The organism is Membranihabitans marinus (assembly GCF_021729155.1).
GTDB lineage: Bacteria > Bacteroidota > Bacteroidia > Chitinophagales > Saprospiraceae > Membranihabitans > Membranihabitans marinus.
Genome location: NZ_JAJQYA010000012.1, coordinates 1 through 57,671, shown reverse-complemented (window position 1 = coordinate 57,671; position 57,671 = coordinate 1). Strand labels below are relative to the sequence as shown.

Annotated in this window: 46 protein-coding genes and 1 tRNA gene (1 of these 47 running past the window's edge); 27 read left to right on the top strand and 20 right to left on the bottom strand. The window is 38.3% G+C overall.

Annotation, left to right across the window (positions count from 1 at the left end; all coding sequences use genetic code 11):
• The 3 genes from pgl to LVD51_RS09565 form a co-directional block, all read left to right on the top strand.
• Positions 1-354: the final stretch of a 6-phosphogluconolactonase gene (gene pgl / locus LVD51_RS09575; RefSeq protein WP_236971005.1), read on the top strand. It extends 369 nt beyond the left edge of the window; only the last 354 of its 723 coding nucleotides appear in the window; its start codon lies beyond the left edge, outside the window; the stop codon is at positions 352-354.
• A gap of 1,059 nt (positions 355-1,413) precedes the next feature.
• Positions 1,414-1,671 carry a DUF4212 domain-containing protein gene (locus LVD51_RS09570; RefSeq protein WP_236971004.1) on the top strand — a complete coding sequence of 86 codons (258 nt, stop codon included), beginning with the start codon at positions 1,414-1,416 and terminating at the stop codon, positions 1,669-1,671.
• 19 nt (positions 1,672-1,690) lie between these two features.
• Positions 1,691-3,412 carry a sodium:solute symporter family protein gene (locus tag LVD51_RS09565; protein WP_236971003.1) on the top strand — a complete coding sequence of 574 codons (1,722 nt, stop codon included), beginning with the start codon at positions 1,691-1,693 and terminating at the stop codon, positions 3,410-3,412.
• A gap of 475 nt (positions 3,413-3,887) precedes the next feature.
• Here the strand turns inward: LVD51_RS09565 and LVD51_RS09560 are convergent, their stop codons facing one another.
• Positions 3,888-5,342, bottom strand: a complete 1,455-nt coding sequence (locus LVD51_RS09560) for a TrkH family potassium uptake protein (protein ID WP_236971002.1) — start codon at positions 5,340-5,342, stop codon at positions 3,888-3,890.
• Complete coding sequence (gene trkA / locus LVD51_RS09555) at positions 5,342-6,682, bottom strand: Trk system potassium transporter TrkA (RefSeq protein ID WP_236971001.1); 1,341 nt, start codon at positions 6,680-6,682, stop codon at positions 5,342-5,344. Before trkA ends, LVD51_RS09560 begins: the two co-directional genes overlap by 1 nt.
• A 185-nt stretch (positions 6,683-6,867) precedes the next feature.
• Here trkA and LVD51_RS09550 point away from each other — a divergent pair, with 185 nt between their 5' ends.
• The 8 genes from LVD51_RS09550 to LVD51_RS09515 all read left to right on the top strand — a co-directional run bounded on the left by LVD51_RS09550 (position 6,868) and on the right by LVD51_RS09515 (position 15,731).
• Positions 6,868-7,314 (top strand): low molecular weight protein-tyrosine-phosphatase, encoded by a 447-nt coding sequence (locus LVD51_RS09550; RefSeq protein WP_236971000.1) that lies wholly within the window; start codon positions 6,868-6,870, stop codon positions 7,312-7,314.
• Between the two features lie 35 nt (positions 7,315-7,349).
• Entirely contained in the window at positions 7,350-7,871 is a 522-nt protein-coding gene (locus LVD51_RS09545) for a ferritin (RefSeq protein WP_236970999.1), read from the top strand.
• A gap of 57 nt (positions 7,872-7,928) precedes the next feature.
• Entirely contained in the window at positions 7,929-9,716 is a 1,788-nt protein-coding gene (locus LVD51_RS09540) for an ABC transporter ATP-binding protein (RefSeq protein WP_236970998.1), read from the top strand.
• 11 nt (positions 9,717-9,727) lie between these two features.
• Positions 9,728-10,738, top strand: coding sequence for a UDP-N-acetylmuramate dehydrogenase (murB, locus tag LVD51_RS09535; RefSeq protein WP_236970997.1), 1,011 nt, complete (start codon positions 9,728-9,730; stop codon positions 10,736-10,738).
• A 223-nt stretch (positions 10,739-10,961) separates the two neighbouring features.
• Positions 10,962-12,095: a C40 family peptidase gene (locus tag LVD51_RS09530; RefSeq protein ID WP_236970996.1), complete on the top strand. Its 1,134-nt coding sequence runs from the start codon at positions 10,962-10,964 to the stop codon at positions 12,093-12,095.
• Positions 12,085-13,839, top strand: a complete 1,755-nt coding sequence (locus LVD51_RS09525; RefSeq protein WP_236970995.1) for a serine hydrolase domain-containing protein — start codon at positions 12,085-12,087, stop codon at positions 13,837-13,839. Before LVD51_RS09530 ends, LVD51_RS09525 begins: the two co-directional genes overlap by 11 nt.
• An 85-nt stretch (positions 13,840-13,924) precedes the next feature.
• Entirely contained in the window at positions 13,925-14,881 is a 957-nt protein-coding gene (locus LVD51_RS09520) for a glycosyltransferase family 2 protein (RefSeq protein WP_236970994.1), read from the top strand.
• Complete coding sequence (locus LVD51_RS09515; RefSeq protein WP_236970993.1) at positions 14,868-15,731, top strand: lysylphosphatidylglycerol synthase transmembrane domain-containing protein; 864 nt, start codon at positions 14,868-14,870, stop codon at positions 15,729-15,731. The genes LVD51_RS09520 and LVD51_RS09515 overlap by 14 nt, the downstream gene beginning before the upstream one ends.
• A gap of 21 nt (positions 15,732-15,752) precedes the next feature.
• Here LVD51_RS09515 and LVD51_RS09510 read toward each other — a convergent pair whose 3' ends face one another.
• Entirely contained in the window at positions 15,753-17,414 is a 1,662-nt protein-coding gene (locus LVD51_RS09510; RefSeq protein WP_236970992.1) for an ArnT family glycosyltransferase, read from the bottom strand.
• 155 nt (positions 17,415-17,569) lie between these two features.
• Between LVD51_RS09510 and LVD51_RS09505 the strand changes: the two genes are divergently transcribed.
• Positions 17,570-18,400, top strand: coding sequence for a hypothetical protein (locus LVD51_RS09505; RefSeq protein ID WP_236970991.1), 831 nt, complete (start codon positions 17,570-17,572; stop codon positions 18,398-18,400).
• Positions 18,401-18,948: 548 nt separating this feature from the next.
• Entirely contained in the window at positions 18,949-19,515 is a 567-nt protein-coding gene (locus tag LVD51_RS09500) for a hypothetical protein (protein WP_236970990.1), read from the top strand.
• A 410-nt stretch (positions 19,516-19,925) separates the two neighbouring features.
• On the opposite strand, the gene LVD51_RS09495 is transcribed toward LVD51_RS09500, so the two are convergent.
• Both LVD51_RS09495 and gap read right to left on the bottom strand, forming a co-directional pair.
• Complete coding sequence (locus LVD51_RS09495) at positions 19,926-20,177, bottom strand: type II toxin-antitoxin system ParD family antitoxin (protein ID WP_236970989.1); 252 nt, start codon at positions 20,175-20,177, stop codon at positions 19,926-19,928.
• A 398-nt stretch (positions 20,178-20,575) separates the two neighbouring features.
• A complete protein-coding gene (gap, locus tag LVD51_RS09490) occupies positions 20,576-21,574 on the bottom strand; it encodes a type I glyceraldehyde-3-phosphate dehydrogenase (protein WP_236970988.1) in 999 nt (332 codons plus the stop codon).
• 192 nt (positions 21,575-21,766) lie between these two features.
• On the opposite strand from gap, the gene LVD51_RS09485 reads away from it, so the two are divergent.
• Positions 21,767-21,838: transfer RNA gene (locus tag LVD51_RS09485), tRNA-Glu, on the top strand.
• Between the two features lie 2,457 nt (positions 21,839-24,295).
• On the opposite strand, the gene LVD51_RS09480 is transcribed toward LVD51_RS09485, so the two are convergent.
• The 13 genes from LVD51_RS09480 to LVD51_RS09420 form a co-directional block, all read right to left on the bottom strand.
• A complete protein-coding gene (locus LVD51_RS09480; RefSeq protein WP_236970987.1) occupies positions 24,296-25,519 on the bottom strand; it encodes an FG-GAP-like repeat-containing protein in 1,224 nt (407 codons plus the stop codon).
• Entirely contained in the window at positions 25,520-26,302 is a 783-nt protein-coding gene (locus LVD51_RS09475; RefSeq protein WP_236970986.1) for an SOS response-associated peptidase, read from the bottom strand.
• A 116-nt stretch (positions 26,303-26,418) separates the two neighbouring features.
• A complete protein-coding gene (locus LVD51_RS09470) occupies positions 26,419-27,387 on the bottom strand; it encodes a DUF368 domain-containing protein (RefSeq protein ID WP_236970985.1) in 969 nt (322 codons plus the stop codon).
• Positions 27,388-27,589: 202 nt separating this feature from the next.
• Positions 27,590-28,801, bottom strand: a complete 1,212-nt coding sequence (locus tag LVD51_RS09465) for a phospholipase C/P1 nuclease family protein (RefSeq protein ID WP_236970984.1) — start codon at positions 28,799-28,801, stop codon at positions 27,590-27,592.
• 31 nt (positions 28,802-28,832) lie between these two features.
• Positions 28,833-29,834: a DUF4340 domain-containing protein gene (locus LVD51_RS09460; protein WP_236970983.1), complete on the bottom strand. Its 1,002-nt coding sequence runs from the start codon at positions 29,832-29,834 to the stop codon at positions 28,833-28,835.
• Positions 29,835-31,514: a gliding motility-associated ABC transporter substrate-binding protein GldG gene (gene gldG, locus LVD51_RS09455; RefSeq protein ID WP_236970982.1), complete on the bottom strand. Its 1,680-nt coding sequence runs from the start codon at positions 31,512-31,514 to the stop codon at positions 29,835-29,837. It abuts the gene before it with no gap.
• Positions 31,511-32,245, bottom strand: coding sequence for an ABC transporter permease subunit (locus tag LVD51_RS09450; protein WP_236970981.1), 735 nt, complete (start codon positions 32,243-32,245; stop codon positions 31,511-31,513). The genes gldG and LVD51_RS09450 overlap by 4 nt, the downstream gene beginning before the upstream one ends.
• Positions 32,246-32,252: 7 nt before the next feature.
• Entirely contained in the window at positions 32,253-33,158 is a 906-nt protein-coding gene (locus tag LVD51_RS09445) for an ATP-binding cassette domain-containing protein (RefSeq protein WP_236970980.1), read from the bottom strand.
• A gap of 23 nt (positions 33,159-33,181) precedes the next feature.
• Positions 33,182-33,880, bottom strand: coding sequence for a tRNA pseudouridine(55) synthase TruB (gene truB, locus LVD51_RS09440; protein ID WP_236970979.1), 699 nt, complete (start codon positions 33,878-33,880; stop codon positions 33,182-33,184).
• 12 nt (positions 33,881-33,892) lie between these two features.
• Positions 33,893-34,681 (bottom strand): undecaprenyl-diphosphate phosphatase, encoded by a 789-nt coding sequence (locus tag LVD51_RS09435; protein WP_236970978.1) that lies wholly within the window; start codon positions 34,679-34,681, stop codon positions 33,893-33,895.
• A gap of 12 nt (positions 34,682-34,693) precedes the next feature.
• Positions 34,694-35,014: a DUF3098 domain-containing protein gene (locus LVD51_RS09430; protein ID WP_236970977.1), complete on the bottom strand. Its 321-nt coding sequence runs from the start codon at positions 35,012-35,014 to the stop codon at positions 34,694-34,696.
• Between the two features lie 194 nt (positions 35,015-35,208).
• Complete coding sequence (locus tag LVD51_RS09425) at positions 35,209-36,078, bottom strand: cell division protein FtsX (RefSeq protein ID WP_236970976.1); 870 nt, start codon at positions 36,076-36,078, stop codon at positions 35,209-35,211.
• A gap of 136 nt (positions 36,079-36,214) precedes the next feature.
• Positions 36,215-36,637, bottom strand: a complete 423-nt coding sequence (locus LVD51_RS09420) for a hypothetical protein (protein WP_236970975.1) — start codon at positions 36,635-36,637, stop codon at positions 36,215-36,217.
• A 140-nt stretch (positions 36,638-36,777) separates the two neighbouring features.
• On the opposite strand from LVD51_RS09420, the gene leuS reads away from it, so the two are divergent.
• The 3 genes from leuS (at position 36,778) to LVD51_RS09405 (ending at position 42,100) form a co-directional block, all read left to right on the top strand.
• Complete coding sequence (gene leuS, locus LVD51_RS09415) at positions 36,778-39,633, top strand: leucine--tRNA ligase (RefSeq protein WP_236970974.1); 2,856 nt, start codon at positions 36,778-36,780, stop codon at positions 39,631-39,633.
• A 75-nt stretch (positions 39,634-39,708) separates the two neighbouring features.
• The gene (locus LVD51_RS09410) at positions 39,709-40,932 is read left to right on the top strand and encodes a dipeptidase (RefSeq protein ID WP_236970973.1); all 1,224 of its coding nucleotides are present in this window, start codon (positions 39,709-39,711) and stop codon (positions 40,930-40,932) included.
• Positions 40,933-40,948: 16 nt separating this feature from the next.
• Positions 40,949-42,100: an aminotransferase class V-fold PLP-dependent enzyme gene (locus LVD51_RS09405; protein ID WP_236970972.1), complete on the top strand. Its 1,152-nt coding sequence runs from the start codon at positions 40,949-40,951 to the stop codon at positions 42,098-42,100.
• Between the two features lie 271 nt (positions 42,101-42,371).
• Here the strand turns inward: LVD51_RS09405 and LVD51_RS09400 are convergent, their stop codons facing one another.
• Positions 42,372-42,569, bottom strand: a complete 198-nt coding sequence (locus LVD51_RS09400) for a hypothetical protein (protein WP_236970971.1) — start codon at positions 42,567-42,569, stop codon at positions 42,372-42,374.
• A gap of 300 nt (positions 42,570-42,869) precedes the next feature.
• On the opposite strand from LVD51_RS09400, the gene LVD51_RS09395 reads away from it, so the two are divergent.
• Positions 42,870-45,800: a DNA polymerase III subunit alpha gene (locus tag LVD51_RS09395; protein ID WP_236970970.1), complete on the top strand. Its 2,931-nt coding sequence runs from the start codon at positions 42,870-42,872 to the stop codon at positions 45,798-45,800.
• A gap of 70 nt (positions 45,801-45,870) precedes the next feature.
• Here the strand turns inward: LVD51_RS09395 and LVD51_RS09390 are convergent, their stop codons facing one another.
• A complete protein-coding gene (locus LVD51_RS09390) occupies positions 45,871-46,884 on the bottom strand; it encodes a helix-turn-helix transcriptional regulator (RefSeq protein WP_236970969.1) in 1,014 nt (337 codons plus the stop codon).
• A gap of 514 nt (positions 46,885-47,398) precedes the next feature.
• Between LVD51_RS09390 and LVD51_RS09385 the strand changes: the two genes are divergently transcribed.
• The 9 genes from LVD51_RS09385 to LVD51_RS09345 all read left to right on the top strand — a co-directional run.
• Entirely contained in the window at positions 47,399-48,271 is an 873-nt protein-coding gene (locus tag LVD51_RS09385; protein WP_236970968.1) for a hypothetical protein, read from the top strand.
• Positions 48,272-48,665: 394 nt separating this feature from the next.
• Entirely contained in the window at positions 48,666-51,695 is a 3,030-nt protein-coding gene (locus tag LVD51_RS09380; protein ID WP_236970967.1) for a type I restriction endonuclease subunit R, read from the top strand.
• A 34-nt stretch (positions 51,696-51,729) separates the two neighbouring features.
• Positions 51,730-52,113 carry a GxxExxY protein gene (locus tag LVD51_RS09375; protein ID WP_236970966.1) on the top strand — a complete coding sequence of 128 codons (384 nt, stop codon included), beginning with the start codon at positions 51,730-51,732 and terminating at the stop codon, positions 52,111-52,113.
• A gap of 105 nt (positions 52,114-52,218) precedes the next feature.
• The gene (locus LVD51_RS09370; protein WP_236970965.1) at positions 52,219-53,490 is read left to right on the top strand and encodes a restriction endonuclease subunit S; all 1,272 of its coding nucleotides are present in this window, start codon (positions 52,219-52,221) and stop codon (positions 53,488-53,490) included.
• A gap of 2 nt (positions 53,491-53,492) precedes the next feature.
• Positions 53,493-53,852, top strand: coding sequence for a four helix bundle protein (locus LVD51_RS09365; RefSeq protein WP_236970964.1), 360 nt, complete (start codon positions 53,493-53,495; stop codon positions 53,850-53,852).
• Between the two features lie 92 nt (positions 53,853-53,944).
• Entirely contained in the window at positions 53,945-55,030 is a 1,086-nt protein-coding gene (locus LVD51_RS09360; RefSeq protein WP_236970963.1) for an ATP-binding protein, read from the top strand.
• A 7-nt stretch (positions 55,031-55,037) separates the two neighbouring features.
• Positions 55,038-56,648: a type I restriction-modification system subunit M gene (locus tag LVD51_RS09355; protein ID WP_236970962.1), complete on the top strand. Its 1,611-nt coding sequence runs from the start codon at positions 55,038-55,040 to the stop codon at positions 56,646-56,648.
• A 183-nt stretch (positions 56,649-56,831) separates the two neighbouring features.
• Entirely contained in the window at positions 56,832-57,305 is a 474-nt protein-coding gene (locus tag LVD51_RS09350) for a DUF6994 family protein (RefSeq protein ID WP_236970961.1), read from the top strand.
• A 25-nt stretch (positions 57,306-57,330) separates the two neighbouring features.
• The coding region (locus tag LVD51_RS09345) for a transposase (RefSeq protein ID WP_236970960.1) at positions 57,331-57,671 on the top strand (341 nt) is incomplete at its 3' end.

Below are 57,671 nucleotides of genomic sequence, written 5' to 3'. Positions count from 1 at the left end.
ATCAAAGGATATTTTAAATCTCAGGATATAGCCATTGACATCATGCTCTTGGGTATGGGCGACGATGGACATACAGCATCGCTGTTTCCAGGTACTGAGATATTAGAGGAAAAGAAACGATTGGTCAAAGAGGTCTACCTGCCCAATTTAGATGTATATCGGATTTCTTTGACAGCGCCTATGATCAATGCTTCAAAGAATATTTTATTCCTCGTAAAAGGAGAAAATAAAGCTCCTGCGTTGAGAGAAGTATTGTCGGGTACGGACAATTATCAAACTTATCCCAGTCAGTTGATTAAGAAAGATGAAAGTGTACATTTCTATCTCGACGAAGCTGCCGCAAAATTTTTATAAGATTTAAGATAAGATTTTAGCAGGTTATAATTTATAAAATACCTCTATCTAAAATATAGACTGAATAAGTTGATTGGGGATAGAGGTATTTTTTTTTACTAAGTCCAGACACCTCGCCGTAGAGACATGACTGAAGGTCGATTTACGGGCCAACCTCGCCGGAGCACAGTGGCCTACCCACCCGAAACACGGAGGTTTCGGTTCCCTCACCATTGATCCATTTAGGATCAATGATGCTTCGCATTTTGTTCGGTCATCTTCATCAAATGCCTATTTAAGGCATTTGGTTGCTCTAAAGAGCAACTACATTCGGTCATCCTAGACAATTCCCCTCCTTTGGAGGGGTGTCAGTTTACTGACGGGGTGGTATGTAAATTCAGTAATAAATATTAAAATCTATTTTTTTTCAATCGAACCACCCCGTCTGACAAGTCAGACACCCCTCCAACAGAGGGGAATTTCACCGTCGAATTTTATGCAGTCACGCCGGAGCGCAGGGCTAAATTCCTGAAGATTTACGGGGCAATCACGCCTCGGCCAGAGGTTTCGTATAATGATTTTTTAAATTTGAAAAGAACGTAGAGACGCAATGCCTTGCGTCTCCAAAATATCTAACAATTAGAATGTTCTCTCTTCATTTTGGTAATTGGCTGTCGAATTACATTGCAATCACGCCTCGGCACAGTTGCCTCGGTTCCTTCATCCAATTGATATTTAATCAATTGGGTTGCACTTCGTGCAACTACATTCAGTCATTATAAAATGTAATTCGTATAAAATACTAAATTATTATAACCATCATGATATAGCCCAATGATTCCAAGAATAGACAGAATATTACAAGAATAGACAAAAAAAGAGGTTTTCAACATAACATTCCTTTTCCACTTCCATTTTCTTCTATCTCCCTGCAATTTAAGACATAAGCAACAATAGCATTCTGAATATAAATGAATAGTCCAAATGTTTTATCAAATCTCTATTGAAATTCAATTCTATTTTATTACTTTTCGCCGTATTTAAATTTCAACTAACCCAAGTAATGAAAAACATAAAGAAATGAGTCAGATCAACTACAAGTTGTATTGGAAAAAAAATCTAAAATATCTAGCTACTTTATTAGCGGTTTGGTTTATTGTATCTTTCGGATGCGGTATTATGTTTGCGGAAGAATTGAATAGCATTCGCCTCGGTGGCTTTAAGTTAGGATTTTGGTTTGCCCAACAAGGTTCTATTTTTGTATTCGTCATCCTCATTTTTGTGTATGTATACCTCATGAACAAGCTGGACAAAGAGTTTAACTTAAACGAAGACTAATCCCTAAAAAAACTAACTAATGACAGATAATATTTGGACGTATTTAATGGTCGGAATCACTTTTGCCATCTACCTTGGCATTGCAATTTGGTCCCGAGCAGGTTCTACAAAAGATTTTTACGTAGCCGGAGGAGGGGTTTCGCCTCTAGCCAACGGTATGGCCACAGCAGCAGATTGGATGTCTGCGGCATCGTTTTTGTCCATGGCCGGACTTATCTCTTTTTCAGGCTTTATAGGCTCCCAATATCTAATGGGATGGACAGGAGGATATGTTTTACTGGCTTTACTCTTGGCTCCCTATTTGAGGAAATTTGGAAAATTCACCGTTCCCGACTTTATTGGAGAGCGGTATTATAGCCAAACGGCTAGAGTCATAGCCGTGTTTTGCGCATTATTTATCTCCTTTACCTATGTTGTCGGACAGATGAAGGGTGTCGGTGTAGCATTTGCGCGATTTTTAGAAGTAAAATTTGAAGTTGGTGTAGGTATCGGTATAGTTATCGTATTGTTTTACACCGTTTTGGGTGGAATGAAGGGTATTACTTATACACAGGTAGCTCAATACTGTGTCTTGATTTTTGCCTACCTAGTTCCGGCAATATTTTTATCCTTATTTGCCACCGGTAATCCCATTCCACAATTGGGATTGGGTGGACAGGTAACCGATGGAGCTTGGCTACTAGACAAATTGGACACCATTCATACCGATCTGGGATTTAAAGCCTATACATCGGCCGATGTCAACACCGTCGATATGTTTTTTGTTACGGCAGCATTGATGTTGGGAACAGCAGGTCTTCCCCATGTGATTGTAAGATTTTTCACAGTGCCCAGGGTTAAAGATGCGCGATTATCTGCTGGATATGCCTTGGTATTTATCGCTATTCTGTACACTACAGCACCAGCCATTTCGGTATTTGCAAAAACGAATTTAATATCTGCCCTACAGGACAAAGAGTATGCCGATGTACCACAGTGGTTTACCAACTGGGAGCATACAGGGCTATTGGGTTTTGAAGATAAAAACAACGATGGAAAAATTCAATACTACAACGACAAAAATCCAGATATGGATGCGGTTGCTGCTTCCAATGGATGGAAAGGCAACGAATTGACCATTGACCAAGACATCATAGTATTGGCCAATCCCGAAATATCACAGTTGCCCGCTTGGGTCATTGCTTTGGTAGTAGCCGGTGGATTGGCAGCAGCACTTTCTACCGCAGCTGGATTATTATTGGTTATTTCCACTTCAATATCTCATGATTTATTGAAAAAATGGTTAAAACCCAATATTTCGGAGAAAAAAGAATTGTTGGCCGCTAGATTGGCCATTACTGTAGCCGTAATCGTAGGGGGTATCGCTGGTATTAATCCACCTGGATTTGTAGCAGAAGTAGTAGCCTTCGCTTTTGGATTGGCAGCAGCTTCCTTCTTCCCCGCCATTGTATTGGGTATATTTTCAACCAGAGTAAACAAAGAGGGAGCTTTGGCTGGTATGTTGGTAGGTATTGTATTTACAGCCACATATATCCTTTGTTTCTCCGTCTTTAAAATGGGTGGACCGGAAGATTATTGGTTTGGTATTTCCCCTAAAGGTATTGGTACATTGGGTATGATATTCAATTTAGTAGTTACCTTGGTAGTTACCTACCTTACCCCTGCACCACCGGTTAAAGTTCAAGAAATGGTGGAGTCTATCCGCTATCCAAAAGGAGCTGGGGCAGCGCAAGAACATTAATTAAACACCGATAAAAATTATAGCGCAATACATTGAAAGTATCAATGTATTGCGCTTTTTTCGTATTTAGAATTCATAGCTTCATCCTTTATATTTCCTTCATTCCCCTTTCCTTCTCATTCCATTTCCTTCTCATTTCATTAACTCTTTGATGATCAACGACAAAGAAAAGCAGTTGAATTATGTTCAAAGTAAGCCAAAGAATCGTTCTATTTTCATCTATATACCATACCGACCTCCTCCTCAAGCCCCTACTAGAGTATTGACAATTTATCCTTTATATTATTCATGTCAGCTAATGCTATTAAGGTAAACGGCAGTATATCCAAACCCAGCACCCGACCTTAGTTCAGTGAAGGAATTCATCCTAAAACCGAGGTAAGGATTGAGCATTTTAAAGCGGATATGAAAATTCAGTGGTAAATCATTCAATCCAACCGATTCAATACCGATGAGATGGCAATCTTGGATAGGATTAATGATTGCGCCAAAAGTACGGTGTCAAGATTACATAGATGGTAAATAACTCCAGTCGTCCTACCAGCATCAACACAGACAATATCCACTTGGAAGCTGTGGTCAATTCGCTAAAATTGTCCACTGGACCAACTTTTCCTATACCTGGACCTACATTGCTAATACTGGTAGCTACTGCACCGGCAGCCGTCAATAGATCTTCGCCTACCGATACAACGAGGATGGTTCCAAATACAAAGGTACCGATATACAGCAATAGAAAAACCAATATATGAGTCAATATTCTCGGTGGAACAACCCGCTTATTCATTTTAAGCCGAATCATACCACGGGGATGTAATATTCGCTTGAATTCCAAAATTGAATTTTTAAAAAAGACTATATGACGAATCAATTTGATCCCTCCTGCGGTAGAACCAGCACAGGCTCCTATAAAAAGCATAATAAAAAATACAACGGTAAGACCTTCCGTCCAGGAAGTATAATCTGCAGTGATATACCCTGTAGTGGTAATCACCGACACAATCTGGAATATGGAATCCCTAAATGCTTGTTCCAGTGTAATATCACTGACTCTATACACTTGAAAAGTAATAATAGCCGTTAATACCACTACCAACATAAAATATACTTTGAGTTCATCACTCTGTATTACTTTCTTCCACTTACCTTTTAAGGTAAGATAATGGAGAGAATAATTCACCCCAGCCAAAAACATAAAGACCGTAATCAAATATTGGACATCGGCTCCATAATAGGCCATACTATTGTTCTTGGTACTAAAACCTCCTGTTGCCAAGGTCGTCAATGCATGATTGATACTATCATACCAATTCATTCCAGTAAACATCAACAACACAAACAATAATACCGTCAATCCTAGGTAAATAAACCACAGGGCTTTGGCAGTATCTTTGATTCTGGGATGTAATTTTTCTGATGTTGGCCCAGGGGCTTCAGCGACAAAAAGTTCAATTCCTCCGATACCCAATAGTGGTAGCAATGCGACGGTTAGAACAATGATACCCATCCCTCCTAACCATTGGATAAAACTCCTCCAGAACAATATGTCCTTGGGCATAGATTCTATGTCGGTCAATATCGTAGCTCCTGTAGTGGTAAGTCCAGAAATGGTTTCGAAAAAAACATCGGTAAAGGAAGAAATAGATCCCGAAAGTAAAAATGGTAAAGTACAAGATGCCCACAAGGCCAACCAGGCCAAAGCCACAATAAGATATCCTTCGCGTTTGTTAACCGTCTTGTCCTTGTTTATGGCACCCAACTTAAACAGACCACTCATTAACAAACACAGCAAGGCACTGGTTGTAAATGAAAACTGATTTTGAGTTTCAAAAATATATGACAAGGGAATACATAGCGAAATAGCTATAGCAATGATAAACATCAATGCACTAAGTACCCGCATTATGGCGCCAAATCGAATTGTCCGCATTATCTAAACATCTTTTCAACCTTGCTAATGGCCTCTGGTTCAACAAATACAATTACCTTATCTCCCAATTGCAATTGAAAATCCCCATGGGGAATATGACTTTCATGATTTCGAATAACACCGGCAATTAAGGCTTTTTCTGGAAATTCTAATCGACCTATAGGCATTCTCGTCAATCGATTTTCCTTCTTCACTTTAAATTTAATAATTTCCGCATCTACTCCATGTAGACTGGCTATGGCTTCTACCTCTCCTTTGCGTATAAATCTAAATATATTATTGGCCGCTATCAATTTGGTGTTGATTAAAGTATCCACCCCCATATTTTGAGACAATCGAATATAATCGGTGTTGTCCACCAAGGCTATCGACTTTATGGAACCGGTTTCTTCGGCCATTAAAGCAGCTATAATATTGGATTCCGAATTGGGCATTAAACTGACAATGGCATCCATATCGGCCAATCCTTCTTCTTTAAGTAGATCTAAATCGGTGGGATCTCCCTTGATAATTAAACAATCGTCCAACTTGTCCAACAACACTTTACATTTTTCCTTATTGGACTCTATGATGGTCACACTATAGGTGTTTTGAATGAGGTTGGCTGTCAATTGAGTAAGTTCCTCCCCTCCCAATATCATGACATTTCTCACTTTCTTATTCATCCGACCAGCAAAAGCAGTCACTCTTTCGATATCGTTTCTCTTCACCAAAAAATACAAATGATCCTTGGCTCTAACCACGGTGGATCCTCTAGGCCGAATCGTATTATTACCCCTTAAAATAGCAATGGGGAGAAAGGGATAATCTGGGAGAATTTTGTCAATTTCCAAAATATTTTTCCCCGTAATCACCGAAGCTTCACTTACAGTAATACCGATTAAATAAAGTTTTCCTTCTTCGAATTCAAAAATATCTGTCAAGGCCGTTTTTTCCAATAAGCGACAAATCTCTTTGGCCACCAAAAAATTGGGAGAAATCATGGTGTCTATACCCAATTCATTAAAGATATTGCGTTGATTGTCTTCTAAAAATTCTGGGTTTTCTACACGAGCTATTGTTCGTTTCGCCCCCATTTTTTTTGCCAAAATAGCTGAGACCAAATTGACGTGTTCAGAGGTAGTAACAGCCATAAAAAGATCGACCTTATTCACCGAAGCATTGGCCAATACCTCACGAGATGAAGCGTCCCCTTTTACCGGCAAAATATCCAAATGATTGAAAGCACTATCCAATGTTTCTTGATTGGTATCAATGAGGGTGATCTCATGATTTTCGAAAGACAATAATTTGGCGATATGATACCCCACTTCACCTGCCCCCGCTATAATAATTTTCATATATTAATATTTTAATAACATGAACGGCTTACCCATATGTCAATAGTCTATTTCTGAAGTTAAATTAACCTCCTTTGTTTTTTCAACTAAAAAACCTAACCGATGTTTACATTCAATATAGACTGTAATAAAGTGTACAGTATTTCAAAAATTTATGCAAATTTATATTAAAATTTACTGAGATTATGAAAATTTTAATGGTTTGCCTTGGCAATATATGTAGATCTCCCCTAGCGGAAGGCATCTTAAAAGATAAATTAATAAAAAATAACCTAAACGCAGAAGTGGACAGTGCCGGTACTGGAGCATGGCATATCGGGAATCCACCTGACCAAAGATCCATTGAAATAGCCCATGAACAAGGGATAGACATAAGTCAACAAAAAGCGAGAAAAATACGATCAATCGATATCGATTACTATGATTTATTACTTGTTATGGACGAACAAAACAAGAAAGATGTATTAAAATATTGTCACACCCCATCAGAAAGACAAAAGGTCAAAAAAATAATGACTTATTGCGATTCCAACGAAGATGTACCTGACCCATACTACGGAGAATTTGGTTTTAAGAATGTTTTCAAATTACTCGATCAGGCATGCGAAGGTGTTATAGATTCAATTAGATAAATAATAGTTTTTATATTTGTTAAAAATTCAAGAATATGATCAGTAAAGAAATGGAGTCTCGTCTCAACGACCAAATAGCAAAAGAAGCATATGCCAGTTTTTTATACCTATCCATGTCAGCATGGTGTGAGTATAAAGGCCTGAATGGTTGCGCTAATTTTATGAAAAGACAGTCGGCTGAAGAACACATGCACATGACTAAACTTATAGATTATTTGTTTGAGACCAATGCGAGAGCCATAATCTCTGCCATTGACCAACCACCTGCGGATTTTACCGATCCTAAATCTCTATTTGAAGAGGTATTAGGGCACGAAAAACACGTAACCCAATCGATCAACGAATTGGTAGAATATGCCATGGTTGAAAAAGACCACAGTACATACAACTTCCTACAGTGGTATATTGAAGAACAGAGAGAAGAAGAAAATTTAATGCGAAGCATCTTGGATAAAATTGAACTCATCGGGGACTCACCTCAAAGTTTATATTTTATAGACAAGGAATTGGAAGCGATCAACAATACTGTTGCCAAAGCCGAAGGCGGAGAAGAGTAATAGACTCCCTCCTCCAAGGACATTTTCTATACATCCACTATTATTGAATAACACTATATGTCGGGAAATTCGAAATTTGAAAAAGGAATGTTAAAAAAGGATAAATTGATAACCTTCCTGCGTGTTTTTGGCTACATAAGACCCTACATAGGATATTTTATTATAGGGATGGTCATGTTGGTCTTGTCCAGTGTACTGATGATGGGTTTTTTGTACGTAGCTGGCGAAATGGCCAATGCAGCCAATGGAGAATCCAGGTATGATATTCCGGTATCACAATATGGTTGGATCTTTTTAGTCCTACTGGTTTTACAAGGGTTATTTTCCTACTTTCGAGTAGTAACCATGGCCATAGTCAGTGAAAACGGAATGGGAAATTTGCGAACGAAATTGTTCGACAAAATAGCCACTTTAAATTACAGTTATTTTGAAAGTGTGCGCATTGGGGAACTCACTTCCCGCATGACCAACGACATAGAAAAACTACAATCTACTTTTTCGGTAACCTTAGCTGAATTCTTAAGACAAATAGTGACACTAGTAGTGGGTATAGGTGTCCTTGCATGGTTGGCGCCCAAGCTGTCGCTAATTATGTTAATGAGCCTTCCCATAGTCATTATTATTGCCGTGGTTTTTGGACGTTATATCAGAAAACTATCCAAGGAAAGACAAGACAAGTTGGCGGAAACCAATACTGTGGTTGAGGAGGTTCTACAAAATTTTCAAATAGTAAAATCTTTTACCAACGAATATCTGGAATCTATTCGATTTAGCAAATCCATTGGAGAAGTAGTTAAGATCTCTATTCGGTTTGCCAAATGGAGGGGACTCTTCTTTATGTTTGTTATTACCCTGCTCTTTGGAGCCATCTTTTTTGTTTTATGGCAAGGAGCTCTTTTAGTGGAAACCGGTGAAATGAAGCTAGGAGATCTGTTTTCTTTTATTATGTACACTGGGATGATTGGTGGGGCTATAGCTGGATTGGGAAACCTTACTACTCAGATTATCAGTGCCGTGGGTGCCACAGATCGTGTATTTGAACTGTTGGATATGGAATCCGAGGTACCCATTCAAGATGAAGTTCAAAACTTTGTACGCTTCAACGGTAAAGTGAGATTTGAAAATCTATCTTTCACCTACCCTTCTCGACCAGAAGTTGAGGTTTTACATCAAATTGACCTCCATATTAATCCGGGCCAAACCGTAGCCTTGGTGGGTGCTTCAGGTGCAGGAAAAAGTACCATTACCTCCCTTTTGTTACAGTTTTTCAAACACCAAGAAGGTCATATATATATCGACGATACCGACATTACCGAAATTGATCTTCAAGTATTAAGAAAGAACATAGCCATTGTTCCCCAAGACATTACCCTGTTTGCAGGAACGATTCGGGAAAATATTTTATACGGTCAACCATTGGCAAGTGAGGAAGAAGTAATTCAAGCCGCCAAACAAGCCAATGCGTGGGAGTTTATTAAAAATTTCCCCGACCAATTGGACACGGTAGTAGGAGAAAAAGGCATGAAGGTATCCGGAGGCCAACGCCAACGATTGGCTATAGCCAGAGCCATCCTCAGAGATCCTTCCATTCTTATTCTCGACGAAGCTACCTCTAGTTTGGATTCACAATCAGAGCACTTGGTACAACAAGCCCTCAATAGTCTTATGGTGAATAGAACTTCACTGATTATTGCACATCGATTGTCAACCATTCGCAATGCCGACAAAATATACGTCATGTCCAAGGGTAAGATTATTGAATCGGGCACACACGACGACCTAATCCAGGACCCTGCTGGATCATACAGCCATTTAGCCAAACTTCAATTTGAATCGGAAGTGTAATAAGTTCATTCATGATGATACAACAAGGGATTTCACTTCAAGAATACAACACTTTTGGCATTGATGCGCAGTGTAATACAGCATTATTTATAGAATCTAAAGACGATGTACATAATCATCGTCATGCATTGTCCAAAGCCATTATATTGGGCGGTGGGAGCAATATTTTATTGACTAAATCTCAATACGATATTGTCGCCATCAACCAAATAAGTCACATTGAAATCTGTAAAGAAAACCGAGAAGACGTGATAGTCTCCATAGGCTCTGGCAAAAATTGGCATGAAACCGTTCTATGGGCTATCGATCATCATTTGGGAGGGATTGAAAATCTTTCTTTAATTCCCGGAACTGTAGGCGCCGGTCCCATCCAAAATATCGGAGCTTATGGATGTGAATTAAAAGATGTATTGGTCGGTCTAGATTTTTATGACTTCGATCTCCAAGCCTGGCGGTATATGAGTGTCTCTGATTGCCATCTCGGTTATAGGGATAGTATATTTAAACACGAACTAAAAAACAAAGGTTTTATTGGCACCGTTTATCTTCGATTGACCAAGGAAGGATATCACCAAGTCAATACTCAATATTCGGCTTTACAATCATATTTGAGTGAGAAAAATATTGATATCCCCAATATAGAGGAAGTATCCAATGCCGTAATCGCCGTACGACAATCCAAGCTGCCCAACTGGAAAGAACTCGGTAATGCAGGTTCATTTTTTAAAAATCCAGTTATCCATTGTCATCAACTACAGCATCTTCAAGAAGATTATCCCAAAATACCCAGCTATCCTATCGACACCCAAACCGCCAAAGTGCCAGCCGCTTGGCTAATTCAAGAATGTGGTTTTAAGGGAGTGAAAAGAGGGGCTGTCGGTTGCTATAAATATCAGCCCTTGGTCATTGTCAATCACGGTGGTGGATCAGGTGAAGACGTCATCAATTTAAAAAATGAAATCCAGATCGCCGTATATGATCGGTTCCAAATTCAGCTTCAACCGGAAGTAACCATATTATAAATTTTTGTTTAAAGATAAACTTCATTATATTTCCTTTTGATATTCATTTCAACGGTATTCAATCCCTCACAAGGGTAATGGAATGGGTTATACCAAATGAATTTATTGTTGTCGATAGTAGTTATCCTTATTTTCAAAACTAATAAATGTAAATATGCATTGTATCCATTCAAAATATTTTTTTATATATCTCCTTTTAGGATCCATAATATTTTCATTCTCCTTGTCTTGCAATTCGGGCTCAAGTACTGAATTGTACGATGAAATAGAAACTGCCCTTCTAGAAATTAAAAAATCTACGGTTCCCGATCGAAGAGTAGCCATATTAGATTTTGAATTATCAGAGGATGGGTCGAAGATTACAGGAAAAACCTCCAATGACAAAGCCTATCAGTTAATCCTCCAATTAAAAGAGAAATATCCCTCAATCAATCTCGACTCTTTTCACATCGTTGAGCCTATGGGCTATGGCGTAATCCACGTATCGGTTTGCAATATGAGATCCCAGCCCAAACACTCTGGAGAATTATCGACTCAAGCACTTTTGGGCCATCCTATTACCCTATGGGATCAGCAGGGAGATTGGTACTACATTCAGTCACCAGATCAGTACTTGGGTTGGTTAGACAAAGGGGCATTTACCCAGTATTCTTCAGGGGAATTAACCGAATATCGAAGCAAAAGTAAAATCATATTTAAGCAAGATTTTGGCTTTTGTTATACCCATCCTAATACCTCATCTGAAGTTGTATCCGATTTAGTAGCTGGTGATATTTTACAAATCGTCGATAGTATAAAAGATTATTACAAAGTAGAATTCCCCGATGGCAGACAGGGCTATGTATTGATAGATCAATGTTTTGAACAGCAACCTTTTTCTTGGACTACAGCCCCGGAATGGGCAGATATTGAATCTACGGCCAAACAATTTATGGGACGTCCCTATCTTTGGGGAGGTACTTCTGGTAAAGGTGTCGACTGTAGTGGTTTTACCAAAATGGTTTATTACCTCAATGGTCTTGTCTTGCCGAGAGACGCTTCTCAACAAGTCCACGTGGGTAAGCCAATAGAAATCGACGATAATTTATCCAATTTACAGCCTGGAGATTTTCTATTCTTCGGTAAAAAGGGAGAAAATGGAAATCCAGATAAAGTAAGTCATGTGGCCATTCATTTACAAGATGGTGAAATTATCCATTCGGCACAACGGGTCCAAATTGAAAGTCTCAATCCCAATCACGACCACTTCAATGTCGATAGAAGAAATACTCTCCTATCCGCTCGACGAATGTTGACTCAGGAAGGATTGCAACAAGGTGTTATTCCACTTCTAAAAAATTCTAATTATGCATGGTAGTAGAGTTTTCTTACTCGCAATTATACTTTTCATTTCCCCCCTGGTATCAAAGGGGCAAAATTCAACAGTAAGCCTTGATGCCATCCCTAATTTTGTAAAAGTCTTAGAGGATAACAATAATCCGTGCCAAATCCAAGCCTCAAATTTAAGCGACCTTTATATCGATGTACACTGGATGATCAAAGATCGACGATATGCGGATTGTTTTATCGATCGTCTTAGCGATTATATTTCCAGTCATAATATTGAAATAAAATATTACGTGTCGGATCATTCGATTGAACCCAATGGCAATCATCTGTCTATATGCATTATAGATGATGAAAACCAACCGGGAAGGCTACATGCCAATGCTATGGTAATCGATTTGTCTTCGCAAGACAGAAGTATAGAAAGCCCACCTTCATATTTTCATTTCAATCCTCAAAGAGTCAGTTGCTCCACTTTTGATCTCTTGGCTCAATACTTATTTAAGGGTGTGAGACTGGTTGACGGACATCGATTAGAAACCGACGAAAGAATCAGCTTCCTACCGGCGGCATACTATGGGCTGGATGAAGAATATTTGTACAGTCGATTGGACAGTATCTTAGAATTAGGTCTGGATTCCATGGCCTACCCAGGGGCCCAACTCGCCATCTCATACAAAGGTTCTGTGATATATCAGCGCAATATTGGCTACCACACTTATGACAAAAAACTATTGGTCCGCAAAGACGACATTTACGACTTGGCCAGTCTAACCAAGGTAGTTGCAGGAGTATCTGCTCTAATGTCTCTGTATGATAATAATCTATTTGATATTCACGCCACTCTAAAGTCCTACTTTCCCGACTTTAGTAAGTCCCCTAAGGGAGATCTCAGTTTTGACCGTATATTGAGTCATAGCGCCGGATTAAAACCCTACCTCGTATATTATCAAATGGCTGAAAAAAACAATCACAAATATTACCGCAATACTTTTGCCCGATATTCTAATAAAAAATACCCCTATCCTATTAGGGACAACCTTTACTTATCCGATAATTTTATAAAATTTATTAAAAAATCTATCATAGACTCCCCTTTAGACCTACCGGGAAATTATGTATATTCTGGTTTGTCCTTTTTATTGTATCCCGAATTGGTTTTCAATCAAACTGGACAACCCATTGATCAATTCCTTAAACAACAGATATATGCTCCCCTAGGTGCTGCGAGAATTCTATACAATCCCAGCTCTGACCTTCATCTCAATCAAATCATACCCACTGAAGTAGATGGGGAATGGCGCCAAAGGTTGGTCCACGGTCAGGTACACGATGAAGCAGCTGCGGTATTAAATGGAGTATCGACCAATGCAGGATTATTCGCCAATGCTATCGATTTGACAAAACTGGCTGAATCTTGGCGACGAGGTGGACAGTATGGAGGAAGCACCTATTGGCAAGATTCCACCATTCAATTATTCACTTCCTGTACTTATTGCGATGAAGGCAATCGTCGAGCCTTGGGATTTGATCGTCCTCCCCTACCGGATAGTCACTACAATAGTTATATGTCGCCATTGGCCTCCCAGACCAGCTATGGCCACAGTGGATTTACAGGGACCATGATGTGGGTAGACCCCAGCTATGATTACACCTTTGTATTTTTGAGTAATAGGGTATACCCCACCAGAGAAAATAAAAAAATATACAGTCTCAATATCAGATCAGAGCTACACTCCATTCTTTATCAAGCCGTCAATAAGAGAAGACCATAATAAAAATATAAACATGGGATGAAGATGGGATTAACCTCTGTTTTTAGTTAAAAAAAACTAAATTTGCGGCACTTAAATATCTATAATGAAAATAGTTACCGACGCGCTCCTATCGATAGTGGTTCCCTTGTACAATGAATCTGAAAACGTTGCATTGCTTACCGAAAAGATCCATGAAAGCCTAAAAGGATACAATTACGAAATCATTTATATTGATGATTTTTCTACAGACGGGACTAGATTGGTAGTCAAAAAACTAGCCGACCCCTTGGTCCATCTTATAGAATTGAAGAAAAACTATGGACAGAGTTTAGCATTAGCTTCTGGAATAGACTACGCCCATGGAGAATACATCATAACCATGGACGGAGACCTACAAAACGACCCCAGCGATATTCCCCAAATGTTGCACTATGCGGTGGAGGAAGATTTCGATTTGGTCACTGGTATTCGCCAGAAACGCAAAGACTCTTTGATAAAAAAAATACCTTCGAAAATCGCCAACTTTTTAGTTCGACGAGTCACCAAACTCGACATCAAAGACAATGGTTGCGCCCTCAAGGTATTTACTAAAACCATAGCCAAAGATCTCAATCTATATGGTGAAATGCACCGATTTATCACTTTGCTTGCCCATCTCGAAGGAGCCCAGATCAAACAGGTAAAAGTAAAACACCATGCCCGTCATGCCGGAGTATCAAAGTACGGTTTGGAGCGGGTTTTCAAAGTAGTGGCAGATATGATGCTATTGCTTTTTATTCGAAAATATTTTCAACGTCCCATTCATTTATTTGGCATCCTAGGAGTATTGATGATCATTGGTGGTGGACTGATCAATGTCTATTTACTGTTTGTCAAGTTCTACCAGGGCCAAGATATCGGCAATCGCCCCTTATTAATTTTTGGACTCATGTTTATCCTCGCAGGGATTCAACTTTTCACCATAGGTATAGTCATGGAATTGTTGATTCGAACATATTACGAGTCACAAAACAAGAGACCTTACAGAATAAAAAACATCTTTGTAAGTGAAAAATCTTAAAAAAGCTGGTCTGACCCTGGTTAAAATAATTTTTAGTGTCCTGTTGGTCTTTTTCATTTTTAAAAAGATTGACCTAGTAGCCATTAAGAATGTATTATTGGAAGTACGCCCCTTGTATCTTGGTCTAGCTATCTTGTTTTTTATATTGTCTAAGATTATTGCAGCTATCCGACTGCATCATTATTTCCAGGATATTTCCATTCCCATTTCCAACCTCGCCAATATGAAGCTCTATATCTTGGGAATGTTTTACAATCTATTCTTGCCCAGCGGTATAGGAGGTGATGCCTATAAAGGCTATATCCTCAAAAACACTTATGATATATCGACTAAAAAAATTGCATCTGTCCTGTTCTTAGACCGATTAAATGGAATGGCTGCCTTGGCCATTCTAGCCCTTGCCGTAGCCAGCTGCATCGACCTTCCTATCCCTTCGTGGATGAAGATCCTCATTCCCATAGGCATTCCATTGGCGTTGTTTATTTTTTATGTCATGCATAAAAAACTATTCCCCTATCTCAATGGCATCCTATGGAAAACCATATTTCTATCATTTATGGTACAATTGGCTCAACTGGCATCATTGTGTTTTATCCTCATTTCACTATCTGTCAATAAGGGATATTTAATCTACCTCCTTATATTTTTGATCTCTTCTATAGTATCTGTACTGCCCATCACAATAGGTGGAATCGGCGCTCGAGAAGTTACTTTTTTTTATGGAGCACAATGGCTACAGATTGAAGAACATTTGGCCATCAGTGTGAGCATGGTTTTCTTTTTAATCACGGCCTTAGTCTCATTTATCGGAGTTTATTATCACTTTAAAAAAATCGATATTAAGTCATAATACCATCTGCATTTGGTATAACTACTGTAGATAAAATAGTACTCTTTTGCTCAATATATCATTCCGAGTTTTGGGATTTAAGAATTTGAGGTTGAGTCGAGTGACTCTAAAATGATCCACCTCATAGACCTTACCTATAGTCAGTGTTTCATCTTGTTGGGCCTGTAGCAAATCTTCCTCATAGCCATACACCCATAGGTCGTGTTGTTGTTTCCACTGATTGCCGGCCAAATGTGGAGTAGGACGTCGATTGTAAAAGTCTAAAGGCCAGGTTTTTTCATCTCTTATTTTATAAACTTTATCCACTGGAATATCTTGTTCTGCAATGACATTGGCCATGGCCGAACTCCCCTGATACACCAATAATTGAGGATAAAAATGAAGGTTCATAATGGCATTGATCAATACGCTGGCAATGATGGTGATGCTTAGGATATGCATCCCTTTTGTATTTTTTTCAAAATAATAGAAACTCAAAACACCTATTAAAAAACAAAATACTACGATATTAACTAGCTTTATTTCAGGAAATACAACAAAAAGTAACAATCCTCCTGCGATTAAAAGCAAGGCCGTCATCCCATATTGGACGTACTTCAATTGAGTCAAAGCTTTTACCTTATTTTTATTTATTAGTTCTACCATATAACCAGCTGTCATCACTGAAATGAGGGGCATGGTAATATTGAGATAATGAGGGAGTTTAAACTGTGCGAAACTAATCAATACAAAAATCAGAGTAAAGCCTCCGATGGTCAACGCTTCAAACTGAGGAATGGGATTTTTAAATTGTCGCAGAAACTGCCTACTTCGATATACATAGGCGGCTATACCCAGGAAGGTCCAAGGAATAAAAACCCATAAGAAAGTATGGAAAAAAAAGAGGTAATCTCCATTTGTCCTCCCTATACCGGTACCACTCATTCTCTCGAAACTCTGTTCCCAAAAGATAAAATAAATCCCACTTCGATGATTGCGACCTCGAATTACTTTTTCAGGATGCAGGTCAAACTGTATATAATAGGCATAAAGCATGGGACTACTGACCAATAAAAAGGTAAGCAAACCGACAATAGTCCTCCAATTCCAGAGTAAAATCAGTTGTTTTCTGTAGAGCAAATGACACAGTATAGGAAAGCCAATGACTAAGATGGCGATTTGTCCCTTGGTCGAAAATGCCAATGCTGCACCGGAACAACCGAGAACCATATCAATGAGTTGACGACGGTGAATATATTTAGTCAATTGCCAAATTGAAAATATGGTAAATCCAGTCAATACACTATCGGTTCTCACATCAAATCCGGCCAGCACTATGGTTTGAGCACTTAAAAAGATTAAAGAAGCCCACCTTCCCGACTCCTTGTTATAGAGTTCTTTCCCCAAACCATAACAACTATAAGCCGCAAGGAGGGTCAATAAAAAACCAGGCAATCGATAGGCCCAATCTTCGATCCCAAATATTAGATATGAGGCTGCCGACAGCCAATAATGCATATGAGGTTTATCTAGGTATTCTTCATTGCCTTTAAATAGATGCAAGAAATCATTTTCCTGTACCATTCGCATGGCCATCACGGCAAATTGTGCGGAATCATTTTCCATTAAGGTATTGCACAATCCCATCCAGTATACCGATACTAGAGCAAAAAGAAAAAAATAATATCTATTGTTGGACAACATAAATCAAATTTGGAAAGCAAATATAATGATATCTCTTCCAAATTGATCTAGACTTTACAGGAATGAAAACCGTCAAATAAATTATAAATAATTTTATTATTAAAAATCAACGGTTACATTTGTGGTCATTATAAATAATAACCCCTTAAATTCTTATGAAAGAGTTGTTTATTACCTTCTTTATGGTAATATATTTGGCGCCATTCGCACATAGTCAAAGTATTGCCCAAAAATATGATTCTGAAAATAAAACTGGAGATTTATACCTATACTGGGGCTGGAATCGAGGTTGGTTTACCACATCAGACATTCACTTTAGGGGACAAGATTACGATTTCACATTATCCAATGTAGAAGCATTCGATCGACAGAGCTCTTTTGAAGTGGACAAATATCTTAACCCTCAAAACGCGACCATACCTCAATACAATTTCAGAGCGGGATATTTTATCAATCCCAAGATCAATCTAACCTTTGGCATAGATCATATGAAGTATGTGGTCAGACAAAACCAATTGGTCAACATCAATGGGCATATTGAGGGGACAGAAACTCTATACAATAGAGATTACGCCAACGAAATGATCCAAATAACTGATGATTTTTTAAAGTTTGAACATACCGATGGCTTGAATTATGTCAATTTTGGGGTCAGACGTCAAGACAAACTGTTGTCTGTGGGACCTGTTGGATTAGATGCCTTAATTGGTGTAGAAGGTGGATTTTTATTGCCTCGAACAAATTCAACCTTATTGAGTATGGAGAGGAATGATGCCTTTCATTTGGCTGGATATGGAGCGAGCGGAGTAGTTGGCTTACAAATTTCTATATTTAGAAATTTCTTTATTCAATCAGAAGTAAAGGGAGGATACATTAATTTACCAGATATTAGAACGACGATGTCGTCGATAGACAAAGCCGATCAACAATTTCTATTTGGGCAATTGAATATCTTATTTGGAGGCACTCTTCACTTGGGTCATTAACGATATAACAATCTAAATTCGAATAATTTTTTTAATTAGATTCTATCTGAGCCCCCATCTCAATGTGGTAAAAATCAAAACGTCATAGTTTAAATTCTAACCATATATCAATTGTTAATACCAATATTGATTGATATTTAAACATTGCCCTTACTTTCCTTCTCGTTCACTGCTTAAGGTCAATTCAATCGAGTTTCATTGTACCATTCACATATTGCTTTGTCCTCTAATGGTAGAGCAACATAAAATCATCTATCAACTTTCTTCTATAATAATCATTTCAGAAAGCTGGAAAATATAGGTTTTCCATTTTTCAGAAAACATCTTTACATTTTAATACAATCCATGAGATGTATTAAAAAAAGAGGAGAATAGAGAGGTCATACCATGAAAAAAGAAAATATGTATACCTAAATAATATTTCAAATATCAACATTACTTAATTTAACTACTTCAAAAGAATATAATACCTACTACTGGCATTAACCCATATCTTAAAAAAGTGCTCATTTTTCTCTATTTTTAACAACTTTAAAAAAACTTAAGTTATGAGCGAGGATTGGAAATTAGAATTACCAGACTGGAAAAAAGCAAATTTAAAAAGCCTCGAATTCATTCATACAAAAGCTAATGAGGCATTTAATTACACTACGAATGTTGCTGATAAAATTTCTTCTCGTGCCTTTACATTTATATCAATTCTTATTCCCATATTAACTTTAATTATTAGTTTCGTTATCAAACTGCTATATGTACAAAATGAACCAATTCCAAGATGTTTTCTAACTAATGTTATATTTATTTGCTTACTTTTCGTTATATCCTTTTTTGGTTTAATATTCATAATATATCCTAAAAAATTTATGCACGCTGGAAGAGAACCAAAAGAACTTAGCGACGCTCAATTTATACAAAATCAAAACTTAAATACAGAAGAACAATATTTAGCTCTTTTAATTGGCGAAATCGAAGGACTACAAAAGAAAATAACTGTAAACGAGAGAATAAATAATGATAGAATATGCATGTTAAAAACCGTACTTACATTTCTTTTGATTGCTTTCTTTTGTTCAATCGTAGTAATATTTTCTTATCCTTCTTTTATCTTTTCGTGATATTAGTTTCATTTATATTTCTTGTGTCTGGTTTAGTTTCAGGCATAGTAACTTGAGGTCTCTGTTTTACAGGTTCCTTTTTAGGTTTTGAATTTTTGTCTTTATTTTTATGTAACATAATTAATTTTTTTCCAAATAATGACATTTATTTTACAATTAAATCTGATAATTTCAATATAGACACTTATTTTTTGCAAATAAATATTGATTAAAAATATGCAAATCCTTCATAATTCAGTATTTGCGGCAAGGCACTTGAAAAAAATAATATCCTCGAGACAAGATTTTTCTTTGAATTGAAAAACTCATCCTACTTTACCTTATCAATTATTCCCCCCGAAGGCCAGATTTCTATCGTATATTTCCAAATATCTGATAAATCTTCTACTGCTTTATTAATCAGTTTATATTCAAACATTATTTTTATGTCTGTCTTTTAATTCTTGAAGATGCTTATTGGAGTCAAAGTCGAGTGCAATTCCGCTATCGATTCCTTCTTGAATAGAGTTCTTCAATGCCAAAACTCTATTTTCTTCATTCTCTAAAAGTCGAAGTCCGGCTCTAATTACCTCACTCACATTTTTGTACCGACCGGTAGAAACTTGATTATTGACAAATTGATCAAAATAATTCCCTAGTGATATTGATGTATTTTTACTCATAGTTCAAATAATTAATATAAAAATACCAAAAATTGGTAACTTATTTATATTGAGTACAGAGATATGTGAAGTGTAATATAAAATATATCATCCTAAATGACCTATCCTACCTCATTTTAATACATCATTGATATAACAATGGTTTCATCTTCAAATATCCGTGTGATGTCTTGTACTATAAGTGATTGAAAATAAATTCATCCACAGCTTTTTCTATAGAAATAAATCACAGAAAGCTGGAAAATATAGGCTTTCCAATTTTTAGAGAACATCTTTACATTTTAATACAATCTATAATATGTATAAAAAAAAGAGGAGAATAGATAGTTCAGGCCAAAAAAAAAGACCGCACTATTCCCAGTGCGGTCTTTTCAATATAACTTAATATTTCTTGAAGATTATAGAGATACCAACTTAACTGCCAATTCTCCTAATCTGGTAGAGTAACCAGCTTCATTGTCATACCAACTTACTACTCGGATAAAATCTCCATCAGCAGTAGTCAATTCTTTATCAAAAATTGAAGAGTATTTTGATCCTACGATATCGCTAGATACGATAGGAGCTTCCTCATATTTCAATATTCCTTTTAGAGAAGTTTCAGCCAATTTCTTAAACTCTGCATTTACAGCATCAGCTGTTGTAGGTTTAGAAACTTTCACTGTAAGATCTACGATAGAACCGGTGATAGTAGGTACTCTAAATGACATGGCCATAATTTTGTCGCCAATGTTCGGGTAAACCAAACCTACTGCTTTAGCAGCACCAGTACTTGTAGGAACTATGTTTTGAGCAGCTGCTCTAGCTCTTCTCAAGTCTTTGTGTGGAGCATCTTGGATACTTTGATCAGAAGTATAAGCGTGGATAGTACTCATGGTTCCTTGTAAGATACCATAATTTTCATCCAAGGTTTTAACCAATGGAGCCAAACAGTTAGTAGTACAAGATGCATTAGAGAATACTACCTCAGCTGGATCGATCTCATCTTCATTTACACCTAAAACGATAGTTTTCACATCACTTCCTGCAGCAGGAGCAGAAATCAATACTTTTTTAGCACCAGCTTCTAAGTGCAAAGATGCTTTATCTCTGCTACGGAAGATACCTGTACATTCCAAAACCAAATCAATACCCAGTTCTTTCCAAGGCAATTTAGCAGGATCTCTTTCAGCAAGAGCAACAATTTTGTGGCCATCTACAACAATACTTTCATCGTCAGAAGATATTTCATTATCCAATGTACCGTGAGCAGTATCATATTTCAACAAATGAGCCAAGGTAGCATTGTCTGTCAAATCGTTGATTGCAACAATCTCTACGTCATTATTACTTAAAAGACTTCTGAAAGTCAATCTACCGATACGGCCGAAACCATTAATAGCAATTTTTTTAGGCATAAGATTTTTATTTTAATTCTCAAACTTAGTAAAGACAAAGTTTTAAAACTTTGGAAAAAAACAAGCCGTAAAGGTAGTTAAAATATCATTAAGTTTTCCGCAGAAAAAAAATCAATTTTTTTTTGAAAAAACTTTTGACAATTAAATTTTTCCCCTATATTTGCAATCGCTTTTACAGAAAGCAGGTAAGCTGGCCCGTTCGTCTAGGGGTTAGGACGCCAGGTTTTCATCCTGGTAACAGGGGTTCGATTCCCCTACGGGCTGCCTAAGAACTCTTAAAGCTGGATATCGATTTTGATATTCAGCTTTTTTTGTTTTAAGTCATTGCTTTTCAGTTATTTTTATATTCAACTACTCCCTGTCTTCAATCTTTTCAATGTATTTTCTTTTCTCATTTTTATTTTTTCAGAGGCTGGTCATTGGCCATTGTCAAACAATTTTCCTTTTTCTCGAAATGGCTGTCATGTAAAACCATAGGATGATTTCTTGATAATGGATGAGCACATCTTAGATTTTTATTCAAAAGTATTGATGGGACGACATAATAAATTAAGGTGAAATCCTGTCGATTTACGGGGAAGTCACACCTCGGCAATTCGCTTACCATGGATGGTACAATCTCACCGGAGCCAGTGGCTTAATACCTGACGATTTACAGGGCAATCACGCCTCGGCACAGTGGCCTCGGTTCCTTCGCCAAATGCCGATTTACGGCATTTGGTTGCCCTAAAGGGCAACTACGCTCAGTCATCCCACAGGCTGCCTAAGAACTCTTAAAGCTGGATATCGATTTTGATATTCAGCTTTTTTTGTTTTAAGTCATTGCTTTTCAGTTATTTTTATATTCAACTACTCCCTGTCTTCAATCTTTTCAATGTATTTTCTTTTCTCATTTTTATTTTTTCAGAGGCTGGTCATTGGCCATTGTCAAACAATTTTCCTTTTTCTCGAAACAGCTACTATGCCAAACCATAGGATGATTTCTTGATAATGGATGAGCACATCTTAGATTTTTATTCAGAAGTATTGATGGGACGACATAATAAATAACAGGTGAAATCTTGTCGATTTACGGGGAAGTCACGCACTAACGTAGAGACGCAATGCCTTGCGTCTCAGTCGACAATTTAGGGAGACGCAAGGCATTGCGTCTCTACGTCGTCAAAATTAATTAAAAGATCACGCCTCGGCAATTCGCTTACCATGGATGGTACAATCTCACCGGAGCCAGTGGTTAAAAACCTATCGAATTACAGGGCAATCACGCCAGAGCCAGCTTGATAAAAAAGTCCTGAAAGGACGATATATGTCAGCGTAGGGTGAAACCCTACGAAAAATAGTTTACCCAATTAAGAAGTCCTGAAAGGACGACATAATAAATTAAAATGTAATTCTTACGATATGCGGTTCAGTCTCGCCGAACCACAGTGGCTAAAAACCTATCGATTTATGTTGCAGTCATGCCGGAAACATTGGTTAAAAACCTTTCGAATTACGGGGCAGTCACGCCTCGGCCGGAAGACCTTTCCACCCGAAGCCAGTGGCCTACCCACCCGAAACACGGAGGTTTCGGTTCCCTCACCATTGATCCATTAAGGATCAATGATGCTTCGCATTTTGTTCGGTCATCTTCGCCAAATGCCGATTTACGGCATTTGGTTGTCCTTGGGACAACTTTGCTCGGTCATCCTGAAGGGATGATATGTTAATAGCCGTGGGTTGAAAACCCACGGTTAAGTGGTAACCTAAAGTTGATTTGGCGGGATTTTTGCCAAATGAGAATTAGTTGACCAAACTATCTATTGATAATATCACCAACCTTCTTTAATATCTGATTGCAAAAATCATGACAAATCCATGATCATATCCATTCGTGCATCTATACAATCCACATCAGTCATATTGTCTAATAGAGGGTATGGATGTTTCTTACCAATAGGAGAGAATTTTTTCGTCATGCCTGCATCATTCACGAAACAGTGGCTAAAAACCTATCGATTTACGGGGAAGTCATACACTAACGTAGAGACGCAATGCCTTGCGTCTCCAAAATATCTAACAATTAGAATGTTTTCTCTTCATTTTGGCAATTGGCTATTGATATAGGGTGTAATCACATCGCAGGGCAGAATCCCTGAAGATTTACGGTGGAATCACGCCGGAGCACAGTGGCGAAAACCTATCGATTTACGGGGCAGTCACGCCAGAGCCAGCTTGATAAAAAAGTCCTGAAAGGACGATATATGTCAGCGTAGGGTGAAACCCTACGAAAAATAGTTTACCCAATTAAGAAGTCCTGAAAGGACGACATAATAAATTAAAATGTAATTCTTACGATATGCGGTTCAGTCTCGCCGAACCACAGTGGCTAAAAACCTATCGATTTACGGGGCAGTCACGCCTCGGCCGGGAGACCTTCCCACCCGAAGCCAGTGGCCTACCCACCCGAAACACGGAGGTTTCGGTTCCCTCACCATTGATCCATTAAGGATCAATGATGCTTCGCATTTTGTTCGGTCATCTTCGCCAAATGCCTATTTAAGGCATTTGGCTCTCCGAGCTTCATTCAGTCATGTCTCTACGTCGTCAAAATTAATTAAAAGATCACGCCTCGATAATTCGCTTACCATGGATGGTACAATCTCACCGAACCACATTGGCCAAAAACCTATCTAATTGCATTGCAATCACACCGAATCCAGTGGCTAATAACCTGACAAATCACATGGAATCTACGCCTGGATTCTCATACCATATCACACCCAATCCATTCTCAAGACTGCGCTCTTCTGTAGTCATTAAATCGAGATCTCCATCCCCATCGACATCGTGCAATAATATTTTATCGTATTTTATCCCCAATGAACCACCAATATCATCGTGAACCCAGGTCTTGGCCACTTTGTCATAACTCGAACAGACAATACCAGCCAAATCTTCTGCCATTTCATAAGATGTAAACACCTCCTTCTGACCATCTCCATTGATATCGGTCACAGCAACCGACTTCCCACGCTCCCCAACTCCTTCGGGATATGCAAACAACAAAGACTCTTCCCATAAACCACCGATGTCCTCAGTGCGAGTCAATAAATATACCCCACTTTCAATATCCGCTGCTACAACATCGACAACATCATCATTATCAAAATCTAAAACGGTCAAAAACATAACCTCCTGCCCCATCAGGCCTATGTCGTGAACCTCCCAATCTCCGTATATCTTATCAGATCCAGGATTTTCGTACCATTTCACCCCTGAATCATTCCCCTTACGATCAGATACTACCACATCTTCATCACCATCTCCATCGATATCCAAAACCTCAATACTCATTATCCAACCCACAGAATCGATAAAATGAATTGGCCATTCACTACTCTTTTCATAGTCGAGTCCAATATCCATCCATCCCACTATAGCATTATCCCCCTTGCCCCCTACTACTAATTGATGACTTCCATTAGGTAAAAAATTCGCCGTTGCAGAATACATCCATTTTTTGCCCCTAGCTGCATTTATTTCTCGATTGACCCAAACATCGTTGGAATCCAAAAAATGCCAATACATCGCTTCATTTCGCCCTTCACATAGGGTCATTACCTCAGATCGACCATCGCCATTTCCATCGAAAAAAATAGCATCTTCTACATCCGCACTCTCAAAAGTCAATTCATTAAAACCATCTCCCCCTCTGCCCAAATACACCTTGGTCAATCCTTTCTCCTCTCCACCAGAAATATAATCGGCATATTCATCGCCGTTAAAATCCCCCACTCGTATCCCATCTGCACCCCATAAACTACTATCGATAATGTGCAATGGCCATTGTGTAGTCTCTGTTCTCAAATTGGAACTCGTACCACAACTCGTCATCAATCCAATACATCCAAACAAAACCATAGCATATAAAACTCTCATATAATTTCCTTCTTTTTTATTCAATTAAAATAAGGTTTGATCTTTATTAACCAACTCGAAATAATCATATTTCTCTGAAGCTTTCGGCAAATTGCCCGTCGCCTCCTTTCCTCTAAGTTTGCGAACCGTATGAGCCACTAATTCATTTGCAGGCAGGGGCAAAATCAAATCTTGGATGACTTGCTTGTCCAATTCATTTTCAATAGGCTGCAACCATTGGTCGGCAATCGCTTCCGGCAAAATCAAAGGCATTCTAGGCTCCGCCAATTTGGGATTATTGTGGATTTCTTCCATAAGTGAATTGCCCTTCGTCGTAACAATGGCAAAAGTGTGCCACTCTTCGAGATTAGCCGGATTCTTCCATTTACTCCACAATCCAGCCATAATCATCGGCGCCTTATCCGCACGCTGAATAAAAAAAGGATAGGTCTTGCCCTTAAAGTGATGGTGCTCATAAAATCCATCCATATAAATCAAACATCGACTGCTCTTGGCAGCTGTCCTAAATGCAGGTTTCTCAAATATGGTTTCCCCTCTGGCATTTAAAGTCCGATTCCAAAAATCCATCCTTTGTTTGTCATCCTTTACCCAATGAGGTAACAATCCCCAAGTAGATGGAGTCGGTCGAAACGGCTGATTATCTGGATAAATCAAAAGTTGAGGGTGACTAAATCCCGCTGCGTGAAATAGGTTATACTTTTCAAATGGAATTAAGTCTTCTTCAATTTCTTTTTGCCATTCTGCATCATTGTACTTCTTGGCACGCTTCAACTGCGTTTCTAGCAAGGCTTTGGCATCGTAACACATAGATTTTGGATTATTGATAAATAACCAATAATGTAATCATTATTTTGGAAATAACTAAAATTATCACTGCTAATCACGGGTAAAATATCACTTTAAGTACTCAGAGCATTTCGACATTAATCGGCCTTTTTCTCAACCTTAGCTATCCCATATATAATAGCCAATCCCAGAACAACCAAGACGATAACGGTTGCCAAATGAGACTCTTGAATGGCAGAATGATAGGGTCCAACATTTTGCTCGGCCACTATTTTAATCTCCTCCCAATCCATGACTTGTCCGGGTTGTATAGCAATAAACTGTCCTTCCTTATCCAATCCCATCGTAGGTATCTTCCAAGGCCATATTTTATTGAGAGACCCAAAAATAAATCCTGTCAATAGCGCATAAGTAGGGTATTTATAATTCTTAAATGTCCAACTTAAGACCCTAGAAAATAGCGCCAATCCAATCAATATTCCAACTCCAAAAGCCGCTATCTTAATTAAAGCTTGAATATCCATCGATGTCAAAATCGATTTGACATTGTGCAGCACTAAGGTATACATGCCCAAAATCAATAAAATAAAACTCCCAGAGATACCAGGTAAAATTAAAGCTGAAATGGCTACAGTACCGGCCAAAAAATATGCCCAAGGGGAATCAATCCCAGACATCGGCATACCTCGGGTTATAAAATAAGCAAAGCCAAACCCACCAATTAAAAGCAATATCGACTTTAGATTCCAATCCTTAATTTTCAATGCGATATATATCGCTGATCCGAGAATTAACCCAAAGAAAAATGCCCACATAGGAATGGGATATACCTCAATTAAGTGGCTAATTAAAAAGATACCCACCAACAATCCTCCAATCATCCCCAATAGAAGAAAAAGTAAAAATACGCCGTCAATTTTTTGAAAAAATGATTTCCATTTTCCGCGAAGTAAATACTGTAAAGCCTGTCCATCCACAGCTTTAATCGCATTGATTAACCGTTCATAGATACCAGAAATAAAGGCAATGGTTCCTCCAGAAACACCGGGAACAACTTCTGCCATGCCCATAGTCGCTCCAATAAGTATATGAATTAGTTTTTTCACTAGGGTATATTTTTAATATCCGCCAAATATATCAATAAATATGTATTTAAATATTGGACTTCAAATTTCTGAAAGATCTGGCCCTCCGTATATCACTAATTCAAAAATCAACTCAAAGCCAAACAACTACAAGTTATACGGATTACAAATTATAATGATGAAAAAGATTTTGAATGACCGACACTTTAAAACACCTAGGATATTAATCGTGTTCACGCCCCAGAATAGATTGACTTTCCAATAAGGATTTCAATTTCTGCCAAATGCCCTCGTCCTGCTCTATTACTTGGTCGTTTAACCATTTTACATCGACTCGCCCCCCATCGATCCAAGCCGAATACCATACCGACCCCACGTGATGAATCGCCGATCGCCATTGTTTGGCCACCATATTATCCAGGGCCTCATGATAAGCCCTAGCAAAGTCGGCACAGGGCAGCCTAACAGTCTGATAATTGCGTTCCTCATAGCAATACAGTTCAGACACCGGCATTCCTGATCTCACCTCAGATTCTACATCCAGCACTTGATTCACCAAACTATAACTGTGCAATACAATATCCCAAATAAAACTATCCACGGAAGGAATATATTGAGCAGGCCCCACAAAGGGATCAAACTCCTCGGCCGCCAACAACTCTGGTATCCGCGATTCCCAAAAACCGTGAATGCCTTTTTGATTCGTCTTCTGTCCATCGTAATTACTGGTAGTATGCAATGGTACATGTGCATCCGCAACATAATGTCCTATATCGGCAGATAATTGTAGAATAGCAGATACATCCCCAGATCGATAAGCCGACACCAACTGTCGATAAACATGAATAAAAGAATAGGGCAACATACCTGTTTCAATCAATTCATCCTTATAATGCAAACGATGGTTCAAACCGGGATATAAAAATTCTGCAACGACAAATTCCAAATCGTATCCATGTGATCTAAAATCCAATTCTAATCCCACAGAATCGATGGAGAAAGAATCCCTCTGATATCGAAACCAATATCTCCCATCAGCGCAACCAACAAAGTCTACCGTATCCTTCAATGTTTGAACACCTCCTATACTTTCAGCAGCATTGTCCCGTCTACTATTGTTTTCTCGATTCCCGGTATCGTCTTTTTCAGATCGAATCACCGTCCAAGTCGCGGTGGCTATCCTATCGTATTCAAACTTTCTATGTAATATCAGAGAATCGCCCTTATGCCAAATATCTAGATCTATATAATGCTTATATCCTTCCAACGGATGGACATACCGCCTCATATCTGGTCGAACACCGCGATCGGAAATTAATATAATATGAGGTTTGAAAAATCCTATCAATGGTGGGGGTATGGTTAATACCGCATAATAATTGATCTTTTTATGCCCATAAAATCCCCATTCCATGGTCACCATCGATAGCGACAATAAAGAAAATAAACAAAAGAATACCAGATACTTACATCTTACTTCCACTTCCCAAGGAAGATACAAAATGTTCGTAACCTATAAAAATCTTTTGCATCAACAAATGCTGGGTTAAAAACAACTTTCCGTCATTTCGATAGGTATAATATCGTTCTACCGTAGGCATATTCACTTCTTCATTGGGCATATCAATCCATATCTGTGGAAAAAAGCTCAAACTATAAATCTCATCTTCCTCATCGACTACTTCCAATACACAAAATGGTACCACATCCTCTAAATCTTCGATCTTCGCCGGATCCAAAAGGGCTTCTGCATATAGGTTTTGAAGTCGATCTATATAGACCTTCAATTTATCGGTATTGATCTCGGAGTATCTAACTTCTGTATCCCATCTTTTTTGAACATAGCCGATGTTATCTTCATTGTATCGAAAAATAAAGCTCTCCTCTTGCTGTCTGGGAAAATCTAATCTTATCTGTTTCACAGAATTTAACTCTGGCAATAATTCCCTAGACGCCCAATCATTTTCACTCATGATATAACGAGTCCTTAAATTGCCTTCAAACCCAGGGATATTGACGATGACTGGTATTTCGGATTGCTCGCGAATCATAAAAGTCCCCCGATCATCTGGGGTTACTCCTCCAACATAAAAACTGAGTAACTTATCCCCTTTTTTATCCATTAACTGAACCAGCACACTATTGCTGCTGAGGTCTTTCACTACATTGTCCATAGCGGCCTTGGGAATCAAACTCGACACGCGTTGGCTGTGAATAGTAGCCAACAAATTGTTGATGGCATCGGCACGCAACACCTCGTCTTTTTCATTTACCCAATAATTTTTGCGTCGCGAAAAAGATTGTTTCTTTCCCGCTCTATTTAAGATAATTATTTGAGCTATATCCGCAGTATCTTCTACATGAAGAACCAAATCTTCTCTAATGCCCTCGCCTTGGTTTTGACTATAAAAATAATATCCGATCAACAACAACAGTACTGAGGATATAATCCAGGATAATCGTTTCATTTACTGATATTTTCTTTTTCTATAAAAATTCAAGCCAAAAGACATCATTAGAAAAAATACAATGGGCAATGAAAAATTCATCGCTTGCCAAAGACTACTTTCCGCTTCAACTTTTTGCTGGTCCAGCAACCTCAATTTCAAATCTTTGGCCCTCAATGGCAATACGACATCCAATCCCGTGAGATATTCCACCGCATTTAATAAGAAGGGCTTATTGCCAAAAGTGAACTGTTCGTATCTATCATAACCGAGACTTCGAATATCCTTCGTTCTTGGATCAATCTCATTTTTGGCGATATCTCCATCGGAGACCACCATAATCTTAGTGGGTTTGGACATGGCTTGAAAACTCTGTCCCAAAGACGCTAGGCCCTCCTCCATACTCGATGAAACTCTGTTTTTGTATAGGGATTCAAATTGCCCTTCCAACAACATGGCCATTGGCAAATTTACGTGGTTAAATGCGGATACATCGGGCTCAAAGCGCACAATATTGAGATCTATGTCTACCGGGTTAAACTGATATCTGCTATAGGGTCCTGAAAACAACAACGGCGTCTTGGTCACAGCCGTAGATGTGGCTACAGTATCTATAACAGAGCCATAGGTCAAACGCACTCGCTCCAGTCCACGACTAATCATATGATTGTCATTGGGTATAGAGGCGATATAATAATACCAAGGAAATAAATCAAACTGCTTTTGCCCACCGACTTGACCTACCTCTAATGGGATTCTGGTATTTTCCAAACTCAATATCAGGTTAGACTGAAGTCTCACGCCGTACTTGTACAAAATATCATTGAGTCCCAAATCGTAATCCGTGGCTACAAATCGACCTGTTGTCCGAAGACTGTCTTCATCAACTCGCATGGGATCCAATAAAAACATCATCTTTCCCCCATTCATAATATATTGGTCAATGATAAACTTTTCTCGATCCGAAAAACTTGATTTGGGCTGTGCCACTACGACTACATCAATATTTTGAGGAATAGAAACTATGGAATCGAGATTTACCCTTCCTGTATTAAAATAAAATCGCAAACTTTGTTCCAAGTCAGCAGTTTCATAGGGTTGCAATTCACCATGGCCCTCAGTAAACAATACATTTTTCTTTCTATCCTGAAACAAGCGCAATAATCCACTGGTTATTTTATACTCCAAAAGGGCTATGGACTCATTGATTACTTGATCGTTGGGAGTACCGCTTCGTTCGGATTCCAAAAGATTGATATACACCTTTTTGGTACCGTATTTCAAGGCCGCATAGGGATATATTCTGCGTTCTAATGATTCCCCAGGGATATTCAACCTTACCGAACTCAATCCCTCTTTGGCCAACTCCTCCCTCCGAAGATTGACCTCTTCTACTGATCCTACGGATGGATTTTCATAGGAAATCAATAGATTGAGGTTCATCCTTTCATATCGATTAAATATAGATCGAGTACTCTGCTCCAATCGTTTAAAAACTGCGGGAAAATCACCAGTAAGATAGACATCTATTAGGATACGATCATCTATTTTCTCTAAAACTGCCTCCGTCGTCGAGGACAGCGTATACCGATTATCTTCCGTCCAATCCCATTGTACTTCAGACTGAACACCAATAAAATTAATGGCAATTAACCCAAAGATTAACAAAATAAAATTACGTATGTGATAATCTTTTTTCATCGTTTCAATTTTTCAATGTTCACATAAGCTCCAAAAAGAAACAGCGTAATCACAGATATAAAATACAGTAAACTCTCCAAGCGAATCAATCCTTTGCCCAATTCCGTGTAGTGAAAATCAAATCCCAACCACTGTACCCAATAATCCCAGGTCCCATAAAACAAGGAAAGACTACTGATGAGATACCAGCCCCAATATCCCAAAAAACATATCAATATCGAAAATAGCAATGCTGAAATATTGTTATTCAACATGGACGAAGCGAAAATACTCAAAGCAGTAAAAACCATACACAGCAACATTAAACCGATATAACTGCCTCCTACGCCACCCATATCCAGATTGCCCACTGGATTTCCCAATTGGTAGATGGAATACACGTACAATAGTGATGGCAGTAAGCCGACGGTAATAATGATTACTCCACTTATAAATTTGGCAGCGATAATAATAGAACTTGAGATAGGACGAGTCAATAAAAGATCGATGGTTCCGCTCTCTTTCTCTTGAGCGAGTGCATTCATATTGAGTGCGGGAATTAAAAACATTAAAACCAATGGAACTATGGTGAAAAATGAATCCAGATTGCTGTAATATCCATTTAGGAGACTATAATCGGGAAAGACCCAAAGAATAAGTCCCATCAAAACATAGAATATAATCAAGCTGGTCACCGAGACCAAACTCGTAAAAAATTTTCTTACATCCTTAAAAATCAGTGCTAATACCATTTCAAACCTATTTTGTAAGGGCTTTAAAAACCGATTCCATCGATGATTCTTCGACCTTGGATTCCAATAATATCACTCCTTTGTCCACCGTCCACAGGTAGAGAGCCTTCCTTACATCTTGTCCTTGAGCCACCTCTATCCGATATTGACCGTTGCCCAATGAACGACAAGATTCTACATGAGGCAGATCTTTTAAAGAATGTAATTCACTCTTGGTGTCAAAGGTAGCATAGATTACTTGCTTCTTCTGTCTCCATTTTTTAACTTCTTGAATGGAGTGTATAGCTTTAAGTTGACCATCGTTGATAATCAACACCTTGTCACAAGTCATTTCTACTTCAGATAAAATATGAGAACTGTAAATCACGGTTTTATCAACGGCTAAATCTCTGATCAGTTGTCTAATATCTGACAATTGGTTGGGATCTAGCCCAGAAATAGGTTCATCCAACAATACGATTTCGGGATCGTGCAATATCGCTATGGCAATACCTACTCGCTGTTTATACCCTTTAGACAACTGTTGCACCAACTTATTGCTCTCCTTTCGCAAGCCCACCCGGTCGATGACGTGATTAATTCTTTGTGTCGGATTGGGCAATTTATGCAAGCCCGCATAAAAGCCCAGAATCTCTTTTACGTACATCGTCATGTAAAGTGGATTGTTTTCCGGCAAATACCCCAACCATTGTTTGGCTTGAAGTGGATGTTGATTGATATCTACATCGTTGTATGTAATCCGACCTTCATCTGGCATCAAATGTCCAGCTATCATGCGCAGCGAAGTGGTCTTACCCGCTCCATTGGGACCCAGAAATCCAAGTACTTCCCCCTTATTAGCTGAAAATGACAATTGATGTACTGCCTTTTGACTTCCGAAGGTTTTCGAAATTTGGTGTACTTCAATCCCCATATTTGATATAATTTTTAATCTGTTTACAATTCATTGAACTCTTCAACGATAGCATCGATGGTTTTTGCATCTTGAACATCAAAATTACCAATTTTTGTTCTTCTTAACGCCGACAAATACGCTCCACTGCCGAGCAATTTACCAAAATCATCGGCCATGGCACGAATATAAGTACCCTTACTACATGCAATTCTAAAATCTACAATAGGGAAACGACTAATATCGATGTCAAAGTTATGAATCATGACCAATCTTGACTTTATTTTAACATCTTCACCCTTCCTAGCTAAGGTGTACATTCGCTGACCATCGACTTTAACAGCCGAATAAATAGGGACATTTTGCTCTATTTCTCCTGTCAATTTTAATGCAGCCTCAGTCATAGCTTCGGGGGTAATATGATCAACGGCAAAAGTTTGATCGATTTCTGTTTCCATATCAAAACTAGGTCTGGTCGCCCCTAGGGTAAAACTCCCCGTATACTCCTTGGGCATATCTTGATACTCCTGAATGGTTTTGGTTTTTTTACCTGTACATATAATAAGCAATCCAGTGGCTAAAGGATCCAATGTGCCGGCATGACCTACTTTATATTTCTTTTGATTTAATCTTTTCTTACAGAGATTGCGCAACTTGGCCACTACATCGAAAGATGTCCACTCATATGGCTTATCCATTAAAATAACTGTACCCTCCGTTCGCAATTCTTCTAAACTTACCATCCTCTGGAGTTTTTATCCTAAAAAATAATACAATAATGCTACTGCACCCACCAATCCACAGTATATGGAAAAATAATACAATTTACTGTTTTTGACCAAAGCGATCATCCATTTACAGGCAAATACTCCAGTAATAAAAGCTGCAGCAAATCCCAAACCAAGGGCAGTCCATGAGGTAGTATGCAAGACCATATCGGCTTCCAAAAGATCCTTGGCCATTTTTCCAAAAATCAATGGCACCACCATCAAGAAAGAAAAACGAGCAGCTTTAGATCTGTCTATTCCCAAAATCACGCTGGTTGATATAGTTGCCCCTGAACGAGATATTCCAGGCAAAATAGCAATGGCCTGAGAAATTCCGATAATGATGGCTCTGAAATAATTTACTTCGTGCTGACTATCTTTGGCTCGGTCTGCAATCAACAATAAACCTGCGGTAACCAATAAACAAATCCCGACCAACCATAAGTTCCCAGAGAACAAGGCATCTATCTGATCTTGCAATAAAACTCCAACTGCAGCTGCGGGAATCATACTTAAAACTATAGCTATTACAAATTTTTGAGAGGCTTTTTGTTTTAGGGTCTTTAGAATATCAATAATATCATCTCTAAAAACAACCATTGTGGCCATGGCCGTTGCAAAATGCAATACCACTGTGGTCAACAAACTTTCATGACCAGCTACATCATCACCGATCATCATCTTAGCGATCTCCAAATGACCACTACTGCTGACGGGCAAAAACTCCGTCAATCCTTGAATAATACCAAGGATGATTTTTTGCAAAAAATCATTCATCGATTCTTTCTATTACTTCTTGAAAATGGCAAAAACCTGCAATACAAGGCCAGCCAAGATAAAAATAGGTGCTAGGGTGATTCGAGTGAATGAATAGATAATATTGGGATCCCAAGTATTGTCATCAGGCATATGACCACCACTCATCAATATCATTCCCAAAATAATGGCAATCATTCCGATACCTGAGTAGATATACTGCTGCTTTGTAAAAATAAAGTCTTCGTATTGAGTAAAAGAATTTTTAGACTTGGTCTCAACTGTTCTAACTGGCGCTTTGCGAGCTTTAACTGCTTTTTTCTTAATGACTTTTTTATTGGCCTGACTGGTCATATATTTTTTTTACAAAGTTAAAATTTATGCCTAAAATAACTAAAAACTATCCATAAAATAAAGGATGAGGCAAAGGTAAAATCATTTATTTTAATAAATAAACGCTATAAGTGCTTAAAATGATATCTCACCACAGTGTTTTCAAGCCCACGAAAATGATAAAAACCTATCAAAATTAGGGCAAATTGAACTCTCTAAAACAAATCATTCATATTTTTTCGCAGATATTTATTGACTACGAATGCTGTACTCAGCCCTTGGAGCAACAATCCCAACAAGAGGACGCCAACGATAATGAGTAAGGTAGACTGAAAATTGAATATGGTCTCTATCGAAGGGTAATATTTGTAAACGACAAAGCCCAACAGGACAATCATCAACACTGCCACTATTCCGCAGATGAGTCCATAAACAAGACTTTTGCCTACGAAGGGACGCAATATAAAACTCCATTTGGCGCCGACCAATTCCATGGTCTTAACCAAAAATCGATTGGAATACAAAGCCAATTTTATCGTATTGTGAATCAAAAACACGGCAATGAGCAAGATCAACAGACCGAAAACCGTCAATGCCCAATTGACCATATTCATATTTTTGATGGCTGAATCGAAGAGTTGATCTTGAAAATAGACTTGAGTGATTTTACTGCTAATGCCATTTATTTCTTTTTTTATCTCATCGACCTTGTCCTTGTCCACAAAAGAGGCCTGCAAGTTCATGATGACCATATCGCTGAGGGGATTGGGGAAGCTCTCATCTAGGAAGTCATCACCGAAATCCGATTTAATGTTTTCAAAACCCTCTTCTTTGGTTATCAATTTGACAGAACCTTCTTTGAGGCCTTCCACTTTTTGAATTTTGGCTACAATAGATTGCACTTCTTTTTCTCCTGTTTCCCGATCTAACTCTACCGTTAAATTGACATTTTCTTTGAGATACTCAATCAGTTCTCGAGAGTGCAACCAAGATAGCGCCAAGAGACCGGCGAGAAACAACAACAGTGTTACACTGACGTTGGACAACCAATAATTAGGCTGTGGTTTAAATTTACTTGTGGCCATAACATTATTTCAAATTACTGATTACGCAAAGGTAACAAATATACATAAACAATAATATATACAGGATACAAATCTTGAATTATCTCTGCCCTCATCAAGTCAGTCCCACTATGGGTTATACTAGAGGTATATGGCATTATTGATCTATATCTTTCAGAAGATCCTCCATTTGCTGATAGAGATCCTTCATTTCCGATTCAAATTCTTCGGCGTCTTTATTGGAAATAGAATCGCGATTTCTTTTGTTCCATTTATCCTCGAGGTCGTTCTTTTTTTGTTTTAAATCTTCCAGAACGCCTTTGGATTTGCCGTCTTGACCATCGATTTTGTCTTCTATATTTTTGAAAACATTGCCTAAATTTTCAAACAAATTATCAAACTTCCCCTCATCAAATTTATTTTTTTCATTTTTTAAGAGGCTACCGATACTCTTGCCGAGATCCTTGACTTTGTCTACTATTTCTTGGGACTCGGATTTTTCTTCTGAAGTGCCATAGAAATAATTATACCCAACCAACACAACCACCACTATAAGTACTAATTTTATCAATGTACGCATCACTTAAAATTTATTGGTATAAAATAGAACATAAAATTAATTGTAAAAATTATAAGATAAACTAGTCCATGCAAATGAATACGTATATTTTTGCAAATTAATTCGATAATTGATCTAAAAAATCAGTCAAAAAAAAGGAAATGAAGCTAGATACGCGTCAAGTTGAGCAGAAATGGAAAAAATTTTGGGTAGACAATGAGATATACAAAGTGAGTAACGACTCCGACAAACCCAAATATTATGTCTTAGATATGTTCCCCTATCCCTCAGGAGCAGGATTACACGTAGGACATCCATTGGGATATATTGCCTCTGACATCTATGCACGGCAGAAGAGAATGTCTGGCTACAATGTACTTCACCCTATTGGGTTCGATTCATTTGGATTGCCTGCGGAACAATACGCATTGCAAACAGGGATTCATCCAGCAGTGAGTACTGAACAAAACATCATTCGCTACAAAGAGCAATTGTCCAACTTGGGATTTTCTTTTGACTGGTCTAGAGAAGTCAGCACTTCCAATCCCGAATATTACAAATGGACGCAATGGATATTTACTCTATTGTTTTCACATTACTACGATATTTCGGCGCAACGCGCTATGCCTATCGATCATCTAGTCAACCACTTTGAATCCAAAGGCAGTGAAGGCATTCAACCATTTCAGGGAGAAGCTGTAGAATTTACCGCAGAGGAATGGAAGCAATACTCGGACAAAGAGAAGTCCGATTGTCTGATGAATTACAGACTGGCCTACCAGAAAACAGGTTATGTCAATTGGTGTGAAGAATTGGGAACCGTACTCGCCAATGATCAAATCAAAGATGGGGTCTCGGAAAGAGGTGGTTATCCCGTCGTCAAAAAAGCGATGACACAGTGGTACTTGCGTTCTACGGCCTATGCCGAAAGAATGTTACAGGAATTGGATGATATCGACTGGCCAGATCCATTGAAAACCATGCAGCGCAATTGGATTGGAAGATCGACTGGTGCTTCGGTATTTTTTGAATTAGACAACCATTCCGAGTCATTGGAGGTATACACTACCCGACCGGATACCATCTTCGGAGTTACTTTTATGGTAATCGCTCCAGAACATCCTTTGGTCAATCAAATTACTACTGCAGGTCAGGAAACTGAAATCAAAGATTATATAGACTATGTAAACAGTCGGTCCGATATAGAGCGTATGGCGGAGAAAAAAGTTACCGGTGCCTTTACCGGCGCATATGCCATTCATCCCTTCACCGGAGCCAAGGTGCCTATTTACATTAGTGAATACGTGTTGATCGATTATGGAACTGGTGCCATCATGGCCGTACCGAGCGACGATGAGCGAGATATGAGTTTTGCCAACAAATTCAATATTCCCATTATCGATGTAGTCGACAAATCCAAATATCCAGGAGCTACTTTAGACGACAAAATTGGGGTAATCATCAACTCCGATTTTTTAAACGGTCTCGAAGTGGCCGATGCCATTCAATTGGCGACAGAAAAAATAGAAGAAAAAGGCATAGGTCAATTGCAGATTAACTACCGTCTTCGAGATGCCAATTTTAGCAGACAACGATATTGGGGAGAGCCCTTCCCTATCAAATACAACAAAGAAGGAATTCCTTCTATGATTCCGGCAGATGAATTGCCCGTCACATTGCCCGACACAGAAAATTTCAAACCGGGAGGTGATGGCAAATCCCCATTGTCTCTTATCGAGGACTGGGTCAACATCGACGGGGAACACCTTCGCGAAACCGACACCATGCCAGCAGTGGCCGGTTCGAGTTGGTATTATTTGCGATATATGGATCCTCAAAACAAAGAGGCATTTGCGAGCAAGGAAAGTATTGATTATTGGCAGAATGTAGATCTCTATGTCGGTGGTGCAGAACACGCAGTAGCTCATTTAATGTATGCTCGGTTTTGGCATAAATTTTTATTTGACACCGGATATGTGAATACGACTGAGCCGTTTAAAAAACTCATCAATCAGGGTAAGATTCAAGGAATTATTGAATCCATTTATTTGGATAAATCATCCAAGGACAAAAAATGTTTCTATTCGGCCGACATCGTCGAAGAATCTCAGATGGATCGCTACGCCAAAATTCCCGTTCACATCGATTATGTATCCAATTACGGTCATCCGGATAGTCATTTAGATTTGGAAGGCATCCAAAAATTTATCGACTGGGCGAAAGAATACAAAAATGCAGAGTTCCACACCTCGACCGGCGTCTTCCAAGGCGGCAATTTATCCAACGGACAAACCAATGAATTTAAATTTGTAACGGTTTCCGAACAAGGTAAAATGTCTAAATCCAAATACAATGTGATCAATCCCGATGATATTGTAGACCGCTATGGTGCCGATTGTTTCAGAATATATGAAATGTTTTTGGGCCCCATTGAACAAGACAAACCATGGGATACCAATGGCATAGAAGGAGTCTTTAAATTTATTCGCAAGCTCTGGTCTTTGTTTGTTCAAGACGATGATCAGGTTAATATCAGCGATGAAGCGGCGACCAAAGAAGAATTAAAAATTCTGCATGCAGCGATAAAAAAGGTACGTGAAGATTCTGAGCGGTTTTCATTCAACACCTGTATTAGTGCCATGATGGTCTGTGTCAATGAATTGAAAAAAGCCAATTGCAACAAAAGAGAGATTTTAGATCCTTTGACGAGATTGGTCGCTCCTTTCGCAGTATTTGTAGCAGAAGAATTATGGGAAATGTTGGGCAATGAAGCCAGTGTACATCAACAGCAGATTCCACATTTTGAAGCCAAATACTTGGTCGACGACGAAATCGAATACCCACTTTGTATCAATGGCAAGAAAAGGGCTTCAGCGGTTTTCCCTGCCAACACATCAAAGAGTGATTTAGAGAAATTAGCCCAAGAAAACCAGGAAATTCAAAAATGGTTGGAAGGCAAAAATTTAATAAAAGTCATAGTAGTACCTAAGCGAATGATCAATTTTGTGGTAAAATAAAGGCTTTGTAATTAAGGTCTGTATTTTGTAATTAAGTTGAAAATAGTATCTTGAATCAACTTAAAAGATAGGATTATGTATCGATTGATTTATAAAATACTATTGGCAACCTTGACAATGTCGGTTTTCACGGCTTGTCATTCTTCTCAGCATTTGACGAAGAAGGCTCAGCGGATTGCGAATAAGACCTTGATTACAGATGGACATATCGATCTGCCTTACCGATTGAGGGTTAAAAATTTTCAATTAAATCGGCAGTATTTAGGGATTCCAATTGAATCTGCCGATGGGGATTTCGATTATGTACGGGCCAAGAAAGGTGGACTAGATGCTCCTTTTATGAGCATCTTTATTCCGTCTAGCTACCAGGACACCGATGGTGGGAAGGTTTTAGCCGACTCCTTAATCGATATGATCAATGGCATTATCGATGCCCATCCTCAGAATTTTGCCCGAGGTCTATCGCCTATGGCCATTGAAGAGAATACGGCAAAGGGGTTGATCTCCCTGCCTTTGGGCATGGAAAACGGCGCCCCTATTGGTGAAGATCTCGACTTAATCAATTATTTTTTTGATAGAGGGATTCGATACATTACCCTTAGTCATGGCAAGTATAATCAGATCTGTGATTCTTCCTACGACCCCGAACGCAAGTGGAATGGATTGAGTCCATTTGGTTATGAGGTGGTCAAACGGATGAACGATGTAGGAATGATGATTGATGTATCTCATATATCTGATAGTTCGTTTTATCAAGTGCTTCGAACCACTCGAACACCAGTGATTGCATCGCATTCATCCTGCAGAATATATACGCCGGGATTTGAGCGAAACATGAGTGATGACATGATTAGAGCCATGAAAGACAATGGAGGAGTCATTCAGATCAATTTTGGTTCTACCTTTATAGACAGCGATGTAAGTAAATCCAGAGAACAATACGGCAGTGATTGGAATCAATACCTCAAAGATCACAATATAGAGGCCAATAGTTCAGAAGCCAAAGACAGGGAATTGGACTTTAAAAACAATTACCCCTACCCTCTTTTTGCAACCGTAGAAAAGGTAGCCGACCACATCGACCACGTCGTAGCCATTGCCGGCATTGATCATGTAGGCCTGGGCTCCGATTATGACGGCGTAGGTGATTCCCTCCCTACTGGGCTCAAAGACGTAGCCGATTATCCCAACTTATTGGCAGAATTACTGCATCGGGGATATTCGAAGAAAGATTTAGAAAAAATATGTTATAAAAATGTGTGGCGAGTATGGAATTCCGTACTTCTTGCCGCTCAATAAACCACGACTGCTCCATATGATTAGCTCACAACAACATTTATTTCAATTACCCAAGGACGAAACCTATTTAAATGCGGCCTATATGACACCGCTGGCCATCGAGGTAGAGGAAGCCGGTGTAAATGGCGTCCGCCTAAAAAGTCAACCCGGACAGATCACTGGTCAACATTTCTTTGAGCCGGCAGATTTGATTAGGAAAAATTTTTCGACCATCATCAACAACAACGATCCTGAGCGAATAGCCATTATTCCTTCGGTTTCATACGGATTGGCCAATGTCATAGCCAATATCGATGAATCCTATGGCCATGAAATTATCGTGGTAAAAGACCAGTTTCCATCGGCGGTATTCCCCATTCAAAATCAACGGTATTCATTTGAGGTCAAGACGATTAATTTGCCGAGTTTGTACAAGGACAGAGCGGCGAGATTGAGCAGGGATATCATTGAAGCTATTCGTCCACATACCGCAGCAGTCTGTATTGGCACCTTGCTGTGGACCGATGGGAGTTTATATGATTTAAAAGCCATATCTGAGGCCTGTAAAGAACACAATACTTTACTAATCATCGACGGTACCCAGTCGATTGGTGCCCTGCCTTTTGATATTGAAGCTATCGAAGCCGATGCCGTCCTATGCGCCGGATACAAGTGGCTAATGGGGCCTTACGGTATTGGAGTAGGATATTTTGGGCCGGTATTTGACCAAGGGATTCCGATTGAAGACAATTGGATCAATCGGCAAAACAGTTCCGACTTCTCCGCCCTCACGGATTATGAAGAGCGATATCGCCCCAAGGCTCAAAAATACAATGTAGGGGAATACAGCAATTTTGTGACCGTCCCCATGTTGGACAAAGGGCTGGAAAGAGTCATCGAATGGACGCCAGAACGGGTTCAGGAATATTGCAGCTATTTAATGGAGCCTTTAATCAAAGGGTTGCTGGACAATGGTAAATATTGGATCGAAAACGATGAAAAATGGCGGGCCAACCACATGATTGGTATTCATGTACGGGACGAAGCCGTACTCGAGGATATTAAGCGTCAATGTCAATCGGCCAAGATTCATGTCTCCTACCGAGGGCAGTGCATTAGGGTTTCCCCTCATTTATACAATACCAGATCTGACATCTATCGTTTGACCGATATTTTGTTTTCGATGTAGAGAAGTTAATATAGGCAACAATTATAAATGCATTTAGGATTACTTCCCATAATGCGAAATAGGGTTAATAAAGATGGCGTAGAGATAAAGACAGCTCTACTTCTGGGTATTATACGAATTACATTTTATAATGACGGAAAAGATTTCGAGAATATTTGAAGTTTGACGAGGCTAAAAACACAGGCATAGCCGTAGCTACGGCGAGTATTTTAAACGTAGTAAAACTTCTAATAAATCGAAAGATTACCGTTAATTATAAATGTAATTCGTATTATTTATTTCTACTATCGATCCAAAAGGACAGGACTATTCCTCCCACTATCCACAATATCAATGAAACCGAAAAATGAATTATTCCCGAATAAAGACTATTGTAATAATCACATCCCGAGAAATAGGCTAATATCTCAAACACTAGGAATCCTACTAAAGCAAATTTTAATCCTTTTCTTACCGTTTCCGTTTCCATCTTACCGATACCATTTTACTTAGTCCATGCAAAATGAATTATCCTTCATAATATACGACTTAAATTTCAATATAGACTAGTTTCAACCCAGACTATACAGATATTTTCTTAAAAAATAGAAAATAAATTCCATTTAATTATAAATTTTGCCACCCTTTACTGAAGTTTTTGCCAATGGTGGTCAGATAAAATTCCTATTTCAACAAATCTTTTCATATCATCGGTATCGTCCTATAAATTCAACATTGTTTTGTCGATTATTTCGACACAATTAAATAACTTTGTCGTATAATTCGACAAATGTATTTAAACTGTCACTCATATTACAGCCTGCGATACGGCACTCTATCCCCCAAGGCATTGGTAGACATCGCCCAATCCCTAGGCATTCGACGTCTAGTCCTTACCGACATCAACAACACCTCAGGCATATTTGAATTTTACCAAGCTTGCAAAAAAGCAAATATTCAACCCGTTATCGGCATTGAATTTCGGCAAAACAACGAATTCCGATACATAGGCATCGCCCAAAACATAGCCGGATTTACCGAACTGACGACCTTATTGACCCAACACCTAACCCAAAACAGCGACATACCGCGCATTGCCCCTGCCTGGAAAAACGCAGCCGTCATCTATCGCTCTCTACCTAAACCCATTACAGAATTCTCTACAAATGAATGGTTTGGCATTCGCCCTCATGAAGCAGGCAAATTGTATTCTTCATCTCTAGGCCGACATCTAGACAAACTCGTTGCTCTATCTACCGTCACCTTTCAAGAAAAAGAGGGTTACCGCGTCCACAAACTCTTGCGCTGCATAGACGAAAACATCATTATTGGTCGGCTAAAGGATTATCCCCACGCTCATGAATCGGCCTATTTTCATCATCCAGAAAATCTGCGAAAGAGCTACGCCATGTATCCTCGCATATTGGACAACACCGATCACCTCCTCGACCAATGCCATATCGAAATCACAACGGGAAGTCAGGTAAACCGACATTTTTTCACCGAATCCCGCGAAGAAGATTTTAAATTATTGACCAAACTGGCCATAGAAGGCTGCCGACGCAGATATGGCAACAACAAAGCGGCTCAAGAACGCATCCAAAAAGAACTATCCGTCATCGACACCTTGGGTTTTGCCACCTATTTCCTCATCACTTGGGATATTGTGCGCTATGCCCAAAACATGGGCTACTACCACGTAGGTCGGGGAAGTGGAGCCAATTCCATTGTGGCTTATTGCATCCGCATAACCGATGTCGATCCTCTAGAGCTAGACCTCTACTTTGAACGCTTTATCAATCCCCATCGCAGCTCACCACCGGATTTTGACATCGACTTTAGCTGGGATCAGCGCGACGACATCACCGACTATATTATCAAGCGATACGGCAGAGAGAAAACCGCGCTATTGGCCACTTATAATACCTTTAAACGGAAGTCCGTCATCAGAGAACTCGGCAAAGTGTTCGGCCTCCCCAAAGCCGATATCGATGAAATGGTGAGATACCCACAAGCCAAACATCACCACGCTTATGCCAAACACATATTGCATTATGGAAAAAAAATAGAAGGCCTGCCCAATTATCTCGGTATCCACGCTGGGGGCATCCTCATTAGTGAACAATCCCTCTTTCACCACACCGCCTTGCAGATGATGCCCAAGGGATTTCCCATTGTACAGTTCGATATGTATGCGGCCGAAGATATGGGCTTTCACAAATACGATGTACTGAGCCAACGCGGACTCGGTCATATCAAAGACGCCGTAGACCTCATCCATCAAAATCGCAATGAAATGGTCGATGTACACCAAATCACCAAAATAAAAAACGATGTAAAGGTTAAAAACCAACTGCGGGCGGGCAAATGTATCGGCTGTTTTTACATCGAATCACCGGCCATGCGCGGACTGTTAACCAAACTCAAATGCGACAATTACGTACATCTCGTAGCGGCCAGTTCAATTATTCGCCCCGGAGTAGCTCAAAGCGGTATGATGAGAGAATATATTATGCGATTTCACCGTCCCAAAAACATCCAATACCTCCACCCCATATTTGAAAAACACTTAGGAGAGACCTTTGGCGTCATGGTCTACCAAGAAGACGTCATGAAAATAGTACACCATTTTGCCGGTCTAGGCCTCGACGAAAGCGACGTCCTGCGTCGAATCATGACTGGGAAAAAGAAGAGTTCAGATACTTTTTACCAATTGCGAGACAAGTTTTTCAACAACTGCAAGGAAAGAGGATATCCCGACAGCTTGACCAATGAAGTATGGCGACAGGTAGAAAGTTTTAGTGGATACTCGTTTTGCAAAGCGCACTCGGCTTCTTTTGCCGTTGAATCATTTCAAAGTTTATACCTAAAGACCTATTATCCTTTAGAATTTATGGTAGCCGTCATCAACAACTTTGGCGGTTTCTACAATACCGAACTCTATGTCCATGAGGCCCGCATGCAAGGCGGCCACATCCATCCGCCCTGTATCAACCACAGCCGCCATCTCACCCATATCTACGGCAAGGACATCTATTTGGGATTTATCCATATTCGAGAATTGGAGAGTCGCGTCATTGAAGACATTTTAGCGGAGCGCAGCAAAAACGGCCTTTTTAAAAGTTTCGCCAATTTTCTGGAGCGTCTGTTTATCCCCAAGATTCAACTTGATATTCTCATCCGCATCGGTGCTTTTCAGTTTACCGGCATGAGTAAATACGAATTGATGTGGGAAAAAAATGGATACAATGCCCAGTCTGCAGATTCCACTTATTGCCCCAAACTGTTTCAACCTCAATCGGAGTCTTTTACCTTACCGGCTTTTGAAGCCATACCTCACGAACAGGCCTTCGACGAAATCGAGTTACTCGGCTTTCCTCTCTGCTCCCCTTTTGATCTTTTGGCTGAAAAAATATCTTCCTCGGCCACGGCCGCCCAACTTCATAGATTAGAGGGTCGGCAGGTGCAAATCGTAGGCTACTATGTATGCAAAAAGAATGTGATCACGGTCAACAAAAAATACATGTGTTTCGGCACTTGGATCGATGAGAAGGGTGATTTTTTCGACACCATTCATTTCCCCCCAGCCTATGCCGCCTATCCGCTACAGGGCAAGGGACTCTACCTCCTCATCGGCAAGGTATCATTGGATTTTGGTTTTCCCAGCATTGAAATTTCCTCTCTGAAAAAACTGCCTTATATCAGCGATGAAAGATATTGAGATATTAGATATTGAGAAATGATGGATTGAGATATGATGAATTGAGATATCATGTTTATGGTGTGGACCATCATCCTTTATCGGATTCATAAAGATTTAGGGCGGCCTTCAATTCTTCGGCGAAGGCTTGTCTAACTGCTGGTGGTTCGACTACCTCCACATTTTTACCAAAACTTCTCAATACACTGAACAATTCATAATTGATTTTCACTTGTATTTCGATGAGGATACCATCATCTGTATTTCTCTGTTTTTGACTGGGATGCAAGGGCTTGGTCAACACGTAGGGCAAACTCTCTTCCGAAAAACGAAGTAATATCTTCTGCTTTTCAAATCCATTAAAATGGGTAACCCCAATGACGTCATAGAAATAATCGTCAAAATCAATATCGCTAGGAATAAATTCCCTGTCCAAATTGGAAAACGACTCGATGCGATCGAGGGCCAGATTCCAAACCGTGTCAGGCTCTTCTTCGTTCCTACCAATGAGAAACCACCGCGAATTGTATTGTTTTAAATAATGTGGGTGAAAAACATAAGTTCGCTTTTGTTTATAAAAGTCTTTAAAATCAATGGACAATACTTGTTTATTAATCACTGCCCGAAAAATATCACTAAACAAATCCATACCTTTTAAATCGGGATTGTGTTCTAAACTTATCAGGGATTTGGCTCCATAGTCCAATGAGACATGAAGATCGGAAGACTCCCGAATAGAATCCAGCCATTGGCCGAAGGGAAAATTAGACACTTGTTCCAAAGACTGCAATATTTGTTGCAATTCATTGATTTGGTGTGGAGTGATGGGCGCATTGCGAATTGAAAAACTCTTGTCGCGATATCGGTAATACACTTTACGCGAATCCGTCCTCTTTTCGATATCGGCATTAAACATATCGGCATCAGCGAGTCGCTGCAAGTCTGTATAGATGGTACGAATAGACACTGGATCTACGCCCATTTCTTGGGTCAGATGATGGTTCACCTTTTTCAATAAATCGTCAACCGAATACCATTTAGTAAAATGAGATAGGCATTCATCTATAATTCGCAATCGTATTTGTTGGTTTCTATTAATCGGCATATGTAATCAGTTGTTTTATACCCCTATTTTCAACATTGCGGGCTTGGGCAAATATAGGGTAAATGATTGCAGGTTTATAGCAGAAATGGAGGGGGAGTAAAGGAAGTCTATCGAGTCGTTTATCTCAATTTGACATTTAATTAAAAGAATTTATTAACATATGCATTCTATTCTTTACTCACAAGTCACGAAGGCTTATCCCTGTCCATCATTTTTGTTGTTGCATCCATAGAAAAAATCAATTTCAATCATCGATTATGTAATAAACTAAAGCTGGTCTTTTAAAAAGACTGATCCACTTTTGTTGAGACTATAGCTTCGAAACATATATCTCGGCAAATAACACAGAAATAAAGTATATTAAACTAATGTTTAGTAAAATTTCAATATTAATACAAACATAAATAAATATATAACGGAATTTCCCATCCTAAAAATAGATGATTTACTATCTTAGGCGAAGAATAGATATATGATCAATGAGCGTGTACGATTGATATCAAGTATAAGAAAAATGCAATTATTTAAGAAATATAAGGACAAAACTAAATGTTGGTGGTGCGGTTCTAGAAATTTATCTAGGGAGCATAAATACAAAAAAACAGACCTTGAGCTTTTGTATGGTAAGGATTATACAATTAATAAAAAGATAAGTAAAATTGCATTTAGAACTGAAAGAAAAGGAAAATTTTTGCAGAGTTCTTCTTCAACCCATGCCAAGTTTCGAAGGTGTTTATGTATAGATTGTAATGGAAGAAAAAGCCAGAATGCTGACAAAGCCTATCAAAAATTAATTGAATACTACTACGATAACCAAATCAAGCTAATTAAAGATGGAGAAATCTCTTTAAGGTCAATATTTAGTAATGAATGGGAAGAAGGAATAAGAAATGTGCATCGTTATATAGCAAAGCATATTGGATGCAGAATAGCAGAGCTAGGATTTTTACCTTCAAAGAATCTAATTGACTTTTTAAATGGGAACCCCACATGTGAAGATTTAAAAATTGTCCTTCAGATTAAACCTTATCAATTTGGAGAAATAGAAAATCCAATAGAGTGTATTTTCTTAGGACCATTTATACCAGTAAATTGTAGTCCAAATAAAAATAAAGATGTGATTACATCTTTTTTAGGTTGGTATACTTTTGTAAACTTCTCATGGAATTATCTTCATGAACCAGGAATAGGAAAGTCCAATATGACCAAAGAAATAATCAAATTAGATATAATCGATTTTAAAGATTCCGAAGTTTTAGAAATTTCCTTAAAGGAAGAAACCTTCGAAAGGGATTGGGCACTCGGGTTAGAAAAAATTGAATACTACCCTTTTTTAGGAAATAATAGGGATCTGGACCTCTATGATTACATAAAAAATTATGTTTGATAAACCAACATATATCGATCAACCCTTCCTCTCGTCAACAGACAGCAAATACTAATTTTTCAATATTAACCAAAAAATTGCCAATGTACAAATTACACAATTGCCAAGCTGCACAAGCCAATACATGCTCCTTTCACATTATTGCTCAGTTTATATTTTACTATTTGAGATATAATTGTATTTTAGAACCCATAATTAGATAGCAATGGACCGAATAAAACTAGTTCTTCATAAAAGGGAACTAAACAAAAGTGATTGTCTGGACAACTCGGGAAGAGTTACAACAGGGTTAACGCATACATTGAAAACAGACAGCAATCAAGTCAGGAAATTCTTTATGACATTGCACGAATATTAAATGTTTATCCCAAAAAATTATTGAAAGAAGATTTGAATGACTAAAGAATATCAAATAGAAGAAAATCTGATTGAGCAGTTAAAAGGCCTAAAATACACCTACCGGCCTAATATTGTCGACAGGAAATCTCTTGAGCAGAACTTCAAATCTAAATTTGAAGCACTCAACCGTGTGCGATTATCTGAGAGTGAATTTTTACGCTTACGAGAAGAAATTATAGAACCTGATGTATTTTATGCTTCTAAGAAATTACGTGAAAGACAGTATTTTCAAAGAGAAGATGGAACACCCCTTCATTACACTTTAGTAAACATCAAAGATTGGTGTAAAAACGACTTTGAAGTCATCAGTCAATTGCGCATCAATACCGAAAACAGTCATCAGCGTTATGATATCATTCTACTTATCAATGGTTTGCCAGTGGTGCAAATAGAATTGAAAAAGTTAGATGTATCGCATAGAAAAGCCATGCAGCAAATTGTGGATTATAAAAATGATCCGGGCAATGGCTATACGAACACCTTGATGTGTTATATGCAATTGTTTATTGTGAGTAATGGATCCAGAACCATCTATTTCTCAAACAATAAAAATCAACACTTTCAATTCAATGCCGACGAGCAATTCTTGCCTATCTACGAATTAGCCGATGTAAACAACAAGAAAATCAACAATTTGAATGATTTTACTGAAAAATTTCTTGCAAAGTGCACACTTGGGGAAATGATTAGCAAGTACATGGTGTTGGTGGAAAGTGAACAAAAATTACTCGTGATGCGCCCCTACCAAGTGTATGCAGTAAAGGCGATTGTGGATTGTATTCAACAAAACCGTGGTAACGGTTACATCTGGCACACCACAGGAAGTGGTAAAACCTTGACTTCCTTTAAAGCTTCTACACTTCTAAAGGACAATGCAGATATTGAAAAGTGTTTATTTGTAGTTGATCGAAAAGACCTAGACCGTCAAACCCGTGAAGAGTTCAATAAATTTCAGGAGGGTAGTGTTGAAGAAAACACCAATACAGAAACATTGGTCAGACGATTACTCTCTACCGACTATGCAGACAAAGTGATTGTCACAACGATCCAAAAACTAGGTCTTGCATTGGATGGTTCCAACAAGAGAAACTACAAACAGCGATTAGAACCTTTGAGCGACAAACGCATGGTATTCATTTTTGACGAGTGCCACCGTTCACAGTTTGGAGATAATCACAAAGCGATCAAAGAGTTCTTCCCGAATGCTCAACTGTTTGGATTTACTGGCACACCCATTTTTGAAGAAAATGCGACTTATAAAATAAGAGAAGACCAATACGGAACATACAAGACCACAGAATCCATTTTTGAAAAGCAGTTACACGCTTATACCATCACACATGCCATCGATGATAAGAACGTACTTAAATTCCATATCGATTACTTTAAAGCCCGTACAGACCAGGTCGAAGATGGAGAAGGTGCTGTAAATGCTATTACAGAAGAAGCAAAAGCCAAACAAGCCATTGCAGAAGCCATTATCGACAAACACAATGCAGCTACCAATCAGCGAAAATTCAATGCTGTATTAGCGACTGCATCTATCAATAATGCCATTGAATACTATCGACTTTTCAAAACCATTCAGGATCGAAAAAAAGCAGAAGATAAAAATTATGTCCCATTGAATATCGCCTGCGTGTTTTCTCCACCGGCTCAACTGATTGCGCAAAATGGCGACCAACAAAGTCAAAAAAATGCCGCTGACATTAAACAGCTTCAAGAAGATTTGGCTCAGGAAAAAGAAGACAACCAACAAAATCCTGAAGAGAAGAAACAAGCCTTGATTGAAATCATTGCCGATTATAACAATCAGTTCGGAACCAATCACGACATCAACAATTTTGACATCTATTACCAAGATGTACAAAGACGCATCAAAGACCAAAAATTTTCCAATAAAGACTATCCACACAAAAACAAGATTGACATTACCATAGTGGTCGATATGCTACTCACTGGTTTTGATTCCAAATACCTCAATACCCTGTATGTGGATAAAAACCTTAAATACCATGGATTAATACAGGCGTTCTCTCGTACCAATCGGGTACTAAACGATACCAAACCCTACGGAAACATACTCGATTTTCGTTCTCAGCAAGCGGCCGTAAATCAAGCCATCACCCTCTTCTCTGGTGAAGAAGGAGGCAAAGCCAATGAAATATGGATTGTAGACCCAGCTCCTGTGGTGATTGATCAATACCAAAAAGCTGTTGAAGTTATTGGCGATTTTATGGCAGCACACAACTTGGTGAACGAACCACAAGAAGTGTACAATCTGCGTGGTAATGCTGCGAAGATTGCTTTCGTTAAAAACTTTAAGGAAGTTCAGCGACTAAAAACCCAACTCGACCAGTACACCGATTTGGATGAACAGCAGCAAGAAATGATTGAGGCGATTCTACCAAAAAACATCTTACAAGAGTTTAGAAGCTCCTATTTAGAAACCGCCAAGCAACTTCGAGAGGTTCAGCAAAAAGAAGACGAAGATACATCTGAGGACATCCAACAATTGGATTTTGAATTTGTACTCTTTGCCTCTGCTGTGATTGACTACGACTACATCATGAGCTTGATTGCCGACAGCACACACCAAAAACCTTCTAAACTAAAAATGTCCAAGTCTCAAGTCATTAGTTTGCTTAAGTCAAACTCCAACCTAATGGAGGAAGAAGAAGACTTGACTGATTATATCAACAGTTTGGACTGGGAAAGTGGAAAAGATGTAGAAGCACTACGCCAAGGCTATGAAACCTTTCGATTAGAGAAATACGACCAAGAGCTGGCCGAAATTGCAAATGATCACGGATTGCAAACGGCAGCCTTGAAAACCTTTGTAGAGCAGATTATGAACCGAATGATTTTTGACGGAGAAAAACTAACCGATCTAATGGAACCTTTGGAATTGGGTTGGAAACAAAGAAGCAAAGCGGAAATAGCCTTAATGAAAGATTTGGCTCCCCAACTAAAAAAATTGGCCAAAGACAGAGAAATTAGTGGATTGGCAGTGTATGATGTCTGAACACGATTAAATAGATTACAAGAAGGACACGAATATGAAAGAAGATATAAATGATTTGACACACAAAATAATTGGATGTGCTATGCAGGTACATCGAGTTTTGGGTAATGGTTTTCAAGAAGCAATCTATCAACGAGCCTTAGCTATTGAAATGCAAAAGCAAAGATTGGCCTTTAAGCGTGAAATGGAAATGACCATTATTTATGATGGCTTAGATATTGGTATAAGGCGTGTTGACTTTTTTGTGGAAGAAAAAGTAATGGAAGAAATAAAAGCCATTGAAAAACTAGAAGATGTTCATAAAGCCCAAGCTATTAATTACTGTGAAGTTAACAATATTGCAGATGAGCTTTTAATCAATTTTGGTGATAAAAGACTGCAAAATCATCGTGTTTTCAATAAAAAATTAAAGTCATGAAAAGAGAAAATCTGAACAGGATAAAAAGATACCTAAGAATAGTACGATATATTCATCTTGTATATCCTGCACATCTTATGAATCATGTTCGACAAATAGCAGTTTATGAGTAAAGTGATGAAATTAATACCAGAGTTAAGATTTCCTGAGTTTCAAATTGAGAGAGATTGGGAATACTTGAATGGTAACGAGTTATTTGAAACTATCTCAAATAAGAATCATAACTCAGATTTACCCATTCTTGCTATTACTCAAGAACAAGGTGCAGTACCAAGAGAACTGATTAACTACAACGTATCAGTATCAGATAAAAGTGTAGAAAGCTATAAGGTAGTTGAAGTCGGTGATTTCATAATTAGTCTCAGGTCATTTCAAGGAGGAATTGAATATTCTAAATACTTAGGGCTGTGCAGTCCTGCTTACATAATCTTAAGAAAGAAGCAGAATGATTCAAATAATTTTTACCGCCATTTTTTCAAGTCCTTTTTATTTATACAGGACTTGAACAGAAACTTAGAAGGTATTCGAGACGGGAAAATGATAAGCTATAAGCAGTTTTCTGACATTCTAATTCCTCATCCAAAAAAACAAGAACAACAAAAAATAGCCTCTTGCCTTTCTTCTTTAGATGAGTTAATAGCTGCCCACAGCGATAAACTGGACGCCCTCAAAGACCACAAAAAAGGCTTGATGCAAAACCTGTTTCCACAAGAAGGCGATGCTTCGACAGGCTCAGCACTGCCTAAGGTGAGGTTTCCAGAGTTTGAAAGTGATGGAGAGTGGGAAATCAAGAGTATTGAAGAAAATATTGATTTGATTTCTGGAATTGCTTTAAAAAGTAAGGAACTATCTGATGATAAATCAGGAACACCGATTCTTAGAGGAATAAATATTACTGAAGGTGTTATTCGTCATTCTGACGAAATGGATAAATTCTTTTTGGGTGACAAATCTGAATTAAAAAAATACTTAGTGGAGGAAAATGACATTGTTATTGGTATGGATGGTTCTAAAGTCGGAAAAAATGTTGCTCTTATTTCCAAAGAAGATTCCGGCTCAATTCTAATTCAACGAGTAGCGAGAATAAAGGCTGTCAATTCTGATGTAAACTATCTCTATCAACAATTTGTCTCGTATAGATTCAGAAGATATGTAGATGTTGTAAATACTAGCTCAGGAATTCCTCATATAAGTGCAAAGCAAATTCGTGATTTTGAAATTGGATTCCCTCCTAAAATTGAAGAACAACAAAAAATCGCATCCTGTCTTTCGGCATTAGATGAATTAATCACCGCACAAACAGAGAAAATCGAAGAATTGCAACAGCATAAAAAAGGTTTGATGCAGGGTTTATTTCCTAGATCTATTACGAATTAGAAATGAAGAAAGGTAATATCATACAAGAGAAGTCGTTTTCGTTTGCAATCAAAATTGTAAATCTGTATAAATATCTAATATCAGAGAAAAGGGAGTTTGTATTATCCAAGCAGCTTTTAAGAAGTGGAACATCCATTGGAGTCAATGTGGAAGAATCAATTGGTGGCCAGAGTACAAAGGATTTTATATCCAAACTCAGCATTGCTTATAAAGAAGCGAGAGGAACCATATTTTGGCTCAAATTATTGAAAGCAACAGACTTTCTTAATCAAGATCAAGCAGATAGTTTACTTTCTAATGCCGAAGAAATTTGTAAAATACCTGGCTCTATTCAAAAAACTATAAAATCTCGTAATTCGTAATTGAAAATTCATAATTGAATACTATGACACAAAAAGAACATCATAAAAAAGTCTCAATGTAGGGGATGTTTCCAAAAATTGATAATTAAAAAATGGCATCTTTAAACGATATAGCACAAGAATTAAAAGATATGGAGGAGAATATTATTCTTATCTATGCATTCAATGCCACAGGAAAAACAAGACTTTCTGTTGAATATAAAAACTTGACAAAAAAAACAGAGGATGGGGAACACACTGGTGTTTATTACAACGCTTTCAGTGAGGATTTGTTTGTGTGGGATAACGATAATGACAATGGTGAACAAAACATTAAACTTGACATTAGACCCAGTAATTTAAATTCTCTTCACAATTTAATAAATGAAGAATATGTGGAAAAGAAGCTTCTACCTTATAGAAGGAAATATAACTTCTTTTTTAATACTAATCAAAATTCTGAAAAAGGTTACGATTCAGTTCAATTCTACGCGAATGATGACTCGAACACTCCAATAAAAATATCAAGAGGTGAAGAGAGAATTTTCGTGTGGTGTTTCTTTTTAGCACTATTTGAAGTTGACGGTTGGCCAGACACTCAAAGTGAACATACCTTTATTGATGACCCTGTTTCAAGTTTAGATGACCATAATATCTATGTTACAGTATTTACAGTTTATGAATTATTAGAAAGGGAATTTGAAAATCGTAAAATTATTATCACGTCACATCACTTTGGTTTTCTCACGATATTATCTGACATGCTTGGTAAGGGTTCAAATGCTCACAAGTTTAGAAATCGAGATAATTCCAAGAAATACAAAGAGTTTATTCTTGAAGGCAATAGTAATGATTTGTCGTTGATAAAAGCTAAAAATGGTGTTTTTCTGTATCATTTGAGATTATTACAAATCCTTAATCAGGCAAAAGAAACAGAAGTATTTAATTATCACTTTGCATTACTAAGACAAGTCTTAGAGAATATTGCATCTTTCCTTGGTGTCGGCCAATTCAGTTATGTATTAGAACAGATTGGAATAATCGATATAGATAGAGTGGCATTCATAGTAAATGCACTCACTCATTTAAATGTTTATCGCCAACAATTTGACAAACCGGTACCCGACAATTTAGATATGTTTAATGAGGTTTTAAACCGAATCATGGTAAAATTTAATTTTATAATTCCTAACGAGTAGAGTTAAAATGACACAAAAAAATCAACAACAACTAGGGAAAACCCTTTGGGGAATTGCAAACGATTTAAGAGGTGCCATGAATGCGGATGATTTCCGTGATTACATGCTATCGTTTTTGTTTTTACGTTACCTATCGCACAATTATGAAGAATCGGCGAAAAAGGAATTGGGTTCTGATTATCCAAAACTGGCAAAAGAGGATGGTCGTACACCACTTGGTGTTTGGTATATAGACAATGAAGAGGATATAGTGGAATTTGAAAAACAAATGCGCAGAAAGGTACATTACGTCATCCAACCAGACCATCTATGGAGCAATATTTCAGAACTAGCTCGCACCCAAAATGAAGAATTGCTGGTCACCCTTGAAGAAGGGTTCCGATACATTGAAAATGAATCCTTTGACAACTCCTTTCAAGGGCTGTTTTCCGAAATCAATTTAAATTCTGAAAAGCTCGGCAAAACACCGGTCGAGAGAAATAAGAAACTCTGCACTATCATTCAAAAGATTGCAGAAGGCATAGCCGATTTTTCCACCGATACCGATACGCTTGGAGACGCCTATGAATATTTAATTGGTCAGTTTGCGGCAGGTTCTGGCAAAAAAGCGGGCGAGTTTTATACCCCACAGCAAATCTCAACCATCCTTTCTGAGATTGTAACTTTAGACAGTCAAGATCCTTCCACAGGCAAGAAAACCAAATTGGACAAAGTATTGGACTTTGCTTGCGGTTCCGGCTCTCTATTGTTGAATGTGAGAAAGAGGATCAAAGACAATGGTGGTACAGTTGGTAAAATCTATGGTCAAGAAAACAACATCACCACCTACAACTTGGCGAGAATGAACATGCTCTTACACGGCATGAAAGATACCGAATTCGAGATATTTCATGGTGACACCCTCAAAAATCAGTGGGACATTTTGAATGAAATGAATCCGTCCAAAAAAACAGAGTTTGACGCCATAGTCGCCAATCCACCTTTCAGTTTGCGTTGGGAACCGAACGACACCTTGGCAGAAGATTTTCGATATAAAAGTTACGGCTTAGCGCCCAAATCAGCAGCTGATTTTGCATTTCTTTTACACGGTTTTCATTACTTGGGCAAAGAGGGAACCATGGCCATTATATTGCCTCATGGCGTTTTATTCCGTAGTGGTGCAGAAGAACGAATCCGCACCAAGTTATTAAACGATAACAATATAGATACGGTAATTGGAATGCCATCCAACCTCTTCTATTCGACAGGCATCCCCGTTTGTATTTTGGTATTGAAAAAGTGTAAAAAAGAAGACGATGTCTTGTTTATCAATGCCAGTGAGCATTTCGCAAAAGGTAAGCGACAAAACACCTTGACAAAAAAGAACATTACAAGAATAGTAGAAACCTACAAGTACAGAAAAGAAACCGAACGTTATTCTCGTAAAGTCTCAATAAAGGAGATTCAAAAGAATGGATATAACCTGAACATTACAAGATATGTAAGTACCGCAGAGCCTGAAGTACAAATTGACTTAGAAGAAGTAAATAAAAAATTGACATCGATCAATGAAAGAATTGAAAATAAAACGAAAAAACACAACGAATTTTTGAAAGAGTTAGGATTAAAAACAATTTAAAAAGTGCATCCGTGAGGCTGAACCTCCTTGTAGTCATCCTTCCTGTGGCTACAATGAGCTTTTACGACAACGCAAAGAAAATAAATCACAAATCCCAATAATTTGTAGAGTGACTAGTTTCCTGTAATTTTGCTGATCGTACAATTAATCTTTACACCCCAACAAAATAATCACTTACCAGACATGAGTGAGATAGATATAGAATATGATTATAGATTAGATAGTAAATGTGGAGATCCTGATGTTGATAGTCTAAAACTATATAACCTCCATAGTATTTTATGGAATCAAACACTCCCTAACACAGAAACTTTACAACTTAAGATCCCTCGTAAAAGTTACGGTAGATTAATCTTAGAAACTAACTTAACGGATAATTTGTCAAGCGATAGAATGTGCCCTCATTTTGTTGGAAAATATAACGGGAGACTAGATGGCTGGCTAAATGATGGTGATAAAATAAGATTACAACAAAAAGTCAGAACAATTGGAGGACATATTGTATTCCCTGCACATAGAAGAAATGGATTTACCATCAATCAAGCTAGAGGCATTAATCAAAAAATCAGTGATAGATTTGATTTAACATTAGAATGCATTAGGAGATTTTATAGAAATGAAGCAAATCCTTTAGACAGTATGAGACTGTTCAATTAAGTGTGTCTACTTATCTTAGCAAACTATGAAAAAAGAGAAGAAAAACGAGAAGGAAATACTAAGTCAAGAATTGTATGACCGGTTAAAAGATCACTTATATAGCAAACGTCCAGTCTTAGGAGAGGATAGCCCATTTAGTGAATTGTTACAATCGATGGTAAATCAAGTATTAGAAGGAGAAATGTCTTCCTTTATGAACGAAGAGCGAGCATCATCACGAAAGAATAAACGAAATGGGAAAACATTAAAGAAAGTGAGAACCAATAGTGGGGATATCTATGTAGAGACCCCAAGAGACCGTAATGGTGATTTTGAACCAGAACTAATAGGTAAACGGGAAAGAGAGTTAAGCAGTGGACTGGACGA

Excerpts from the sequence above, each read along its gene's own strand:
- LVD51_RS09390 (WP_236970969.1), bottom strand. The coding sequence starts at position 46,884 with ATGCCGATTAATAGAAACCAACAAATACGATTGCGAATTATAGATGAA.
- LVD51_RS09380 (WP_236970967.1), top strand. The coding sequence starts at position 48,666 with ATGACTAAAGAATATCAAATAGAAGAAAATCTGATTGAGCAGTTAAAA.
- LVD51_RS09360 (WP_236970963.1), top strand. The coding sequence starts at position 53,945 with ATGGCATCTTTAAACGATATAGCACAAGAATTAAAAGATATGGAGGAG.
- LVD51_RS09495 (WP_236970989.1), bottom strand. The coding sequence starts at position 20,177 with ATGAGTAAAAATACATCAATATCACTAGGGAATTATTTTGATCAATTT.
- LVD51_RS09520 (WP_236970994.1), top strand. The coding sequence starts at position 13,925 with ATGAAAATAGTTACCGACGCGCTCCTATCGATAGTGGTTCCCTTGTAC.
- LVD51_RS09525 (WP_236970995.1), top strand. The coding sequence starts at position 12,085 with ATGCATGGTAGTAGAGTTTTCTTACTCGCAATTATACTTTTCATTTCC.
- gap (WP_236970988.1), bottom strand. The coding sequence starts at position 21,574 with ATGCCTAAAAAAATTGCTATTAATGGTTTCGGCCGTATCGGTAGATTG.
- gldG (WP_236970982.1), bottom strand. The coding sequence starts at position 31,514 with ATGAAAAAAGATTATCACATACGTAATTTTATTTTGTTAATCTTTGGG.
- leuS (WP_236970974.1), top strand. The coding sequence starts at position 36,778 with ATGAAGCTAGATACGCGTCAAGTTGAGCAGAAATGGAAAAAATTTTGG.
- LVD51_RS09355 (WP_236970962.1), top strand. The coding sequence starts at position 55,038 with ATGACACAAAAAAATCAACAACAACTAGGGAAAACCCTTTGGGGAATT.
- LVD51_RS09430 (WP_236970977.1), bottom strand. The coding sequence starts at position 35,014 with ATGACCAGTCAGGCCAATAAAAAAGTCATTAAGAAAAAAGCAGTTAAA.
- LVD51_RS09450 (WP_236970981.1), bottom strand. The coding sequence starts at position 32,245 with ATGGTATTAGCACTGATTTTTAAGGATGTAAGAAAATTTTTTACGAGT.
- LVD51_RS09375 (WP_236970966.1), top strand. The coding sequence starts at position 51,730 with ATGAAAGAAGATATAAATGATTTGACACACAAAATAATTGGATGTGCT.
- LVD51_RS09425 (WP_236970976.1), bottom strand. The coding sequence starts at position 36,078 with ATGGCCACAAGTAAATTTAAACCACAGCCTAATTATTGGTTGTCCAAC.
- LVD51_RS09410 (WP_236970973.1), top strand. The coding sequence starts at position 39,709 with ATGTATCGATTGATTTATAAAATACTATTGGCAACCTTGACAATGTCG.
- LVD51_RS09400 (WP_236970971.1), bottom strand. The coding sequence starts at position 42,569 with ATGGAAACGGAAACGGTAAGAAAAGGATTAAAATTTGCTTTAGTAGGA.
- truB (WP_236970979.1), bottom strand. The coding sequence starts at position 33,880 with ATGGTAAGTTTAGAAGAATTGCGAACGGAGGGTACAGTTATTTTAATG.
- LVD51_RS09420 (WP_236970975.1), bottom strand. The coding sequence starts at position 36,637 with ATGCGTACATTGATAAAATTAGTACTTATAGTGGTGGTTGTGTTGGTT.
- LVD51_RS09510 (WP_236970992.1), bottom strand. The coding sequence starts at position 17,414 with ATGTTGTCCAACAATAGATATTATTTTTTTCTTTTTGCTCTAGTATCG.
- LVD51_RS09445 (WP_236970980.1), bottom strand. The coding sequence starts at position 33,158 with ATGGGGATTGAAGTACACCAAATTTCGAAAACCTTCGGAAGTCAAAAG.
- LVD51_RS09560 (WP_236971002.1), bottom strand. The coding sequence starts at position 5,342 with ATGCGGACAATTCGATTTGGCGCCATAATGCGGGTACTTAGTGCATTG.
- LVD51_RS09475 (WP_236970986.1), bottom strand. The coding sequence starts at position 26,302 with ATGTGTTACGATGCCAAAGCCTTGCTAGAAACGCAGTTGAAGCGTGCC.
- LVD51_RS09405 (WP_236970972.1), top strand. The coding sequence starts at position 40,949 with ATGATTAGCTCACAACAACATTTATTTCAATTACCCAAGGACGAAACC.
- LVD51_RS09370 (WP_236970965.1), top strand. The coding sequence starts at position 52,219 with ATGAGTAAAGTGATGAAATTAATACCAGAGTTAAGATTTCCTGAGTTT.
- LVD51_RS09460 (WP_236970983.1), bottom strand. The coding sequence starts at position 29,834 with ATGAAACGATTATCCTGGATTATATCCTCAGTACTGTTGTTGTTGATC.
- LVD51_RS09365 (WP_236970964.1), top strand. The coding sequence starts at position 53,493 with ATGAAGAAAGGTAATATCATACAAGAGAAGTCGTTTTCGTTTGCAATC.
- trkA (WP_236971001.1), bottom strand. The coding sequence starts at position 6,682 with ATGAAAATTATTATAGCGGGGGCAGGTGAAGTGGGGTATCATATCGCC.
- LVD51_RS09505 (WP_236970991.1), top strand. The coding sequence starts at position 17,570 with ATGAAAGAGTTGTTTATTACCTTCTTTATGGTAATATATTTGGCGCCA.
- LVD51_RS09570 (WP_236971004.1), top strand. The coding sequence starts at position 1,414 with ATGAGTCAGATCAACTACAAGTTGTATTGGAAAAAAAATCTAAAATAT.
- LVD51_RS09395 (WP_236970970.1), top strand. The coding sequence starts at position 42,870 with ATGTATTTAAACTGTCACTCATATTACAGCCTGCGATACGGCACTCTA.
- LVD51_RS09385 (WP_236970968.1), top strand. The coding sequence starts at position 47,399 with ATGCAATTATTTAAGAAATATAAGGACAAAACTAAATGTTGGTGGTGC.
- murB (WP_236970997.1), top strand. The coding sequence starts at position 9,728 with ATGATGATACAACAAGGGATTTCACTTCAAGAATACAACACTTTTGGC.
- LVD51_RS09565 (WP_236971003.1), top strand. The coding sequence starts at position 1,691 with ATGACAGATAATATTTGGACGTATTTAATGGTCGGAATCACTTTTGCC.
- LVD51_RS09550 (WP_236971000.1), top strand. The coding sequence starts at position 6,868 with ATGAAAATTTTAATGGTTTGCCTTGGCAATATATGTAGATCTCCCCTA.
- LVD51_RS09500 (WP_236970990.1), top strand. The coding sequence starts at position 18,949 with ATGAGCGAGGATTGGAAATTAGAATTACCAGACTGGAAAAAAGCAAAT.
- LVD51_RS09545 (WP_236970999.1), top strand. The coding sequence starts at position 7,350 with ATGATCAGTAAAGAAATGGAGTCTCGTCTCAACGACCAAATAGCAAAA.
- LVD51_RS09435 (WP_236970978.1), bottom strand. The coding sequence starts at position 34,681 with ATGAATGATTTTTTGCAAAAAATCATCCTTGGTATTATTCAAGGATTG.
- LVD51_RS09350 (WP_236970961.1), top strand. The coding sequence starts at position 56,832 with ATGAGTGAGATAGATATAGAATATGATTATAGATTAGATAGTAAATGT.
- LVD51_RS09540 (WP_236970998.1), top strand. The coding sequence starts at position 7,929 with ATGTCGGGAAATTCGAAATTTGAAAAAGGAATGTTAAAAAAGGATAAA.